At 45.6% G+C, this 53,869-nt stretch carries 45 protein-coding genes; 39 read left to right on the top strand and 6 right to left on the bottom strand.

Translation table 11 applies throughout. From position 1 onward, the window contains the following. From FFM77_RS13960 to FFM77_RS06350, 3 genes are all read left to right on the top strand, one after another. On the top strand, positions 1–598 hold a 598-nt coding region (locus FFM77_RS13960), incomplete at its 5' end, for a hypothetical protein (RefSeq protein ID WP_179951418.1). 612 nt (positions 599–1,210) lie between these two features. Beyond that, positions 1,211–4,366, top strand: a complete 3,156-nt coding sequence (locus tag FFM77_RS06345) for a mucin-binding protein (RefSeq protein WP_137634925.1) — start codon at positions 1,211–1,213, stop codon at positions 4,364–4,366. A gap of 385 nt (positions 4,367–4,751) precedes the next feature. Then, the gene (locus tag FFM77_RS06350) at positions 4,752–5,063 is read left to right on the top strand and encodes a MucBP domain-containing protein (RefSeq protein ID WP_137634926.1); all 312 of its coding nucleotides are present in this window, start codon (positions 4,752–4,754) and stop codon (positions 5,061–5,063) included. Between the two features lie 404 nt (positions 5,064–5,467). Here FFM77_RS06350 and FFM77_RS06355 read toward each other — a convergent pair whose 3' ends face one another. Beyond that, complete coding sequence (locus FFM77_RS06355) at positions 5,468–6,190, bottom strand: GntR family transcriptional regulator (protein WP_137634927.1); 723 nt, start codon at positions 6,188–6,190, stop codon at positions 5,468–5,470. A 179-nt stretch (positions 6,191–6,369) separates the two neighbouring features. Here FFM77_RS06355 and FFM77_RS06360 point away from each other — a divergent pair, with 179 nt between their 5' ends. The 15 genes from FFM77_RS06360 to FFM77_RS06430 all read left to right on the top strand — a co-directional run bounded on the left by FFM77_RS06360 (position 6,370) and on the right by FFM77_RS06430 (position 24,428). Further along, positions 6,370–7,194, top strand: a complete 825-nt coding sequence (locus FFM77_RS06360; protein ID WP_137634928.1) for an alpha/beta hydrolase — start codon at positions 6,370–6,372, stop codon at positions 7,192–7,194. Between the two features lie 119 nt (positions 7,195–7,313). Then, complete coding sequence (locus FFM77_RS06365; protein WP_137634929.1) at positions 7,314–8,165, top strand: C39 family peptidase; 852 nt, start codon at positions 7,314–7,316, stop codon at positions 8,163–8,165. Positions 8,166–8,721: 556 nt separating this feature from the next. Beyond that, complete coding sequence (locus FFM77_RS06370; RefSeq protein ID WP_137634930.1) at positions 8,722–10,023, top strand: alkaline phosphatase family protein; 1,302 nt, start codon at positions 8,722–8,724, stop codon at positions 10,021–10,023. After that, entirely contained in the window at positions 10,024–11,271 is a 1,248-nt protein-coding gene (locus tag FFM77_RS06375) for an MFS transporter (protein WP_137634931.1), read from the top strand. A gap of 156 nt (positions 11,272–11,427) precedes the next feature. After that, on the top strand, positions 11,428–13,251 hold the full coding sequence (locus FFM77_RS06380; protein WP_137634932.1) for a DUF2207 domain-containing protein: 1,824 nt from the start codon (positions 11,428–11,430) through the stop codon (positions 13,249–13,251). 456 nt (positions 13,252–13,707) lie between these two features. After that, on the top strand, positions 13,708–14,535 hold the full coding sequence (locus FFM77_RS06385; protein WP_137634933.1) for an HAD-IIB family hydrolase: 828 nt from the start codon (positions 13,708–13,710) through the stop codon (positions 14,533–14,535). A gap of 122 nt (positions 14,536–14,657) precedes the next feature. After that, a complete protein-coding gene (locus FFM77_RS06390; RefSeq protein WP_137634934.1) occupies positions 14,658–16,280 on the top strand; it encodes an ABC-F family ATP-binding cassette domain-containing protein in 1,623 nt (540 codons plus the stop codon). Positions 16,281–16,491: 211 nt separating this feature from the next. Further along, positions 16,492–17,697 (top strand): CPBP family intramembrane glutamic endopeptidase, encoded by a 1,206-nt coding sequence (locus FFM77_RS06395; RefSeq protein WP_137634935.1) that lies wholly within the window; start codon positions 16,492–16,494, stop codon positions 17,695–17,697. A gap of 305 nt (positions 17,698–18,002) precedes the next feature. Further along, positions 18,003–18,440: a hypothetical protein gene (locus FFM77_RS06400; protein ID WP_137634936.1), complete on the top strand. Its 438-nt coding sequence runs from the start codon at positions 18,003–18,005 to the stop codon at positions 18,438–18,440. Positions 18,441–18,939: 499 nt separating this feature from the next. Next, positions 18,940–19,734, top strand: coding sequence for a Fe-S cluster assembly ATPase SufC (gene sufC, locus FFM77_RS06405; RefSeq protein WP_137634937.1), 795 nt, complete (start codon positions 18,940–18,942; stop codon positions 19,732–19,734). Positions 19,735–19,748: 14 nt separating this feature from the next. Continuing rightward, entirely contained in the window at positions 19,749–21,029 is a 1,281-nt protein-coding gene (sufD, locus tag FFM77_RS06410) for a Fe-S cluster assembly protein SufD (RefSeq protein WP_223876793.1), read from the top strand. Then, entirely contained in the window at positions 21,016–22,239 is a 1,224-nt protein-coding gene (locus FFM77_RS06415) for an aminotransferase class V-fold PLP-dependent enzyme (protein ID WP_137634938.1), read from the top strand. The genes sufD and FFM77_RS06415 overlap by 14 nt, the downstream gene beginning before the upstream one ends. Continuing rightward, on the top strand, positions 22,236–22,697 hold the full coding sequence (sufU, locus tag FFM77_RS06420) for a Fe-S cluster assembly sulfur transfer protein SufU (RefSeq protein WP_137634939.1): 462 nt from the start codon (positions 22,236–22,238) through the stop codon (positions 22,695–22,697). The genes FFM77_RS06415 and sufU overlap by 4 nt, the downstream gene beginning before the upstream one ends. Then, entirely contained in the window at positions 22,681–24,090 is a 1,410-nt protein-coding gene (gene sufB, locus FFM77_RS06425; RefSeq protein ID WP_137634940.1) for a Fe-S cluster assembly protein SufB, read from the top strand. The genes sufU and sufB overlap by 17 nt, the downstream gene beginning before the upstream one ends. Before the next feature lie 26 nt (positions 24,091–24,116). Continuing rightward, positions 24,117–24,428 (top strand): metal-sulfur cluster assembly factor, encoded by a 312-nt coding sequence (locus tag FFM77_RS06430; protein WP_137634941.1) that lies wholly within the window; start codon positions 24,117–24,119, stop codon positions 24,426–24,428. A gap of 526 nt (positions 24,429–24,954) precedes the next feature. Here FFM77_RS06430 and FFM77_RS06435 read toward each other — a convergent pair. The 3 genes from FFM77_RS06435 to FFM77_RS06445 form a co-directional block, all read right to left on the bottom strand. Continuing rightward, positions 24,955–27,405, bottom strand: coding sequence for a glycyl radical protein (locus FFM77_RS06435; protein WP_137634942.1), 2,451 nt, complete (start codon positions 27,403–27,405; stop codon positions 24,955–24,957). Between the two features lie 207 nt (positions 27,406–27,612). Further along, positions 27,613–27,885 (bottom strand): type II toxin-antitoxin system Phd/YefM family antitoxin, encoded by a 273-nt coding sequence (locus FFM77_RS06440; RefSeq protein WP_137634943.1) that lies wholly within the window; start codon positions 27,883–27,885, stop codon positions 27,613–27,615. Between the two features lie 73 nt (positions 27,886–27,958). Next, positions 27,959–28,717 carry a DeoR/GlpR family DNA-binding transcription regulator gene (locus FFM77_RS06445; RefSeq protein ID WP_137634944.1) on the bottom strand — a complete coding sequence of 253 codons (759 nt, stop codon included), beginning with the start codon at positions 28,715–28,717 and terminating at the stop codon, positions 27,959–27,961. A gap of 146 nt (positions 28,718–28,863) precedes the next feature. Here FFM77_RS06445 and FFM77_RS06450 point away from each other — a divergent pair, with 146 nt between their 5' ends. From FFM77_RS06450 to FFM77_RS06480, 7 genes are all read left to right on the top strand, one after another. Further along, positions 28,864–29,670, top strand: coding sequence for a glycyl-radical enzyme activating protein (locus FFM77_RS06450; protein WP_137634945.1), 807 nt, complete (start codon positions 28,864–28,866; stop codon positions 29,668–29,670). Positions 29,671–29,688: 18 nt separating this feature from the next. Next, positions 29,689–30,414, top strand: a complete 726-nt coding sequence (locus tag FFM77_RS06455; protein ID WP_137634946.1) for a VIT1/CCC1 transporter family protein — start codon at positions 29,689–29,691, stop codon at positions 30,412–30,414. Between the two features lie 75 nt (positions 30,415–30,489). Continuing rightward, positions 30,490–31,029 (top strand): GNAT family N-acetyltransferase, encoded by a 540-nt coding sequence (locus FFM77_RS06460; RefSeq protein WP_137634947.1) that lies wholly within the window; start codon positions 30,490–30,492, stop codon positions 31,027–31,029. 740 nt (positions 31,030–31,769) lie between these two features. Continuing rightward, a complete protein-coding gene (locus tag FFM77_RS06465; protein WP_137634948.1) occupies positions 31,770–33,278 on the top strand; it encodes an MFS transporter in 1,509 nt (502 codons plus the stop codon). Positions 33,279–33,353: 75 nt separating this feature from the next. Next, positions 33,354–34,307: a zinc-binding dehydrogenase gene (locus FFM77_RS06470; RefSeq protein ID WP_137634949.1), complete on the top strand. Its 954-nt coding sequence runs from the start codon at positions 33,354–33,356 to the stop codon at positions 34,305–34,307. Further along, positions 34,304–34,846: a GNAT family N-acetyltransferase gene (locus FFM77_RS06475; RefSeq protein WP_137634950.1), complete on the top strand. Its 543-nt coding sequence runs from the start codon at positions 34,304–34,306 to the stop codon at positions 34,844–34,846. The genes FFM77_RS06470 and FFM77_RS06475 overlap by 4 nt, the downstream gene beginning before the upstream one ends. An 87-nt stretch (positions 34,847–34,933) precedes the next feature. Further along, positions 34,934–35,875: a DNA/RNA non-specific endonuclease gene (locus tag FFM77_RS06480; protein WP_379892430.1), complete on the top strand. Its 942-nt coding sequence runs from the start codon at positions 34,934–34,936 to the stop codon at positions 35,873–35,875. A gap of 40 nt (positions 35,876–35,915) precedes the next feature. Here the strand turns inward: FFM77_RS06480 and FFM77_RS06485 are convergent, their stop codons facing one another. Further along, on the bottom strand, positions 35,916–36,383 hold the full coding sequence (locus FFM77_RS06485) for a VOC family protein (RefSeq protein ID WP_137634951.1): 468 nt from the start codon (positions 36,381–36,383) through the stop codon (positions 35,916–35,918). A gap of 577 nt (positions 36,384–36,960) precedes the next feature. Beyond that, the gene (locus tag FFM77_RS06490; protein WP_137634952.1) at positions 36,961–37,227 is read right to left on the bottom strand and encodes a hypothetical protein; all 267 of its coding nucleotides are present in this window, start codon (positions 37,225–37,227) and stop codon (positions 36,961–36,963) included. Positions 37,228–37,405: 178 nt separating this feature from the next. On the opposite strand from FFM77_RS06490, the gene FFM77_RS06495 reads away from it, so the two are divergent. From FFM77_RS06495 to FFM77_RS06555, 14 genes are all read left to right on the top strand, one after another. Continuing rightward, positions 37,406–37,735, top strand: coding sequence for an ArsR/SmtB family transcription factor (locus FFM77_RS06495; RefSeq protein WP_137634953.1), 330 nt, complete (start codon positions 37,406–37,408; stop codon positions 37,733–37,735). Positions 37,736–37,824: 89 nt separating this feature from the next. Next, on the top strand, positions 37,825–38,379 hold the full coding sequence (locus FFM77_RS06500) for a TetR/AcrR family transcriptional regulator (protein WP_223876794.1): 555 nt from the start codon (positions 37,825–37,827) through the stop codon (positions 38,377–38,379). A gap of 36 nt (positions 38,380–38,415) precedes the next feature. Then, complete coding sequence (locus tag FFM77_RS06505; RefSeq protein ID WP_137634967.1) at positions 38,416–41,598, top strand: YhgE/Pip domain-containing protein; 3,183 nt, start codon at positions 38,416–38,418, stop codon at positions 41,596–41,598. A gap of 375 nt (positions 41,599–41,973) precedes the next feature. Continuing rightward, entirely contained in the window at positions 41,974–43,725 is a 1,752-nt protein-coding gene (locus tag FFM77_RS06510; protein ID WP_137634954.1) for an ABC transporter ATP-binding protein, read from the top strand. Beyond that, positions 43,725–45,503, top strand: a complete 1,779-nt coding sequence (locus tag FFM77_RS06515; protein WP_137634955.1) for an ABC transporter ATP-binding protein — start codon at positions 43,725–43,727, stop codon at positions 45,501–45,503. Before FFM77_RS06510 ends, FFM77_RS06515 begins: the two co-directional genes overlap by 1 nt. A 22-nt stretch (positions 45,504–45,525) precedes the next feature. Continuing rightward, positions 45,526–45,648 carry a hypothetical protein gene (locus tag FFM77_RS14235; protein ID WP_263390724.1) on the top strand — a complete coding sequence of 41 codons (123 nt, stop codon included), beginning with the start codon at positions 45,526–45,528 and terminating at the stop codon, positions 45,646–45,648. 150 nt (positions 45,649–45,798) lie between these two features. After that, positions 45,799–46,665 carry a DUF3737 family protein gene (locus FFM77_RS06520; RefSeq protein ID WP_137634956.1) on the top strand — a complete coding sequence of 289 codons (867 nt, stop codon included), beginning with the start codon at positions 45,799–45,801 and terminating at the stop codon, positions 46,663–46,665. Next, positions 46,655–47,824, top strand: a complete 1,170-nt coding sequence (locus tag FFM77_RS06525) for a MalY/PatB family protein (protein WP_137634957.1) — start codon at positions 46,655–46,657, stop codon at positions 47,822–47,824. Before FFM77_RS06520 ends, FFM77_RS06525 begins: the two co-directional genes overlap by 11 nt. A 234-nt stretch (positions 47,825–48,058) precedes the next feature. Next, positions 48,059–48,652 (top strand): NADPH-dependent F420 reductase, encoded by a 594-nt coding sequence (locus tag FFM77_RS06530; protein WP_137634958.1) that lies wholly within the window; start codon positions 48,059–48,061, stop codon positions 48,650–48,652. 12 nt (positions 48,653–48,664) lie between these two features. Then, positions 48,665–49,651 (top strand): zinc-binding dehydrogenase, encoded by a 987-nt coding sequence (locus FFM77_RS06535; RefSeq protein ID WP_137634959.1) that lies wholly within the window; start codon positions 48,665–48,667, stop codon positions 49,649–49,651. Between the two features lie 142 nt (positions 49,652–49,793). Continuing rightward, the gene (locus FFM77_RS06540; RefSeq protein WP_137634960.1) at positions 49,794–51,308 is read left to right on the top strand and encodes a flavocytochrome c; all 1,515 of its coding nucleotides are present in this window, start codon (positions 49,794–49,796) and stop codon (positions 51,306–51,308) included. A gap of 548 nt (positions 51,309–51,856) precedes the next feature. Next, entirely contained in the window at positions 51,857–52,438 is a 582-nt protein-coding gene (locus FFM77_RS06545) for a sugar O-acetyltransferase (protein WP_137634961.1), read from the top strand. A gap of 64 nt (positions 52,439–52,502) precedes the next feature. After that, a complete protein-coding gene (locus FFM77_RS06550; protein WP_137634962.1) occupies positions 52,503–52,946 on the top strand; it encodes a universal stress protein in 444 nt (147 codons plus the stop codon). Between the two features lie 105 nt (positions 52,947–53,051). Then, entirely contained in the window at positions 53,052–53,684 is a 633-nt protein-coding gene (locus FFM77_RS06555) for a histidine phosphatase family protein (protein ID WP_137634963.1), read from the top strand. Positions 53,685–53,869 lie beyond the last annotated feature (185 nt).

Genomic DNA, 53,869 nt, shown 5'->3' on the forward strand with positions numbered 1-53,869 from the left:
AGACCCAGACCCAGACCCAGACCCAGACCCAGACCCAGACCCAGACCCAGACCCAGACCCAGACCCAGACCCAGACCTAGAAACGCCAGAACCTGAAGACTTAGAAATACCTGAACCAGAGAACCCAGACCCAGAAAATCCAACACCGACTGACCCTGAAACACCAACAACTGATACTGATGAAGGAACTACCGATGAACAAGGCGACAAAATCGCAGTTGCTGACGAAGAACCGTACTTGTTCTCTGAAGATTACGATGAAGCGGTAGCACCGAAGAAACCAGTGTTGGCGAAAAAGATGGATGCAGCGTTAGCAACACCTGATAAAAAAGCGCGGCAGACGGCTAGTAAAGCTGTTTTAACCCAGTTAGACTCAGCTATTACCCGCGCCCAAACGGCAAATGAACCGATTCGGGCTGCACGATTAGAACAAGTTCGAACACAAGGGATGACGGCTTTAAATGGTACGGGCTTACCACAGACGGATAATCGTCGGCTCCATACGGTTGCGGCGGCTGGCTTCGTCTTAGCAATCGGCACAATCTTGATTGCATGGGAAAGTCGACGCCGGAAACGACAACTTGAAAAGACAAAGTAAGCCAGCGTCAGGTATTAAAGAACATCAATAAACGGACTTGAGGTGCGCGCCTCAAGTCCGTTTATTTGAATCCCCCTGATTTTGGAACATTGTGTATACTCCTTGACCCCCGAGTAGACTGGCCGGCTTCAATGATAAATTTATGAAGCAAGCCTTTTACAGTTAATAGTGTAATGATTATTTTAAAATTACGCAATTATTGCCGAGGTAATCAGGCAATAAATTAGAAGAATTCTAAATGGGTTTGAACACTATCCTTATTTAATCAGTTTACGGTTGTCGTCAATTCGGTTACTTAACGAATGCAAATTTCATTTATGAGATTTTTGATCAGTAGGAACCGTTTCTACATGACTTTTTAAAAATGATTATGAATTAAACAATTTGCTTGTGGCTTACTGACAATAAGTAAGAAGCACGTTCACTTAAATGAACAATGAAAATTTTAATGATTGACATTAAGTTTAAAGAAAGCTTACTAACGCGTGTTCTGGCCTAATACGGCTTAAAACGCGGTTTATTTTGGCCTACTGATTGAGTCCAATCCAGACCCATGTTAAACCTAGAGTGCAATTTTAAATTGCGTAGGTTTAAGAGAGGGGATTCTAAAATATGCGATTAAAACAGTTACAACACAATGAGAATATCGGCGGGCATTATAAATTATATAAATCAGGTAAACAATGGTATTTATCATTAATCTTAGCGTTTGGCGGAGTGATGTTGGGGACTCAAACCTTTGCTAAACCAATTCATGCCGATACGACCAGTGCGACAACGACTGCACCATTAGTCTCTTCAGCGGCAACGACGACGGCTAGTAGTGCCACGTTAACAACGACCACAGCTAGTACTGCGACGATGACCTCTAGTACGGCAACTAGTACGGCTTCGGCTGCCAGTTCAGCGGCAACAACGACAACAATGAGTAGTGCCGCAATGAGTTCTAGTGCGGCTTTACCTAGCAGTACGGCGGCAACTAGTACCACTAGTTTAACCGCTGAGAGTACTGCACCAGCCGTATCAAGTTCGACTGCGACCAGTTCCGCAACAACCGCTGCATCTACGGCGGCCACAAGTACGACTTCCGCTGCTAGTTCAATTGCAGCGCCTGAAAGTTCCACAGCAACTACCAGTACCGCAAGTAGTACGGCACCATTGAGTAGTGCTGCCAGTTCAACAGCCTCAACGGCACCAGCAATGAGTTCCACTGCAACAAGCACGGCTAGTTCAACTGCCACTAGCACAGCAACAACGCCGCTAGCCAGTTCCACTGCTACCAGTACAGCCAGTTCAGCGGCTTCAACTGCGCCATTGGCAAGTTCAACAGCCACTAGCACTGCAACAACGCCACTAGCCAGTTCCACTGCTACTAGTACTGCTAGCTCAGCGGCTTCAACTGCGCCAGCAACAAGTTCCACAGCTACTAGCACAGCCAGCTCAGCAGCCTCAACTGCGCCAGCGACAAGTTCAGTAGCAAGTAGCACAGCCAGTTCAGCGGCCTCAACTGCACCAGTAACGAGTTCTACTGCAACAAGTGCAGCAAGCTCAACGGCAAGTAGTACAGCTAGTTCAGCCGCTTCCGCTGCACCAGCGACAAGCTCCACTGCAACGAGTACAGCCAGCTCAGCAGCCTCAACCGCGCCAGCGACAAGCTCCACTGCAACAAGCACAGCCAGTTCAGCCGCTTCCGCTGCACCAGCAACAAGCTCAACGGCAAGCAGCACAGCCAGTTCGGCAGCCTCAACCGCGCCAGCAACAAGCTCCACTGCAACAAGTACAGCTAGTTCAGCCGCTTCGACTGCGCCAGCAACAAGTTCCACAGCAACAAGCACAACCAGCTCAGCAGTCTCAACGGCGCCAGCGACAAGTTCCACAGCAACAAGTACAGCCAGCTCAGCCGCTTCGACTGCACCAGCAACGAGTTCCACAGCTACTAGTGCAGCCAGCTCAGCAGCGTCAACTGCATCAGCAACTAGTTCTACCACAACAAGTGTAGCCAGCTCAGCAGCGTCAACTGCATCAGCAACTAGTTCTACCGCAACAAGTGTAGCCAGCTCAGCAGCGTCAACTGCGCCAGCAACAAGCTCCACGGCAAGTAGTGCAGCCAGCTCAGCAGCGTCAACCGCACCAGCAACAAGCTCCACGGCAAGTAGTGCAGCCAGTTCAGCAGCCTCAACAGCCACTAGTACCGCTAGCTCAGCCGCTTCTTCAGCGGCTACTAGCACGGCTAGTTCCGCAGCAGCAACTACTGCGCCAGAGTTAGTAGTTCAATTCTTAGATACGGCCACTGGTACCGCCATCAAGCCTGCGTTAACCTTGACCGGCGCTAAGTTGGGGGCAACGTATGATTTGTCAGCAGACACGACGTTACCTGAGTATACCTTTGATGCAGCGGTTAGTGGTGCACTGACTGGCACTTATACAGCTGGCACTAAGACGATTAACCTATGCTTCACACCGGAACCAAAAGCCGGGACGATTACCGTGGATTACTTGGATCAAAATGGACAACCGCTCTTACCGGCATCCACAATCAATGGACAAGTTAACGACAGTTATGCCTTAGAACCAACCCAGATTCCGTTTTACACGTATACAGGTTTGGGCACTGGTAGCTTGCCAATCAGTGGGAAGTTAGGCGCTAAAGCCGGCGATATCTTATTGACCTATCAAGCAGATACGGCCAAAGCTGAAGTTGAATTTATTGATGGGACCACTAAACGGGTCTTAGAAACTTATCCACTATCCGGTTTAGTAGGAACTGCTTCAACCTACACACCAGATGCAACAATCAACTTCTATGAAGAAGAAGGGTATCAGGTTGCGAGTGATGACTTCCCTGATGCCGGGGCGTACTTCTTAGATCCAAACTACACGCCAACTTATGCTATTACCTTAACTCATAAAACGACGACGTTAACGCCAGACAGCCCAGTTGCAGCGCCTGCTTTATCCAAGCTGGACTTAACGAAGACGGTCACGGAAACAATCGACTATGTTGATGATGCCGGTCAAGAACTTGCGCCAGCTTCATTAGAAACGGTCACCTTTACGCGCAACGCGACGATTGATAATGTGACGGATGAGGTGACGTATAGTGCTTGGAAGCCAGAGACTAAGCCAACCTTTACGGCCGCTGAAGCCCCGACGATTGATGGCTATACGCCAGAAACGACGGCAACGCCAGCTAGTGCGGTCACACCAGCCACGACCGATTTGACTGAGCGGATCGTCTACGATGCTGACAGTACGCCCGCAACAACGACCCCAACGACTGCGCCAACGGATACGGCGACGGTTACCGGGACAACGACTAAAGCTCCAACGGCGACAGCCAAAACGACGCCTGCTGCTAAGTTACCGACTGCGAAAGCAATTAAGCCCGCGCCAAAGACGGTTAAGTCTATCAAGTTGGCAACAACTAAGACGGCTAAGCCCGGTACTAAGTCGGCGGCAACGGGTAAGACCTTACATTTGATTCGGCCAACGACTACGAAGACATTGGCTAAACCAATGGCAACGGCAACGGTGCCAGTTTACAATGCGCAAGGTCAGATTATTGGTTCGACTCGATCACCATTAGCTAAGCCAACTGCTGGTAAGCACTTTGCTGGCAAGGCTGGGACCTATCGTCATTTAGCAGCCGGGTTACCACAGACTAGTGAAGCTAGTGCAGCACCAACTGGCTTCCTCGGTTTATTGATGTTAGCTTTATCAGGTTTGTTCGGGTTCTTAGGCTTTGGTAAGAAGCGGCATGAACACTAATCATGATTCCCTTAGTGCGGCTGACCAGCGATGGTTGGCCGTGCTTTTGTTAGGCTAAGTTCAGTTATTGAACAAACTTAATGGTGTGGTCGCTGGACCAAGCTTGGTAGTTGGAAAAGCTGGCAATAACAAAAATTAAAGTTGTTATGTCGAATGGGGCAATGAATCGCCAGTCGATGAGTACGTGTAAATCATTGCTATTAATAGATTTGTAAGGGGGGTAGTTACTTTGCTAAGTTGACGAACTGGATAGTTGGTTAAACAAGCGTGGCTCAATGATGAGCGGTAACTTTAAGATTGTGGCTAACTATACGGCGTGCTAAACCATAGTTGAAACCTGAGTGAGAAAGGCTAGTGTGTGACGGCACATTAGAACGGTGAAAGTATGAAAGCAAGTCAACAGCCGGTGGAATCGTTGCTGGGGCAAGTGACGGTTAATTACTATTTAGCGGACACACAACAAAAATTGGCTCCAAGTGTGGTATATCAAGGCGATTACGCCACGGCGTATGACTTTCAGCCCCAGTTAATTCCCGGTTATCAATGGAATGAACAGTCCCCAACGAATGGTTGGGGACAATATGGGCCAACCGATGTTCAGGTCAGCTTCTATTACGTCCCCGCGCTGATCTTGCCCAAACGGTCGACGCTCACGATACCGGCCCCAACTACTGACGATGAGCAATCAGCGCCTTAAACTAATGCCTCCCCCCTATAAAAAATTGTTGTGCACTAAACTCAGTCGGTTGCGGTACGCGTACCGCATAAAAATGGCCGGTGAACGCCTAGTCGTTCGCTGGCCACTTTTATTTTTTAGTTTTACTCCTGTAACCACACCTAATTCTTTGACCCCATATTGCGTAGCCAACCCGAAATTGGTCGGGTTGGCGTAAAGGCTAACCCCCATTAGCTTTTATAACATTTATTATAATTGGTATGGCTAAATAGTCAATATATATTCGAATATATTTTAAATAATAATTTGAATGAATTATCGACATTTGTTATCTATGATTCGATGCAAATCAGTCAATTAAGCGTTAAGACGCAAAATCACCCGCTTACCAAATCGGTAGGCGGGTGATTTTAGGTTGGTAAAGTTTAGTTACGAATCAGTTGGGTAAAGACGAATTCGTTGGGAATGAAGTGAGATTCGGTATATTCAAATTGCCGGCCAGTATCGTTAAACGCGATGCTAATCATGTTACCGACACAGTTATTGTCACCGAGTTCTAGATACTTTAGGTCAGTTTTGCGGACAGAATCGACACGTAGCATCCGTTTAACGACGGCGATCTTAACGTGCAGGTCATCTTGAATATAGTGGTAGATCGACTGGCGGGCGATGTCGGCCGTAATGCCCGGTACTAATTGGGCATTAAAGTAGTTAATGTCGATGACATTGCGATGGCCATTGAACAGGCGGACGCGTTGGATGGCATAGACGGGAATCCCAATCTCAAACGCAGTCCGTTCACTAAGATCGGCGTCAACAATGACTTGTTTAAAGCTGACGACATCGGTCCGGTAGTCTAATTGCCGATCAGCGTTCATGGCTTTGATGCCGGATAATTGGCCTAAACTCAAGTTAAATTGTTGGGTCTGGGGCGTGTGTTCTAATAAGACCACACCGCGGCCTTTGACACTATAGACGAGGCCTTCATCCGCTAATTGTTTAATTGCCTTACGAACGGCGTAACGGCTTGTATCAAATTCTTTAATTAAATCGTCTTCAATCGGTAAGCGCATTTTGATGCTATAGGCACCTTTTAAAATGCGGTCTTTTAAGGTTTCATAGATGCGATCAAAGGTATTTTTAGTCATATCGTCACCTTCATGTTTAAGTTTGTTAAGCCCATTATAACAAATACTAGCCATTTTAAAATAAATATTCGAATAAATTTTAAAATATATGCGGATAAAATTGACAGGTGTCGTTGGCAAAATTTATAATGTAAGCGTAAACAAAAAGTGGGGATTTAAGTTAATTGGGGGATACTAACATGGAAATTGAAAAACAAGAATTAACAGCGAAGGATCATCCGTTTAACGTAACGGCCTATTGGCTAGATCAAATTTCAGATTTTGAGACGGCGGTTGATTATCCGCTGATTATTATTTGTCCTGGGGGCGGCTTTACGTATCATTCTGGCCGTGAAGAATCACCAATTGCTTTGCGTTTTGTGGCAGAAGGCATGCATGCCATTGTCTTGAACTATCAACTGATTACGCCAACCGAAACGGTTTATCCGTGGGCGTTGCAACAAGTTGCCGCGACGATTGATTGGGCTAAGAAACATGCGGTCAGCCATCATATTGATATGCAGCGGATTATTCTGGCCGGCTTTTCAGCTGGCGGGCATGTTACTGCCACCTTTAATAGCATTGCAACTAATCCAAAATTGGCGTCCAAGTATGGCTTAGACGATTATGCTTCAGCGTTTGCGGCCACGATTCTTGGCTACCCGGTGATTGATCTCACGGCTGGTTTTCCAACGACTGAGACGTATCGCAATCAAGTGACACCGGACCAGACGTTGTGGGCGGCACAAAAAACGGCAACGGTAGCTGCTAAGTCAACGTTTGTCTGGCAAACAGTAACGGATGAGTTGGTGCCTGCCTATAATTCGATGGCGTACGTTAAAGCATTGATGAAGGTACAGGTATCGACTGAATATCATTTATTTGGCGCCGGTATTCACGGCTTAGCGTTGGCCAACCACGTGACTGAAAAGCCACACAAGCCTAAATATGTGAATGCACAGGCGGCTCAATGGACGACGTTAGCGTTGCATTGGTTACAGGAACAGAACTTATTAGCAAAATAGTTCAATGATTAAGGTCGTGGCGGTTGCCGCGGCCTTTTTAGGTTAGTGCTATATTAGAGAGGGACTTGATTAATGGAGAAAGTCAAGTCGTTCAAAAAATCTTATTGGAGGAGTTATGGATGAAAAAAATTATCAGTTGGTTATTAGTTGGTATCGCTAGTCTGGGACTTGGATTGGTAACGACCGCGACTGGTCAGGCTGCCGTCACCACTAAGTCCGCCCGTACTTACAATTCGCGGCTGGTTCGCAGTCGTGGTTGGCGTATTTGGGCGGCTCCATATCAGCGCGGTGTTAAAGCGAAACGTCAAACGGGTCGTTTTAGTGGTCAATTGGTACAGTTGGATCGGGTTGCCAAAGTTGGCAAAACAACCTATTTTCAAATTAGTCGGCGGGGCCATGTCTATGGTTGGGTAAATCAAGCGGCTTTAAAGCGGACAGCACGCTATCGATTGCCATATACGTATACCAGTCAACTGTACCCGTTGAAGGCCCCGAATGCCTGTGAGGCGGCCAGCTTAAAGATGGCGTTATCCGTTAAAGGGATAGCCACTAAGACCAGTTTGAAGACGATCATCACGAAAATGCCAAAAGCGAAGTCAGCGAGTCGGGGTTTTGATGGTGATCCTTATCGTGAAAGTCCAACTGGGGTGACGTGGACCATTTATCCGGCGCCGTTGACGAAATACGCGCAGACCTATGATTCGAAAGCACGAAATATTAGTGGGGCTAGTAAGAATACGTTAATCAAGGCCGTCAAACGTGGCAATGCGGTCGTTTTTGCCGGCGCTTGGCGGATGCAAGGTCAGCGGCCATACCATGTGCTGGCGCTAGTTGGTTATCAAAAGGGCCAATTCTTAGTTGCTGATCCCTATATGGAAAAAGGCTGGCCAGATAAGGTTTATTGGACGAGTACCAAGAACTTTATGCGGGTCTATCACTCACGCCATGCGCGGGCGGTCGAGATTAGATAAGTAAATTAGTATTTTAAGTATTTCAGTGAGTAAGCAGTCATTTATTTGGCTGCTTTTTGTTTGCCAGTAAAAATCTGCGGTATAATTTAGATTATGACCACAATTATTTGGAACTTTAAATGGCTAATATGGGGTGTGAATAGGCTAAACTTGCCACTCTGGTTGGCCCAGAATCGGCTGGAACGTGGTGGCCGCGTTTATGAGCCACAAGGGCGGTCTCATGCGGGCTTTGACTAACTCGAAAACCCGCCGACTAAGTCAAACGACACCACTGAGCCAATTCTGACCCGCCCGTCGTTAACTAACCGGATAGTTATGAATTAATGATTGAATCCGTTATTTAGCCGAGAGGTTGGGTTCTAAAATGCTCAGCCGTGTCGTTGGCCTTAGTGCGAGTGGTTTGCTCGGACTTAGGCCAACGACAGTTTTGAAGACCGAGCTTTGGCTTCAAAATGGCCCATGGCGTTCCAGCGTTTTAGAACCCAACCGGTAGGCGGCAAGTACAACAAACACTGAAAGCTAACTCATTATTGAAAGTAAAAAGGAGTGTTTTAATATGGCGACCAATCAACATTTAGTCATCATTTCATTAGATGCCTTGGGTTTTCGCGACTTGCGAGAACACCAAGCTGAATTACCAGTTTTGAATCAATTAATGACTGGTGGCGCCTGGGTTAAAGCTGTAACTGGGATTTATCCGACGCTAACTTACCCGTCCCATACTACGATTATTACCGGTCAATATCCGAAGGTCCACGGTATCGTGAACAATACCAAGTTGCAACCCAAGCGACGCTCACCAGATTGGTATTGGTATCAAAAAGATGTTCAAGTGCCAACGTTATATGATTTAGCCCGCCAAAAGAAAATGACGACCGCGGCTTTTTTGTGGCCAGTGACTGCTGGCAGTAAGATTACATATAATTTAGCCGAAATCTTTCCGAACCGCATTTGGACGAATCAAGTCTTGGTATCAATCAAGGCCAGTTCACCACTATTCTTACTGAAAATGAATCATAAATACGGCCATTTACGCAACGGGATTAAGCAACCGCAACTAGATGATTTTATCACTGCCTGTGCCGTCGATACGTTAGCGAATCAAAAGCCCAACTTAACGATGATTCATTTAGTTGATATGGATAGTATGCGCCATCGTTACGGTGTGCGTTCTAAAGAAGCAATGGCAGCCTTACATCGGTTGGATAAGCGCGTCGGTCAATTGATCCAAGCGACTAAGACGGCCGGTACGTTTGCGGATACTAACTTTGTCATTTTAGGTGATCATTATCAGATCAACGTGACGCATATGATTCATTTGAATACGTTGTTTGCGCAAAAAGGTTGGCTGACGCCACGGCCAGATCAGACCTTTGAAGACGATTGGACGGTGATGGCGAAGACGGCGGATGGCTCGACTTACATTTATACGCAAGGGTTTGATCAGTTAGATGAACTAAAAGCGCTGATTGAACAAGTCGAAGGAGTCGAGACGGTGATTACGGGTGAAGCTGCTGCCAAACGCGGTGCTGATCCAGCTTGCGCGTTGATGGTGGAAGCTAAGGAAGGTTATTACTTCACCGATGAAAGTCGGCGACCATTAGTCGTTGAACCGGTACATCCGGCGACATTAGGACAACCGGATCGCTATCATGGTGTCCATGGCTATGACCCAACTAAGCCAGATTATCAAACGACACTCCTCTTTAATGGCCCCGCAATTAAAGCTGGCGCGCGGATTGAAACGGCTAACTTAGTTGATGAAGCGCCGACATTTGCCAGATTGTTAGGGCTTAAATTCAAGGAGCCGTTACCTGGCCAGTGTCTAGATGGCGTCTTCAAGGAGGATTTGGAGTAGATGAAGTTTAACAAGCAGCAGTGGAGTTGGATTTTTTATGATTGGGCCAACTCTGGCTACGGCATTATTGTCACCACGGCGGTCTTGCCGGTTTATTTTAAGGCCATTGCCCAAAGTAACGGCGTTTCGCCCGCCAATGCGACGGCCTATTGGGGGTATGCCAATAGCTTCGGGACGTTGATCGTCTCGATTCTGGCACCGGTACTAGGGGCTTTAGCGGATTATCCTAAAGCCAAGAAACGGCTGTTGAATCTCTTTTCGATTGTCGGCATGGTGATGACGCTAGGTTTAAGTATTGTGCCAACCACCGCTTGGAAGTGGCTACTAGCGGTCTATATTCTGTCGATTATTGGTTATTCGGGTGGCAATCTTTTCTATGATAGTTTTCTGACTGATGTGGCGCCGGATAAGCAAATGGATCGGATTTCATCGTATGGCTATGGTTTTGGTTATCTCGGTGGGGTCTTAGCATTTATCTTATTCTTAGTGCTGCAACTGACGAGTGGCTTTGGGCTGTTGTCTAGTTACGGTGTGGCACGCTGGAGCTTTGGTTTAGCCGCAGCGTGGTGGGTGATCTTTTATATCCCGTTGTTACGCAATGTCCATCAAGTCTATGCGCTTAAGCCGAATGCCCATCCAGTCACGGATAGCTTTAAGCGGGTCTGGTTAACCTTGAAGCACATTCGTAAGTATCGAGCTGCGGCGTGGTTCTTAGTCGCTTATTTCTTCTATATTGATGGTGTTGATACGATCTTTACGATGGCCACCTCGATTGGGATGGATATGGGAATTACAACCACGACTTTGATGATTGTCTTATTGGTCGTCCAACTAGTTGCCTTTCCGTTTTCACTGTTATACGGTTGGTTGGCGAACAAGACATCGACGCGCACGGGAATTCTGATTGGAATTGTCATTTATTTAGGAATCTGTCTGTACGCGTTACGATTGACTTCGGCGACTGATTTCTGGATTTTAGCGGTTTTAGTTGGGACGAGCCAAGGTGGGATTCAAGCCTTGAGCCGGTCATATTTTGGCCGTTTGATTCCAAAACAATCTGGTAGTGAGTTTTTTGGCTTCTACAATATTTTAGGTAAGTTTTCAGCGGTTATGGGGCCAGTTCTCGTGGGAATCGTCACACAAATGACAGGTAAATCCACGATTGGGGCGGCGTCACTTAGTCTCCTATTTGTGATTGGGCTAGCGATTTTCTTAGCGCTCCCGCATTTAACAAGTAAACAAGTTTAAGCACAAACGATTGATAATTATCTGGCAGTAATCCAGTGATTATCGATCGTTTTTTTTATTTGGAATTTTCATGATCATTAACTTAAGTTGTGTTCAGCTTCGTTGGTCGGTAAGCGTATGCTACACTGAAATTACTAAGAAATGGAGGGGTAGCCGATGCGTAAACTAAAATGGGGACTGATAGTCAGCTTATTAGTAGTGCTAGCTGTTTTAGGTTGGCGACCACTGATTGGGCAGGCCGACTATACGATTAACCACTATGACATGCAGGTCAATGTCCAAAAGGATGGTAGTGCACAAGTCACACAAGCGATGACCTATGAATTTGACGATAATTATCATGGGGTTTTTAATGTTCAAGATTTGCGGGGCATCCAAGGGGCCAAATTCGAACAAGTGACGACAAAATTAAATAATGGGCCGACGATTGAAGCTAAGGCAACCCAAAGCGGCCAGTCAAACACGTACCAATTGACTAAAACGAAGCAACAACTACGGGTGAAACTCTATCGAACGGTGCAAGATGATGATCAGTTACGAGTGACGTATCGCTATCGGTTGTTAGGCGTCGTTACGAATTATGCCGATACCGCTGAGCTTAATTGGAAGATTATTGGTGCCGGTTGGGATGGGCCGCTTAAGCATGTCCGGCTAATCATCCAGTTGCCGGCTACCCAAGTCACTAATTTGCAAGCCTGGACGCATGGTCCCTTAGCAGGGCAGACCAAAGTGGATAAAAAGGCTGGACGCGTCACGATGACGTTGCCACGCAATCCGGCTAACAGTTTTGTTGAAAGTCATTTACTGTTTCCGACCAGTGTGACATCGACCAATCGACGGACGAGTCCGAAGAAACGAAAAGCTGCGGTTCAAAAGCAAGAAGCAGCCTTAGCTAAAGCCGCTAATCAAAAGCGCCAGCGTCAAGCTTGGTTGTTTAAGGCAGTTTATAGCGTGGCGGTAGCAATTTTCGGCTTAACCTTACTCGGCATCTGGTGGTGGTTGCGTCGGCATCCAGCGAACCAGCATCAGCGGCCCATCCCAATTAATCATTCTTTTGACGTTCCAACTGTGAAGCCAGCAGTTGCCCAATCCTTATGGCGGACGGCGTCACCGGACACGAAAGCCTTATCAGCGGAAATCCTGCAAGCAACGGCGGATCATGAACTAAAGCTAACAGTGACGCCAACTAAACGGCAACCAGATGTGGCTTTAGTGCAATTAAAACCATTAAGTAATTCATTCTTGGCGCATTGTTTTAAAAAGGTGACGGCGACGGACACCTTGACCATCAAGGCGCTTAAAGCATTTGGCCAGCGAGACAAAAAGGGGCGATTGAATAGCTGGTTCTCGGCTTGGCAGGCAGAAATCGATGAACAAGTAGCGGTTTATCAAGATGCCACTAACTTTTCAATTCGCAATCACTGGGTCGGATTTAGTGTTGCTATCTTGATTTTGAGTCTTTTAGTGACCTTGAGCGGCCTACTTATTAGTTCCAAGACTGCGATGATAACTGGACTGGTGACGGTTGCCATTGCGATTGGCTTTACAAGCTTAGCCGTGATTAACTATCATCGTCTGACGATTAATACCGATGAGGGGTTAGCGTTGGTTAATCAGATCAATGGGTTTCAACGCATGTTGAAAGATATTGGACACTTCAATACCGCTGAGATTGGGGACCTCATCTTGTGGGAACAAATCCTGCCGTATGCAGCAGCGTTTGGTTTAGCCCAGCAAGTGACCGCTAAGTTAAAGGTGGACTTTGGAACCGTGGCATTAGAAACGGGGATTGGCGTTTACTACCCAATCTTCTTTGTTGGTAATAATGTCAACTTCGACTTATCTGGTGTCATTGGTAGTGGTTTTTCCAGCGCTTTAGACGCTGCCAGTAATGTCAGTTCTAGTTCCGGTGGCTCAGGTGGCTTTTCTGGCGGGAACTCCGGTGGGTTTGGTGGTGGCTCTGGCGGGGGTGCCTTTTAGAAAGAGTGTGAAGTCCGACGGGTTGCCCCTGAGCATTGCCTAGCTAATCAATTATGCCGTGGGTTTTCGGCATGGTTGATTGGCGTAGCAAGCACAAGGGGCAGTCGGGCTGAACACGTTTCGGCAAAATAGTGGCACAGTGAAAAGAACTTTACCCTTCGCTGAGACTGATTTATAAGGCTTTAGGCATGGTTGATTGGCGTAGCAGACACAAGGGGCAGTCGGGCTGAACACGTTTCGGTAAACTAGCACCAGCATCAACCCAATTCAGTAACTCACCTAACAAACAGGGCGGCTTTCAGTCAATAAACTGAAAATCGCTTTTTTATGACCCGTCGAAATCAAAAGCCTACACTTTTCTATTCCCATCCCCTTGCAGTTTTACCCAATTATCGGTAAGCTAGAAAGGATTGAAGGAAACCGCTTACATAAATTCAACAAGAATGGGTGATAACCATGCCAGTCAAATTAATTGCCACAGATCTTGATGGCACGTTACTTGATAGTCACGGCAACTTAGATCAAGCGCGTTTTAAAAAAGTTTATACTGCTTTATGCGAAGCTGGGGTTCAATTGGTCATCGCTAGTGGTCGCCAAGCAATCGAGATGGCGGAACAATTCCAAGCGTATCCTGATTTATGGTTAGTCGGTAGTAACGGTGCTGAGACGATGCAACCACGGACTTCACTAATTGCCAGTACATTTGCGCCGGAAGTGGTGCGCCAGATTTTGACGATTCTGGCCGCTTATCCGGAAGTTAAAGTGGCGATGTGTGGGTTTGAAACTATTTTTGTTAAGCAGACGACTAATCCGCGACTACTTGCACGGTTACAAAACTATTACTACGACGTGGCGAAGGTGCATCGTTTGGCAGCGGTCAATGCAGCCATCGTGAAGTTTAATATCTTTTGTCCACCGGCGTTAACCGAACAGCTACAATATGAATTGACGCCTAAGCTGGCGGGCTTAGCACAACCGATCGTTGGTGAAATTGGAAGCTTGGATTTAATTCAACCAGGTTTGGATAAAGGTAAAGCCGTGCGGACATTGAGTCGGCGACTAGGGATTACAGCCGATCAAATGGTTGCGTTTGGCGCTGGCGAAAATGACTTGACGTTGTTACAGCACGCCCATACGGGGATCGCCGTGCCCACTGCCCCAGCTTGGATTCAGGCGCAGGCCGATGCGATTATGGATACCACGCAGACGACTAGTGTCTTAGCTTATATCGAACGACGAATCTTGCCTCACTTGAAAAAATCATTGGTATTTTCAGAAAATTAACCACCGCTTTAGTTGCCAAAAGGGTTTCAAGCGTGCTACACTGCATCTAGGATGAAAAATCGGATGGTCAACCGACCGAATGGGGTCAGTTGGCTTTTTTAGTGGAAAGATGAGGGAAATTAATGCTAACCGTAAATAATGTCAGTATGCAGTTCTCAACGCGCAAACTCTATGATGATGTGAACCTAAAATTCACGCCGGGCAACTGCTACGGCGTCATTGGTGCTAACGGGGCCGGCAAGTCGACCTTCTTAAAAATCTTGGAAGGCAAACTCCAACCAACATCAGGGAACGTCTCTATGGGTCCCAATGAACGGATGTCTAGTTTGAACCAAAACCATTTCGCCTTTGAAGACGAAGAAGTCTTATCAACGGTCATTCAGGGCCATGAAAAGTTGTACAAGATCATGAAAGAAAAAGATGCCTTGTATGCTAAGCCAGACTTTAGTGATGCCGATGGAATTCGGGCCGCTGAACTAGAAGGTGACTTTGCTGAAATGGACGGCTGGAATGCCGAATCAGAAGCCGACCAAATGTTGCAAGCTTTAGGAATTGATGAAGCGATGCAACACAAAAAGATGAGTGAACTGACGGAACCACAAAAGGTTAAAGTCTTATTAGGCCAAGCGTTATTTGGTAATCCTGACGTGTTACTTTTGGACGAACCGACCAACGGGTTAGACGTGCAATCAATTAGCTGGTTAGAGAACTTTTTAGCCGACTATGATAAGACGGTCATCGTCGTTTCTCATGACCGTCATTTCTTGAACCAAGTCTGTACCCATATGTGTGATGTTGACTTTGGTAAGATTACGTTGTTTGTCGGTAACTATGATTTCTGGATGGAATCAAGCCAATTAGCTGCTAAGTTACAGGCTAACGCGAATGCTAAGAAGACGGAACAAATCAAAGAGTTGCAAGAATTCGTGGCGCGGTTTAGTGCCAATGCTTCGAAGTCTAAGCAAGCAACCTCACGTAAAAAGCAATTGGAAAAGATCACTTTGGATGACATCAAGCCATCGTCACGGAAATATCCCTTCATCAAGTTTACGCCGGATCGTGAAATCGGGAATGACTTGGTCAAAGTGGAAAATGTGTCGAAGACGATTGATGGCGTGAAGATTTTAGATAATATCAGTTTTACGTTACGGCCCAACGAAAAGACTGCATTGATTAGTCGTAGTGATTTAGCCACGACCACATTAATGCAAATTATTGCGGGCGCAATTGAACCCGATTCTGGGAGTGTGACTTGGGGGCAAACCACGTCACGGACGTACTTACCACGAGATATTAACGATGAATTCACTAACGCAGATCTAACGATTATCGACTGGTTACGGCAATACGCACCAAAAGAAGAGAGCGATAATACCTTCCTGCGGGGCTTCTTAGGTAAAATGTTATTCTCCGGTGAAGATGTGACTCGGAAAATCAACGTCTTATCAGGGGGCGAAAAAGTCCGGGGAATGTTGTCTAAGATGATGCTTAGCCGGGCCAATGTCTTACTATTGGACGACCCCACGAACCATTTGGACTTGGAATCAATCACGGCTTTGAATGACAGCTTGATTGACTTTAAAGGCGCCATCGTCTTCACGTCCCATGACCACGAATTTATCCAAACGATTGCGGACCATATCGTTGAAGTCAGTGCTAAGGGTGTCGTTGACCGTGGCGATACGACTTATGATGAATATTTGGCTCACGAAGCAACGCAGGGACGCGTTCAGGATCTGTATTAAGAGTGTGAGGTCCGACGGGTTGTGCCTGAGCATTGCCTAGCTAGGCAATTGTGTCAGTGGTTTTCTGACATGGTTGGCTAGCGTAGCAAGCGGAGGGGGCAGTCGGGCCGAACACGTTTCAGCTCGTAACCTAAACAAACAAAATCACCAGCACCACCGAATCTCCTAATCTGTTATGATTAAGTCATAACGAGATTGGGGGATTTTTTTGATGCAGACAGATGTTGACCGGCAGTTGCGTCGCTGGTATGTGGCGCAATTAGTTGTGTTAATCGGCGCGTTATTAGTTCGTTTATTGGCGAATGGTTTGGGGAGCAGTCTACTCGGAGTTGTTTTATTACTTTGGTTTTTTAGTGCCATGTTGCCAGCCTACGAACAGGGGGTCGCGGATAAAAGCTGGTCTTTTTTCCGGCGGTTCAATCATTACTTTCAAACGATTATGCAATTTAGCGTGTTTCCGTTATTGTTAGGAAATCTGATCTGGATGTTGAGTCATTGGACACCTTTAGATCAACAGGGATTGATTGCGGTCGGGTTTACGTATTTGTTGATCTTATTTATTCCAGTTGGCTACGTGGTTACTCGGCCAGTTGGCTCCTTAGTTGGCCGGATTATTTTATTGATTTCCGCTATTTTTAGCGGGGTGGTCGGGGCACATGAAGTGTTGTTAATGACACCAGGACTGACCGCCATTCCGGCTAGCTTTACTTTGGTTGGTGATAGTGGGGTACTAGGCGCGTTCGGTTTTGTGGCCGCCTTTGGGGTATTGATGATGGCTTGGGGCTTTCATTTGCCAACTTGGCGGTTTAATCGGTCGACTAATGCATGGGTGTTAGCGTTGATTGGCTTCTTGGCGCTTGGTTTTGTCATTTGGAATGCTTTTGGAAGTGGGGATAGCTTAACAACGCTGTTCACTAGATATACTTTTAGGATGAAGTCGCCATCTTGGAAAATGTTTCTGAGCGGTTTGGAACCTGGAATTGCTGAAGAGTGGTTGTATCGATTCGGTATCTTATCCTTGTTATTATGGCAGTTTCGGCAAGCCAAACATCAAATTGGCTGGGCAGTTGGGCTGAGCAGCTTGTTGTTTGGTTTGTGGCATAGTACTAATATTTTGGCCGGGCAAGCTGTGAGCGCGACGCTGGAACAAATGGTCTTTGCAATGGCGTTAGGAAGTTTTCTGGCAGCGAGTTATTTGTACACTGGGAGTTTTGCCGTACCAATTGTGATTCATACGCTAACCGACAGCTTAAGTATGATGACGTCAGGAACTCAAACGATGAGTCAACCAAACTTGTTGGAATGGCAAAGCATGGGTATTCTGGTCGTGGTATTCGGGTTAATGACGCTCTTCTTATTGACAGGGTCAAGACGGCAAGTGGTTGAGGCACATACACAACGATTTCTGCGACTTTGAAGCATGATGATTAAGGCATTTATATTTAGAAAATGGGTTAATTTAACGAAAATAAGCACGTTTTAAGTGATTTTTGGATTATCTTTCAAGTTAATTCAGTAAACAAGTTAGCGCTAAATGACGAGCAAATCGTGATTTAACGCTATTTTTTTGAGCTAAAAGTGCCATTTTAAACTGGTCTATACAATTCGTAACGGTTTTGTAACATGCGTGTTACTGGTTCGCAACGCCGAACCGGTATACTAAGTGTCAATTGGTAAAACGAAATGTTAACAGGATTTTAATAAAGGGGAAATTAATCACAGATGACAAAATTCAAACACATTCTTATGGTAATTGCGACTGCCACAATTCTAGCGTTTGGCGTATCGAACTTGGTTTCGGAGATGAATCATACCGATACAGTTGCCGCTGCGACGACAAAAAAGAAATCCGCTAAGAAGCTTTTTAAAGCTAATATTACGAAGCATGCAGTTATGTCGAAGTCCGTCTTCAAGATGCAAGGTCGGGTTCACTGGCATAAACGAGTCTTTACATACTATTCGCCAAACGGTTCTGGTGTTTATGGGATGGGACGTTTTACATCTGATGGCACTTATACGTTGAACGGTTATGACAAGGATGGTTACTTGATCTTAGCCAACAACAAGAAGTTTGGAACGAAGATTAAAACACCACTCGGGATGGGTAAAGTGCATGACCGGGGCACATACGGGAACCACTACGACATTGTGGTAAAGTAAATTAGGTTGAAAAGTCGACACGTCAGGGTGCCGGCTTTTTTGTTGTGAAAATAGACTAGGTCTTGGTTTAATCTGTGACTTTGGCCGGCTCGAAAACGCGGTTACCACGTGCCAGCGTCAATCCAACCCAACTAAAGCCGCAAGTTTCACTAACCTTAATATGTCGCCAAGCATGGATTAAGAATGACCGTCATTCACTTTATTAATCAATTTTAATTCAATAATCATTTGAATCTAAATAAACAATCCCAACTAAAACCAAACTGAACCTCCGCTAATTGCTTGCAACGACTAGGGTTAACGGTTAACCAACAACTATCACTTTTCTATATTTTTGAATCTTAAACATTTTCCCGACATTTAATTGACCTGAAACGGGTTTCGTATCGTATACTAGAACTAACGTATGAAAGCGCCGTCAACTTTAGTTATGACGGATGGCCATCATATAAATCCGCGGCAGAACCAAGCTTAGGCGGCCAGAAATGAGGAAGATAAAATGTCAACGCTAGTCATTAAAGATTTAAAAGTCTCAGTTACTGAAAACGAACAAGAACGACTGATTTTAAAAGGGGTCAACTTGACGCTGAATACTGGTGAAACTCATGCCATCATGGGACCAAACGGGACTGGTAAATCCACGTTATCCGAAACGATTATGGGTAATCCCGCCTATCATGTCGTTAGTGGGCAAATCTTATTGGATGGGGTTGACCTTTTAAAGATGTCGGTCGATGAACGTGCACGGGCCGGACTCTTCCTAGCGATGCAATATCCCGCTGAAATCAAGGGGGTTACCAACATTGAATTTTTGCGAGCAGCGATTAATGCCCGGCGTCCTAAAGATGATCAGATTTCAGTGACGGATTTCTTAGCTTTATTGGATAAGAACTTGGCTGAACTAAACATGTCGACATCAATGGCTGAACGGTATTTAAACGAAGGCTTCTCTGGTGGCGAAAAGAAACGTAATGAAATTTTGCAATTATTAATGATTCAACCTAAATTCGCCATTTTAGATGAAATCGACTCTGGCTTGGATATTGATGCGCTACAAGTGGTGGCACATGGGGTTAATGCGATGGCGAGTCCAGATTTTGGGACGCTGATTATTACCCATTATCAACGACTACTGAACTATATCGTCCCCGATTATGTGCATGTCATGATGGACGGTAAGATTGTGAAGACTGGTGATGCTAAGTTAGCGAACACCTTGGAAGCTGAAGGGTATGCTGGCTTACGAGATGAACTGGGCTTAGATGTACCGTTGACCGATGACGATGTCGAATAGTGGGGGTGCCTAATTTGGATGCAACAACATTATTAGCGGGTGTGCAGGCCTATGCCCACGCTCAAAATGAACCGGATTGGCTGCTAAAGCTCCGCGAACAAGCCGTTGCGGCGTACTTTAAGTTGCCATTACCGAAATTTGAAAAGATTAGTTATAAAGATTGGCCGTTATTTAACTTTACGGCTCCAACAGCGATCGAGAGTGCCCCTGTTACGGGCGAATTAGCAGCGACGGCGGCCACCCAGCAGTTTTATGCGGTCGGTGATTCGACGATCCAACTGACATTACCAGCCGAGGCACTACAACAGGGGGTTATTTTATCTGATCTCCGTTCGGCAATTCAACATCATGGCGATTTGGTTGAAACCTACTTGATGCAAAAGGCGTTAAAGCTAGGCGATGATAAGCTCACCGCTTTGAATACGGCGATGATGACCAATGGCTTCTTTCTGTATGTGCCTAAAAACGTCGAATTAAAAGCGCCAATTGAAATTTTACAAGTCGTTGATAATCGTACGCAACAGAACTACTTTAGTCACAATCTATTGATTGCGGATACGAGTAGTCGTGTCAACGTGATTCAACGGTTAGCGTCCGTTGGTGACCAAGCCAATGCGGCGCATGTATTAGTTGAAGTCGTGGCCGAAGCGAATAGCCAAGTGAACTTTGCCGGGATCGATACGTTGGATCATCGGACAACGGCGTACTTGAATCGGCGCGGCTACTTAGCTAACGATGCGAAGTTGGATTGGGAATTAGCCGAGATGAATGCTGGTGATGTGATCGCTGATTTTGATTCAGAACTTAAGGGCCGTGGCTCTGAAGCGATGGTCAAGACGATTGCGATTGCTAACCGTGAACAAACCCAAGGTCTGGACACTCGGGTCACTAACTATGGTAAGAAGACGGTCGCTAACATTGTGCAACGGGGGATTATCCTCGATGCTGCGACGTTAATCTTTAACGGCATCGGCCATATTATTAAGGGCGCACATGGGGCCAAAGCGGATCAAGAAAATCGCTTATTGATGCTCTCATCAAAAGCCCGGGGCGATGCTGACCCAATCTTATTGATTGATGAAAATGACGTTGAAGCCGGACATGCGGCCAGTGTTGGTCGCGTCGATGAACAACAGATGTATTATTTGTTGAGTCGTGGGATTCCCAAGCCAGAAGCTGAACGCTTGGTCATTCGGGGGTTCTTAGCGGGTGTGATTACTGAACTGCGCTCACAACGACTCCGGCATGAATTGAATGCATTGATTGAGAGGCGGTTAACCGATGGCAACAACTAATTATCGCGCGGACTTTCCAATTTTAAACACAATGATTAATGGCGAACCGTTGACCTACCTAGATAGTGCGGCGACCTCGCAGAAACCCCAAGCGGTGATTGATGCGCTGGTTACTTACTATCAACATGATAATGCCAATGTGCATCGCGGGGTGTATACGCTGGCGGCACAAGCAACTGATCAATATGAAGCGGTTCGTGATCAAGTGGCGGCGTTCATCAACGCGCCCCAACGTGAAACCGTCTTCTTTACGCGCTCAACGACTGAAAGCTTGAATTGGGTGGCCCAGACTTATGGTGAACAGTTCATTGGCCCGCAAGATGAAATCGTTTTAACGGTGATGGAACATCATAGTAACTTGGTACCGTGGCAACAGTTGGCCATTCGCAAACACGCAAAATTACGCTATATTGGCTTAACTAGCGATGGTCAACTTGATATGGACGCGGCTAAGCGCCTGATTACGGCTAAGACCAAGTTAGTCGCAGTCGCTGAAACGTCGAATGTTTTAGGGGTGACGAACCCCATCAACGATTTAGCCGCCTTAGCTCATCAAAATGGGGCGATTATCGTGGTCGATGGTGCTCAAGCAGTCGCACATCAACCAGTCGATGTGCAAGCCATGGATGCCGACTTCTATGCCTTTTCTGGTCATAAGATGTTAGCACCGACTGGCATTGGCGTGCTGTATGGTAAGTTAGACTTACTTAAGCAATTAACGCCAGCTGAATTTGGCGGCGAGATGATCGATAATGTCACTCAGCAGACGACAACGTTTGCGGCGATTCCCCAACGTTTTGAAGCTGGGACACCCAATATTAGTGGTGTGATTGGTCTCGGGGCCGCTATCACTTACTTGCAACAAGTTGGCTGGCCAACCATTGAAGCCCAGGAAAACCAATTAACGGAACGCTTATTAACTGGGTTACTAAAAATGGATGGCGTTACCGTTTATGGCCCCCATGATTTAGCGTTACACGGTCCGGTAGTGGCGTTTAATTTGAATGGTGTGCATCCGCATGATGTGGCGACTGGCTTAGATATGGCCGGTGTTGAAGTACGAGCTGGCCACCATTGCGCGCAACCATTAATGCAATACTTGCAAACGAGTGCCACGGTGCGGGCGAGCGTCATGTTTTATAACACGCCCGCAGAGATTGACCGCTTACTAACGGCCTTAGCCGAAGTAAAGGAGTTCTTCCAACCATGAGTTTGTTAAAGTTAGGTGAATTATACAAAGCCGTGATCTTAGAACATGCCCAGCAACCGCATCATCACGGCCAGTTGCCGGATGTGCCAGGGTTGACGTTGAATAATCCGACTTGCGGTGATGTGATTAAAGTCCAATTGGATATTCAAGATGATCAGATCCAACAAATCGCCTTTAGTGGCACGGGCTGTACGATCTCACAAGCTTCGGCGAGTGTGATGACCGATGTGCTAGCCAAGCAATCACCCGCACAGGCGAAAGCGTTGATTCACGACTTTTCACAGTTAGTGATGGGTGATGAGATCGATGTTACCGCCAAAAAACAATTGGGCGATGCGGCTGTTTTAGGAGCGGTCGCGGAATTTCCGACCCGTATTCGCTGTGCGATGCTGGCTTGGCATGCGGCTGACCAATTATTAGATGAGCTTGGAGGAACCCCAAATGAGCAAGAAAGTTAATGAAGTTGTTACTGATAATCAAAATTATGAATATGGGTTCCATGATGATGTGACGCCGGTCTATTCAACTGGTGAAGGCTTAACCGAGGAAATCGTCCGTGAAATTTCGGCTGAAAAGCACGAACCGCAATGGATGCTCGATTACCGGTTAAAAGCCTATGAAATCTATAAAAAGATGCCGATGCCGAAGTTTGGTCCTGACTTGTCCGGACTGGATATGGAACATATGAAGTACTTCCAAAAAGCGACGGATAAGAAGTATCGCAACTGGGATGATGTGCCACCTAAGATCAAAGAAACCTTTGATCGGCTAGGGGTTCCCCAAGCGGAACGGAAATATCTAGCTGGGTCGAGTGCGCAATATGAATCCGAAGTGGTCTATCATCGGATGCAAGAGACCTTTGATAAGACCGGGATTATCTTTACGGATACCGATACGGCCTTGAAGCAATATCCGGAACTCTTTAAGAAATGGTTCGGTAAGCTGGTTCATCCCGATTCCAATAAATATGCGGCTTTAAATGCGGCAGTCTGGTCTGGTGGATCGTTTATTTACGTGCCCAAAGGCGTTAAAGTCACCACGCCAATTCAATCCTACTTTCGAATTAATGCGGAAAACACCGGGCAGTTTGAACGGACGCTAATCATTGTCGATGATGGCGCCAGTGTGAACTACGTAGAAGGCTGTACGGCACCAAGTTATGATTCGGATAGCCTCCATGCAGCGGTGGTGGAAGTCTTTGTTGAAGACAATGCCACTTGTCGCTACACCACGATTCAAAACTGGTCCAATAACGTGTACAGCTTGGAAACCAAGCGTGCGCAAGCTATGGCCAATGCCACGATGGAATGGGTCGATGGTAACTTAGGGTCTAAGATTACGATGAAATACCCATCCGTTTATCTGGATGGGGAAGGCGCGCACGGCACCATGTTGTCCATCGCGGTCGCGGGACATAACGTTGATCAAGATAATGGTGCGCGGATGATTCATAATGCCAAGAATACGACCTCCTCGATTGTGTCTAAGTCGATCTCTAAAGACGGCGGTGCGGTTGATTATCGTGGGACGGTGCGTTTCGGTCGGCATTCAGATGGATCGTTCGCCCACGTGGAATGTGACACGATCATTATGGATGACCAGTCGTCTAGTGATACGATTCCCTATAACGAAATCTTGAATGGTAATGTCTCGATGGAACATGAAGCAAAAGTCTCCAAAGTTTCGGAAGAACAACTCTATTACTTGATGAGTCGGGGTATTTCGGAACAAAAGGCGACGGAAATGATTATCATGGGCTTTGTGGAACCCTTTACGAAGCAATTACCAATGGAATATGCCGTAGAATTGAACCGCTTGATTAGTTTTGAAATGGAAGGCTCAATTGGTTAAGACCAACTAAGAGGAGGACCATCGCGATGGCAGAAACAACTGCATTTAAAGATAAGGCGATTGAAGCTTTAAAAAAGGTGATTGATCCAGAACTGGGCGTTGATATTGTTAACCTCGGTTTGATCTATGATGTGACGTTAAATGATATTGGCGAAGCGCGGGTCACGATGACGTTGACTATCATGGGTTGCCCACTGACCGATGAACTAGCCAGTGGCATCGCCGAAGCGTTAGGTGACTTACCCGAAGTTAAAGAAGTTGTGATTAATTTAGTTTGGGAGCCAGCCTGGTCGATTGCTCGAATGTCACGAGAAGCTCGGTTAGCGCTAGGTGTTTAGGGATTATTCATCATATAGTGCGTATTGATTAAAAAGTCCAGCATTGGCTGGACTTTTTTGATGTATTCTTAATTTGCTAGTTGGATTAATTTGTCACTCTGGTTGGGCCAGAATCGGCTGGAACGTGGTGGCCACGTTTTCGAGCTACAAACCGGTCTCGAAAGCCGGGCTTTATCTGAGTCGGGAAATCACCGACCAAGATAAACGACACCACTGAGCCAATTCTGGCCCGCCCGGCGTTAGCAACCGGCTATTAAAAAGTTAATAATTGATTATTTCCAGTTCAGTCATTTAGCTGCGAGATTGGGTCCCAAAATGCTTAGCCGTGTTATTGGTTTTAGTACGATTACGCCAGGTTCAGTTTTGAAGTCCGATCTTTAACTTCAAAATGACTCATAGCGTTCCAGCGTTTTAGGAACTAACTGGCAGGCGGCAACTTTGACGAACACCAAACGTCATCATCTGGCATAAGTAAACCAAAAGCGTCTTAGCAAAATCTGCTAAGACGCTTTTAAACTAGTTTGATTTAAAGAGATTGTTCCGTCCGTTCGATAATATCATCTTGGGTTTCTTTCGATAAGCCCACGAAGAAGGCGGAGTAGCCAGCGACCCGAACGATTAAGTCCCGGTGTTTAGCGGGGTGATTCTGGGCATCGACTAAGGTATCACGGGAGACAATGTTGTATTGAACGTGATAACCGTGCAGCCGGTTGAAGAAGGTCCGTAAGAGGGCGACTAACTTCATGCAGCTTTCATCGCTACGTAAGATCTGAGGTGACATCTTTTGGTTCAAGAGCACGCCACCGGTAATATCTTCCGTGTGTAATTTGGAAACGGACTTAAATACCGCCGTTGGTCCATCGGCATCCATGGAATGTTCTGGTGAGCAGCCTTCAGCTAACGGTGTCCGGGCATGCCGGCCATCTGGCGTGGCTAAAGTACTGTGGCCTTGACCGACGTTAGCGGAAATTGATGACGTCCCAGCGTAACGTAAACCACCGATTGGGCCACGACCGTAACGGGTATTTTTGTACTTAGCGATTTCGTCGATATAAGGCTGATAAGCGTCCACGATTAAGTCATCCACGTAATCGTCATCGTTCCCATATTTCGGGGCGTCATTGATTAACATCTGCCGGATCTTTTCGCCATCTTTGCCAGCAAAGTCGGACTTTAAAGCGTCCCATAACTGTTGCGTCGTGAGCTGTTTTTCTTCAAAGACTAACTTCTTAACGGCCGCTAAGGAGTCGGCTAAGTTGGCAATCCCAACTTGTAAGCCACTAATGAAGTCGTAAACGGCGCCGCCTTCTTTAATAGTCTTGCCACGGCCAATGCAGTCGTCAGTTAAAACGGAGCAGAGAATATCAGGGTAGTTTTGTTCCAAAGCTAGGTCACAGCTATTTTCGATAATGACACTTTGACGCGTCATTTCGCGTAAGGCTTTGTCCCAAGCGGCCATCAATTGGTCGTATGAGGTCATGTCGGTGAACTTGCCGTAGTCCGGTAATAACCGTTTACCAGATTCGGGATCAATCCCGCCATTCATTACGATTAAGAGAACCCGTGGGAAGTTGATAAAGCTCATCCCGGTACAACGATAACCCCATTTACCAGGAATCGCCGTTTCGACACAGCCAATCGCGCTGTAATTATATGCATCTTCCTTTTTGACGCCCCGCCGCATAAAGGATGGAATGATCACTTCATCGTTGTTGAAGGCGGGCATCCCTAAGCCTTGCTTAATGACTTCGACACATTCACGCATGAATTTATCACTTAAGCCCTTGTGGTAACGAACGGTTAAGTTAGGTTGTGGTAAGTGGGCTTGCGCGATCGCCCGTAAGATCAAGTAGCTCATCGGATTAACCGCATCTTTGCCATCAGGAGTTTGACCACCAATGGTAATGTTTTGGTAAAGGGGACTACCGGCGGAGAATTCCGTATGCTGCCATGACCGGACCTTGTTGATGGTTAAGGTCTTAAGACATAAGTTGGTTAAAAGTTCCGTGGCGTGATCAGCGTCAATCTTGCCAGTCTTTAAGTCATGTTCATAAAATGGATCCAAGTATTGGTCCAAGCGGCCGTATGAGACGGAGTGACCATTGGATTCAATCTGCAAGGTCAGATGAACTAACCAGACAGCTTGAATCGCTTCATAGAACGTGTCGGCTGGTTCATAAGGAACTTTAGTTAAGATTTGAGACATCTTTTCAAGTTGCGCTTTACGAGTTGGATTAGTGGCACTAGCAGCTTGCTTTGCAGCTAATGCGGCATAACGCTTAGCAAAGTTATGAATGGCGTCGATGACGATTAAGCCGGCTTTGTAGAAGTAGTACTTCTTTTGACTAGGAAAGTCGGTTAAGTCTAAGTCAGCTAATGCAGCTTTGATGCGGTCTTCGTACCATTTTAAGCCTTTGTTGACGACGTTCTTGTAGTCAACGGCAATGTGCCCATCACCAGAAGTAATGTTCCCGTCAGCGCCAATCACGCCGAGATCGTAGAAAATCCGGCTAGCTTCAGGGAATGACTGATAGCCACGATCTTCCAAGGTATTGTGCTTCCAGAATGGGGCAATTTCGCGAAGTTCTTTTTTAGAGTCTTCCGTAATATAGAAGACATCGCCAGGGCGTTTTTCGAAAGTATCGAGTTCGTCGATGACCCAGTTCATTGAATATTCTGGGAAGACAGGGGCCCAGCGGTTTTGCCGCGCCTGGTTCCCGGCTAACAAAGTATCGTCTTCGATAAAGATACTCATCTTGGCGAGCACGTTTTCAAGCATCTTAGCGCGTAAAATATCGACTTGTTCATCTTGATGGGCTTTGTAAGTTTCGGTCGTGAGGATGGCTCGTTCAGGGTCAACGTACGGCTTAGCATCAATAATACTGTCACGGAACCGGTCCATCATCGGGGTTAGTTTGCCAAAGTGATTCTCGGTTTTAGTTGTAGTGGTTTTATTTTGGGTAAGTGTCGCTGTCATAATACGTTCCTCCTGTTGTTCGAAACTGATTTATCTTTCTTACGTAACTAATCATAACATGCCTACCGATGACGTCAAGCGCTTTCAAATAAAACCAGGATTCTCAAGCCAACTTCTTCTAAAATGCACGGATGTGCAACTAACTAATTAACAATGAGGAGACTAAAAAACGCTTAGGACGTTAATCCTAAGCGTGGTCGTGATTGGCTAATGCTTATTATGCATATTGATTAATAGCTTGTGCTGTTTAAAGCCACGTTGTGTGAGTTGCCAGTCGCTTTCTTTGATCCGTTCCATTAGTTTTGTGTTGGACATGATTGCGAGAGTTTCCATAATTGATTCATAGGTATCTACTGAGAGAACGACAATATTGTTGTTGAATTTGGGGTTGGTTACGGTTAGCGGTTCAGGGGTATCGTTTACTTGGTGCATGTAAGACTTAAGATTTTGTCGGAAGTCAGTATAGCTTGTTGTTTGCATATTGGCACATCCTTTCCATCAGTATACCTTGTGCCAAGTAAGCGTTAAATAAAAAACGCTTAGGACGTTAATCCTAAGCGTGGGTCTCGACTAATTGGGTCCGAATATCATGGTTAATTAGTCGTTGTTGTAGTGTGGTCGAAATATCAGTATCGGTAATGACCGTGTTGACCTGATCCAGACTGAGTTGGCGCACGGTACTTTTTGCATCGAATTTGCTCGAATCAGTCAAGATAATCGTGTTGTCAGCGTTGTCTGCCATGGCCTGTACGGTATCAGCCCGCATAATGTCATTACTATAGAAGCCAAAGTGTGCGTCAAAGCCATCCGTCCCGACAAATAGCTTGTCAGTGTGGAAGTTCGCCAGCATGGCTTTGGTTAACGGGCCGACCGCCACTTGTGAGTCTGGCTGGTATTCACCGCCTAAGACGTTGACGCGAATGTTGGGGTAGTCGCGAACATAATTCGCAATGAAAAATGAAATGGTGATAATTGTGACGTGTTGGTTGGCCTTCGCGAGTTCTTCAGCCATCAGCGCACAAGTTGAGCCGGATTCAATCATGATGGTTTCGTTATCCTGAACCGTTGCGGCGGCCGCTTGGGCGATTTGACGTTTGACGTCATAATTCTGGGCTAAACGGAACTTCAAGTCGTTCGGATTATTGATAATGGCAAAGCCGTGTTGCCGTTGCAGTAAACCACGGTCTTCTAACTGGGTCAAATCCTTACGAATCGTGACTTTCGAGACTTGCAGCAGATCAGCGAGTTCATTAACTTCGATTTTTTTTCGTTGGTTGACGATTTGGAGGAGTTGTTCATTACGTTTGTTCATTAATCTCACCATCCTGTTGCTTTCATTATAGCACGGTTCTGGCCGTAAACGAATCATGATTACTTTCTTTCGAAAGAATAACTATTTACGTTTGATAACAAGTGCGTTAGGATAGAGTCAATCAATGACAATAAGGAGTGACCAAAATGGCAACAGTAACCACAACGACGGCACCGCTGAAAGGGCTTGTCTTCAATATTCAAAAATTCAGTATTAATGATGGTCCGGGTATTCGAACGGTGGTCTTCTTTAAAGGTTGTCCATTGCGGTGCAAATGGTGCTCGAATCCTGAGTCGCAATCGGGCGTGCAGGAGTCGATGTATGATGAGCAAACGGCCAAAGAAACTATCGTCGGCGACTATATGACGGTGGATGAAATTATGAAAGTGATTTTACAAGATCGCGACTTTTATGAAGAATCTGGTGGTGGGGTGACTTTTTCCGGTGGTGAAGTGTTATTTCAAGCACCGTTTGCGATTGAACTCGCCAAAGCCATTAAAAAAGCGGGGATTCATCTCGCTTGTGAGACAACTGGCTATACCACGCCAAAATTATTTAAAGAATTTATGTCATACATGGACTTTATGTATTATGATTGTAAGCAATGGGACCGCAATCAACATCGGGCGGGGACGGGTGCTGATAACACGGTTATTTTGAAGAATTTAGAAACCGCTGTCAAAGCCCATAAGACAATGATGGTGCGGATTCCGGTCATTCCAGGATTTAACTACACGTTGGCTGATGCGGACCACTTTGGTGAGTTGTTTGTAAAGCTCGGGGTACCGGAAGTTGAGTTACTCCCATTTCACCAATTTGGCTTGAAGAAGTATCAAGATTTAGGTCGGAAATATGAACTGGAAGATGTTAAACAGTTACAAGCAGAAGATTTAGTGGATTATAAGCAGCATATTGAGCAACACGGCATTAAAGTTCGAATTAATGGCTGGTAGCCAGGGGAGCGGATACTGATGGAATTTTCATTACGAGCATATTTTAAACACACCATGTTAGCGGATCGGTTAAACATTATTCGGGCTGGTATTTTAGGCGCCAATGATGGTATTATTTCGGTCTCGGGGATTGTGCTGGGGGCGATGGGGGCTAACTTTTCGAGTAACTATCTCTTAGTCTCTGGCGTTGCCGGCATGTTAGCTGGTGCCTGTTCAATGGCTGGTGGTGAATATATTTCGGTTAGTGCCCAACACGATATTCAAAAGAATACGGTAAAAAAAGTTTTGAGTGAAACGGCCGCCACGCCCGCGATGTCGCGGCAACATATCGTGACAACTTACTTGAAAAAAGGATTAAGCAAAAAGACTGCTGAAACAGTGGCCGATGAATTAATGGCGCAAGTCAATATTCAGACACAAGTCAATGATGAGGTCGCCGATACGTATCAGATTAAAGTTGGGCATTACTTAAATCCCTGGCATGCGGCGGCAACGTCATTCTTGTCGTTTATTGCGGGGGCGCTGATTCCGCTATTAGCGATGACGTTAATTCCAAATCCGTATAAAGAACTAGGCACGTTGATTGCGATGGTGATTGCCTTAGCGTTGAATGGGCTAGTCAGCTCACATTCGCAGACAATGTCGACTAAGCAGACGATGTTGCGTAATATTATCGTGGGTCTACTTACAACGGTGGTGACGTTTGCCTTGGGGGCATTGTTTCACACCACGATCGGTGGTTAGAACTTATGAATTGAAAAATGACGGTCAGGTCGTATACTAAAACAATTAAACCGTAATTTGGAGATGGCATAAGACATGCAACCAATTTTGACAGAACGACTAAGTATTCGACCGATACGTCCTAGTGACCATGATGCGTTGCAGGCGATGTTGCTAGACCCGCGAGTTGTTGCGTATTTGCGTTACCGCGCATTAAAGACGCCCGCTGATTTTGATGATAGCTTCAAAGCGCACTTTTTAACCGATACAACCACGACCTTTGGGATCGAAACTAAAAGTGATCATCAGTTGATTGGCTTTTATGAATTCCATCCAGAAGGGACGACCGGCATCTTGACTTATGCTTTAAGTCCCAGTGCATGGGGCCATGGCTATGTGGCTGAAGCTGGTCGGGCGATGATGGCGTATGGTTTTGAAACGCTTGGTTTTGATGAGCTGCAAGCGCATTATGCGGATGCCAATCCTAATTCTGGCCGGGTAATGGCCAAGATGGGCATGTATGATCAAGGTGAACTTGAGACATTCACCCTAGATAATGGTGAGACGGTACGCGTGCTGGCCTATCATTTAATGAAGCAGGATTGGCAAACCAATCGGCAAGCTGATGCTGGGTAAATCATGTTTTTAACTGGAAACCGTCACACTTTTTTCATAACTCGCGTCTATACTATGGTCATTGTCAATCGAGCGAAACTTGCTTGATGATGATCCAACCCTAACTTAACGGATAAAATGTGTGTGACTCTAGATCACAAATAACCACGGTGCTTCGGCATGGTGGTCTTTTTGTGTCGATTTTCAGAAAATAACGTGGTGTGATTCCTGAAAATAGTGTAATCTTAGAAGTGCATGAAAAACTTATTTTTGAATAAAAATAGTGTGGTGTTTTTGGTCACTCTGGTTGGGCCAGAATCGGCTGGAACGTGGTGGCCACGTTTATGAGCCAAAGTTCGGTCTCATAAGCCGGGCTTTATCTAGGTCGGAAAAACCACCGACCAAGATAAACGACACCACTGAGCCAATTCTGACCCGCCCGGCGTTGATTAACAGGTATTTATAAGTAGTTGCTAGTCATTTTAATCATTTGATTAGGAATACGATTAGTGTTGCAGTAGCTTTAAACAAATAATTAGTCAGCTAATTTAGCGAAGGGCGGGCTGGATGATGCTCAGTGGTGTCGTTTGACTTAGGTCGAGTGTTCTTCTCGTCCTTAGTCAAAGCCCGGCTTGGAAGACCGTATTTTGGCTTCCAAACGCGGCCACCACGTTCCAGCATCAATCCAGACCAACCATAGCGGCAATTTGAGTGATATATGAGTGGAAAATACATAGATAAGCATAGAGAGGAAGTTAGTGGTGTCGAAAAAAGTTGTGATGATTGTGACAGTTGCGTTGTTGTTGTCGAACGCGATGAATGGGCTAGATAGTACGATTATTAGTACCGCGCTACCTGCAATCATTAGTGATCTGCATGGGATTCAATTGATGGGGTGGATCGTGGCCGTCTTCTTATTAGGCGGCGCGGTGACCACGCCGTTATGGAGTAAATTAGGTGAACGGATTGGGAATAAGCAGGCCTATCAGATTTCGACCACGATTTTTGTGATTGGGGCGTTGTTAGAAGGTCTGGCGCCAAATATTATTTTCTTAATTATTGCTCGGACCGTTATGGGAATTGGGAGTGGTGGGATGACCGCCATTCCGTACATTATCTATGCTGAGATTTATCATGATCCGATTAAGCGCGGTAAGGTTTTTGGCTACGTCACCGCTAGTTTTAGTACCGCCGCCATTATTGGCCCGTTAGTCGGTGGCTTTATTGTCGATAATCTCGGTTGGCACTGGGTATTTTATATCAATGTGCCCATCGGTTTGGCATCAATTGCCATTATTCAAGCGTTGTATCAGGCACCTAAAATTACCAAAACAGCGTCAAAAGTGGACTACCTGGGTGCGGCCTTGTTAACGAGCGGGTTGGTCAGTCTGTTAGTCGGTATTGAAATGATTGGTAAGTTGCCAATCATTGGGGTTGGCTTAATTTTGGCGTTAGCTTTGGCCTTATTAGCCGGCTTAATGGCTGTCGAACATCGGGCAGTTGATCCGATTATTCCAAGTCGATTGTTTAAAAATCGTTATTTAGTGGCATCATTTGTGATGTTCTTTTTAATTTATGGCTTTTTCGTTGGGTTCAATGTCTATGTGCCAATGTGGGCGCAAGGATTATTGGGAACCACGGCGGTTATTGGTGGTGTCACTCAGATTCCTGGGTCAGTGACGAACTTCTTAGGCGCTCAGTGGAGTTCTAATCATGGGCAAAAATGGTCGACGCGGACGATGGTCATGATTGGTTTCGCCGGCATGTTGATTGCCTGTGGGTTACTGGCAGTCGCCGGCTTGCGGACGAGTTATTGGTTCTTATTGTTAGCTGGAGCATTTCAAGGCTGCGGGATTGGGATTTGTTTTACCGTCTTGCAAGTCAGCGTGCAACAGCAAGCAGCGCATCGCGATGTGCCGATTGCGACCTCGTTTAGCTTGTTAGTCCGAATGTTAGGTCAGACGTTTATGTCTTCAATCTATAGTGTGGTTTTAAACCAATCATTGACGTCAGGCGTGGCCCAATCGCATGGCAAAATCACAATGAATATGTTGAATGAATTGAGTGACGCGAACAGTGCAAAACGGTTGCCAGCGCAGCTTATTCCAGCTATGCGGACGATTTTACACACTGGCTTGCATCATATTATGAGCTTAGCGTTGGTTTTACTGGTCATCGGCTTAGCAGTTAATATCTTCTGGTTCCGCAAACCACACGCGCATCATCACTTTAGTTTGAAAAGTCCTAGTTTAAGTCATCATCTTAATTAAATTTAGTTGACCGCTTTAGTTGTTGCTAGGGCGGTCTTTTACTATACTTGACTTTAAACGGAGGCAAAATAATCAATGCGAGCAATAAAAGTGCAACAACCAGGTGGTCCGGCCGTCTTAACGGTGAGTGACGTACCAACCCCGAGTGTTAAGCCCGGCTGGTCATTATTAAAAGTGTGCGGCTTTGGCATTAATCATTCTGAAATTTTTACGCGTGAAGGCAAATCACCAAGTGTTCAATTTCCACGTATCTTGGGCATTGAAGCCGTGGGTGAGATTGCGGCGACGACCGATACAACTCGTTTGCCGGTTGGTCAGCAAGCCATGTCAATTATGGGCGAAATGGGTCGGGCGTTTGATGGCAGTTATGCGGAATATGCATTGCTACCAAATGATCAACTGTATCCCATTCATAGTGAACTAAGCTGGGCGGATTTAGCAGCCATTCCGGAAACCGGTTATACCGCGTATGGGGCTTTATTAGGGTTACAATTACAGCCACAACAAAAACTCTTGATTCGTGGTGGCACGAGCGGGGTCGGCGTGATGGCCGTCAAGTTAGCCCATGCCATGCAGCCGGATATTCAAGTGTTTGGCAGTACCCGTAATGTGGCTAAACGGTCTGAATTACAGGCAATCGGTTACGATGATGTCATTGGTGATATCGATGGCCAACTGCAGACTGATCAACGGTTTGATCGTATTTTGGATCTGATTGGTCCTGCCACAGTCCCCGATTCATTACAATTTTTGCGTCATTTTGGCATTGTGAGTTCAACTGGCGAATTAGGTGGCGTCTGGACGTTAGATCAATTTGATCCGATTATGCAGATCCCAAATGACGGCTACTTAACGGCCTTTTACTCCGGTGAAGTCGTGCAGTCACAGTTAGATGACCTATTGGCGCTAATTGCTGATCACCATGTCGATGTAACGCTAACTAAAGTTTTTGATTTAGATGGCGTGCAAGCCGCTCATGAATACCTGGAAAGCGGCCATAGCTTGGGCAAAGTGGTGGTCTTGCCATGACGACGGTTAAGATTCGGCCGGTCAAGCCAACGGAACTAGATGAACTCTGGCAGATCGGTTTTAGTCATCCCGATGCGGAGTGGCTTAAATGGAACGGGCCTTACTTTCATGACACGTTGCCGAGTCAGATTGTCTTTAACAGTTTAATTGGACCGCATGATTGGCTGACGGATCAGCGTAACTGGGTCATTACCGTGGATGAAGCCATCGTTGGTAGTGTCAATTATCACTTTGTGGATGGGGACTTAGAGCGGTGGCTTGAAGTGGGCATTTTGATCTTTGACGACCAGCACTGGGGCCAACATATAGGTCGCCAGGCGTTATCCCAATGGTTAGATCATTTATTTAACGACGTGACAGCCTTGCCACATATTGGGTTAACCACTTGGTCAGGCAATCAGCGGATGATGCATCTGGCGACAGCGATTGGCTTGAACTTAGAAGGTCGAATACCGCAAGTCCGTTATTGGCAAGGTCAATATTATGACTCAGTTAAGTATGGTATCTTACGGTCTGACTGGCTTAACCGACGTCAATAAAATTTGACTTCAAAAAACGTTTGTTCCCCTGACTAAAATACGGTATGATAGAGTCACAATCTAAAAAGATGGGGCGGAATGAATTTGATGAAATGGTTACGATCAGCGACCTTAATGGGGATTTTGAGTTTAATACTGTTGCTCGGCGGTTGCAGTAGTTTAGACCAATCGACGAGTGATAGCGGTTCGAGCACAACTAGCAGTAGCGACACCACGGCGACTACCGGTAATGTCAAAGGCACTTATGCGGCCTTAGCCAAGCAAGATTATAAATCCGGCAGTGCCGCTGCAATTAAGGTGAATAGCGGTAAGAGTACGTTGAAGGCGAGTCTATGGAAGTATTCAAAGATCGATTATGGGAATCTTGATAGCTTGAATCGGACGACCACGGACACGGCTTATTTGAGTAAAGCTAATTTAGGACGTTCAGCTGGCCGAACTGCACAGACTTGGAGTCCGACTGGTTGGCATAATCAGCCAATTAAAGTTAACGGTAAGCGGGTCTATCCGCAGAACCGCGGACATTTAATCGCGTATACGTTATCATTTAACTTAACCAACACTGGAGTCTATAAAGCTGGTGAAGATGGTAGCTTGGATAATCCGAAGAATTTAGCCACACAAACCGCTTATTCTAACCAAAAGACGATGCAGATTTATGAAAATCAAGTGCGGACCGCGTTGGAACAAGGTAAAAAAGTCATCTACCGGGTGACAACCGTCTTTCGGGGGAATGAATTAATGCCACGGGGCTATTGGTCACAAGCGGTATCCACCGATGGTAGTGTTAACTTCAATGTTTACATTTGGAACGTTGAACCGGGCGTTAGCTTTGATTATGCCACGGGTCGCGGTAAAGCCGATGCCAGTATGCAAGTCGCTGGCGCTGATAAAGTGACGACTAGCAATAATACGGGCAATGCTAATCGTTATTCGTCAAAGCGGACGACCACGACCAAGCAAGTTGAGAAAGAATTGGCTAAGTATGGGTATAAGTACGCTAAGAAAGCTTATAATCACGCTAAATAAACAAAACGTGTCTGACATTTTGCCAGGCACGTTTTTTAGCTTAATCGTTTTGATGATCCGCGGCGATTGACCAAGGTGAGGTATGAAGCATCCAATTCACACCGAATTTATCGGTGAATTGGCCCATCTTGCCACCCCAGAATTGTTCGGCAAATGGCATGTTGATGGTCACTTCACCAGAGTCAACGAGGTGCTGGTAGAAGTCTTCAGCAGCTTGATTGCTAGCCTCATCTTCACTATTAATATCAATCATTAAGGTAATCTGTTCAGATGGTTGCGGGGTGCCCCGAAAGGCATCGGCACATTCGACTTTCGTGCCTAGAATGGTGAAGCCACCATGCATGGTCATATTGTTTAGGTCGGCATCGGCTGGCAAGCCAAATTGTTGTGCTTGTTCCGGTTTAGGACTTAATCGGTAAACGTCAGTCGCCCCAAAGACTCGTTGATAGTAGTCAATGGCCGCTTTCGCATTTTCAAAAGCAAAGTAAGGATAGAGTTGGGATTGCATATGGTCATCTCCAAATCGTAATTTATGGTGCATTCAAATTGTAGCATTAACCGTTTCCAAGTGCGATGATTAGGGAACGCGACAATTTTAAAATTTTGTCGCATTTTAGGACAAATTAATTTAAGTAAACTGGTAACTATGGTGAAAGCGGTTATACTAAGGGACATAGCGTTGCTTAACCGCCGTTAATTGCTATTTTCTCTTAAATTTATTAACAAGTAGCGCTATACCCAAACGAATCGAGTCATCGGTTAATCCTTCCCAGAATACCTGTGACTTTTCCATAACGGTGATCAAGCTCCCAACTTGATCATTGCGAGTTATCGTTTGAATGCAATTACCCTTTGAGTACCTAGCCATTGGTTGGGTGCTTTTTTGTAGAGTGAGAGGTACAGCGGGTTGGGGTCGAGCATTGCCTAGCTAAGCCAATGACTCGGTAGTCTTTCCGAGTCGTTGGCTTGGCGTAGCAAGCGGAGTCCCCAGCTGTGCCGAACACGTTTCGGCAAGTCAGTAGGAACCACAAAAAATCCCAATCAGCAACGGGGGCAGTCCGTCACCAATCAGGATTCTAGGAAGTTTAGATTAAAAATAACAGCCAACCGGCCAACGCTAAGGTCAATAAATCAATCAAAATAAAACAGGCGGCTTTGGTATGACGGATGGCACAGTAACTATCGTAACCGGTCACACCAATGATTAAGCTGAGTAATCCGATACTTGAGTACAACATGACGAGATCATTCTGGTGCAGAGTTAGCGGTAATAATAAGACTTGAATTAAAATCCAGCAACCAGTTAGTAATAATAATCTAATTAATAAGGACGCTTGACGTAAGGGTTTCATCAGCCTGTGCCTCCTTTAATGTTCTAATTGTAATCGCTTTCTAATTAAGCTAGAAGCGCAACAAACTGAATGTGTTTTAAAATCAGACAGTTTTTAAAAGGTGTTGCAAAAAAAATTGAAAAGGGTTACCATTGATTCATTCCAATATTAGAATATAAGAATGAAAGGAGCTAACCAAATGAATCCAAACGAAGCGGCTTTACAAGAGTTCCGGGATACGATTCCAATTTTCGAAGTATTAGCCGATGAACGTCGCCAGCAGATCATGATTGAATTAACCCAGCATGCTAAAGGGTTAACGGTTGGGGAATTAACTAAAATCATGCAAATTTCACAGCCAGCGGTTTCACATCAACTAAAGACTTTAAAGGATCATCATTTTGTGAGTGTTGAACATCAAGGCACTCGCAATTATTATCGGGTGACGTTCGATGGTCCACTAACGAAAGTCGAGCATCTGATCCACACGTTACGGGAAGATTTGAAGCTTAAACCATATTTGCATTAGGGGGACTAAAATCGTTGCCAAGGGAGCAGCGTTGTTTTAGGTCTATTTCATTCTAATATTCGAATATATGAATAGAAGAGGCCAAAGGGGTGGTTACAATTTCGATTCGCACGGAGCTAGATTTGCAGCGCGCGATGTACCAGTTATTGGAGCAGCGGTCGATGTCACAAATCACGGTTGAACAAATTTGTGCCCGGGCGTTGATCCATCGTAGTAGTTTTTATCGATATTATACCGATAAATTCGACTTGCTAGCGCAAATGGTGATGCGCGCAATTGAAGAAATGCTGGCGGCTGAACAAACTAATGCCGCTGGCTCGGGAGTGATCGCGCGCTTTATTGGCACGCATACTCAGATTTTACGGCATTTATTGGTGACGAATACCGAAGGCGACAATGATCGCTCGCAGCGTGTAATTAATGATTGCTTTTTGACCATTGCACAAGCTGGGGCTCACGATCGGGTCTTCGTAATGATGCGCAAGGCGTCGCAACCGGATTTAACGGCTTACTTAGTGAGCGGGGCGATTACGAGTATTGTGCAATGGCTAAGTAGTGAAGGGCTCGACGGTGGGGCGCCGCAGATTCAAGCGGCAATTGAAAAGACGTTAGCGACGTTTTTCTCACTTGAACAGCACACATAATTTATTTTTGGTGAAGGAAGGTTCCATGTTGTGAAGATGATTAGCGGGGAATGGCGAGCAATTCGTCATAGTAAAATACTTTGGATTTCGGTATCAGTCATGATATTGATTCCGTTTTTGTACAGTGTCTTCTTCCTGACTTCGGTCTGGGATCCATATGGAGATACAAAGCACTTACCAGTTGCGGTCGTAAATAACGACAAACCGATTAACTACCAAGGGAAGCGGTTCGCAGTTGGGGAAGAATTAATTAAGAATTTAAAGAAAAATGATCAATTAGGATGGCACTTTGTTTCGGCTGATAAAGCGGAACAAGGGATGGCAACTCACAAATATTATACGGTCGTGACGATTCCAAGCAATTTTTCGCAACACGCAACGACGGTGACGAGCAAAAATCCGAAACGAATGAAGTTACATTATTCGACTAATGCGTCATTGAACTATATCGCTAAGGTCATTAGTGATGCTGGGGCTACGCAGTTGAATCAAAATGTCCGGGCCGCAGTAACTAAGGCTTATGCATTGACGATGTTCAAGCAAGTTAAGACGGCTGGTGAAGGCTTCAGTAAAGCCGCTAAAGGTGCCAGTCAGTTGAAAGACGGGACGGTGGTCTTACAGTCTGGTTTAAAGACCTACACGACCGGTGTTCATACGTTGAAGAACGGGACCACTGAGTTAAATACCAAGGTTAAACAGATGCCAGCTGGGATGAAGAAGCTGGTTGATGGTAGCAGTGCGTTGAAGACTGGTTTAGATACCTTGAACGGTAGTACTGGGGCTTTGGCTAGCGGTGTTAATAAGTTGTCTGATGGTTCTAACCAAGTTACTAGTGGGTTAGGTACTTTAAATAGCAGTACCGGTGCCTTGTCAGATGGTGTTGTTAAATTAGCCGATGGGTCAAAAGCCCTTAAAGTTGGTGTTGTGACTTATACAAATGGTGTTTACACACTTTCAACTGGGATTCGGACGTTGAATAGTAAGACTGGAGCATTATCTAGTGGGGTCACTGCGCTGACAACGGGTTCAAAGACGTTGAAAACTGGAGTAGCGACCTATACGTCTGGTGTTGATACCGTAAATAGTAAGTTAAAGGATCTCAATTCTGGGGCCCAAACTTTAAACGGTGGTTTGACTCAACTAAAAAATCAAAGTGGTGCGTTAACAAGTGGTGCTGGTCAGTTAGTTACTGGGACTACGGCGTTAACGGAAAAATTTGCTGCATTGCAAGATGGTAGTAATAAAGTAACTACTGGTTTAGGCGCTTTACATGATGGCATGACCAGCGAGGAAAATCAAAAACAAATCGTTAGTTTGCAACAAGGTATGGCTGGTATGGCAGAACAATTGAAGCAAATTCAAGCAAAACTTGCTGGCATGCAAAACGCTGGAACGTCTGCTCAAGCTACTAAAATTGTTAGTGATATGCAAACACATGCTAATCAGTTGGCAAGTGGTGCGACTAACACTAGTACAACCGGTTCAAGTAGCGATGTTACAAGCCAAATTAATGCAAAAATCGAATCGATTAAGGGCAGCAGTAAGCTAACTGACGCTCAAGTTAGCGCCATTGAAACTGCACTTAAGGGTGTTGGTCAAAAAGATAGTTCAAATAATGCAGCACCAGCTTCTAATGTAACAGCAGCCAATGCCTTAAAAGCTGATGCCGCTAACTTGCAAAAAACAATTGCAGCTAGTCCGGTTGCTGCGACACCAACTGCTAGCTTGACGGATAGTTTCGGTCAACTTCAGGACGGTGTGAATACTTTAATTGATAGCATCAATACTGCTGCTGACAATGTTCAAGCACTTCAAGTGGGTTCACAAAATGTTTCAAATGGGATGGTAGGTGTCAATAAACAAATTATTGAGCCATTAACAGCAGGAACGACTGCGTTACAGAGTCAAGTTCCTGACTTAATTAATGGTGTTACGCAGTTAGCTGATGGTGGCAGTACATTAGCTAACGGTAGTAGCCAGCTATCAGCAGGGACACAACAAATTGCAAATAATTCCAAGGCACTAAATACCGGTGCTAGCCAATTAACAACTGGCCTAACTACTTTAAATGGTCAAGTTCCAGCCTTGGTTAAAGGTGTTAGTGACTTAAATGCTGGTGGAAAGAAATTAACGGCTAATTCCCCAGCTCTAGTTAATGGATCTAGTCAATTAGCTAGTGGAACCGCGCAATTAAATGCCCAAGTTCCAACCTTAGTGTCCGGTGTTTCGCAGTTGTTTAATGGGTCTAAGCAAGTTTCTGGTGGCTTAACCACCTTAAACGGCCAAGTACCGGCTTTAAGTAGTGGCGTACAAAAACTCGATTCTGGTGCGGGCCAATTAAATGGTGGGCTTCAAACCTTAAATGGTAGCACGGGTCAATTAGTCACGGGCGTCCAACAATTGGCCGACGGGGCTGATCAACTGGATGCTAACTCACCAAAACTCTTAAGCGGAACTAAGAAGCTCAAGAACGGAAACGGTACGTTAGCGAAGTCCTTACAAAGTGGGGCTGATACAGTTAATGCTACGCCATTGAAGAATGCGAATGCCCAAATGTTCGCAACGCCTTCAAAATTAACGCATTCCAACTATAGTTATGTACCAAACTATGGGCATGCGTTGGCGCCTTACGTCTTATCGTTAGCGCTCTATGTTGGGGCAATTGTCTTTAACTTCGCTTATCCAATTCGGCGGATGTCGGATGATGATGGGACAGCTACGGAATGGTTCTTAAGCAAGTTAGCAGTCGGCGTACCGGTTGCCATCTTGATGGCCATTATTGAATGTATCGCCTTATTGATCGTTGGTTTGAAGCCAATCAGCATGGCTGGTTACTTCACCACGGCGATTATGATTGCGCTGGCGTCGATGTTTATTGTCATGTTCTTGTCGATGCTATTGGATAACCCAGGTCGATTCTTGGCCATGGTCTTACTGATGTTGCAATTAGGTGGTTCTGGTGGGACCTTCCCAATGGAAATCACGAACCATTTCTTCAACGTCATTCATCCATACTTGCCATTGACTTACTCCATCCTAGCTTTCCGGGAATCATTGACCGGTGGCTGGGGTACCGGGACGTTCGTATCATCAATCGCGATGTTAGCGTTGTTCGCGATTGTCGCATTAGGCTTGCTCTGGGTCTCAATGGTCTTCTTGAAGAAACACAACATGCAAGAACCAGCTGAAGCACCCATTCAAATGAAAGCTGGCAAATAAGCGTTAGTTTTTTACACGTCATTCAGACTAAATCTGGATGGCGTGTTTTTTTGGCTCCACGATAATCGGCTGATCAGCTAAATTTATAGCTTAAAATGAATCAACACTAATTTATAAGTGTCCGGTAGCTAACGGCGGGCGGCCAAGAATTGGCTCAGTGGTGTCGTTTATCTTAGTCGGTGATTTTCCGACTTAGATAAAGCCCGGCTTTCGAGACCGCCCTGTGGCTCGAAAACGTGGCCACCACGTTTCAGCCGATTCTGGGCCAACCAGAGTGGCAAGCTTAAGCGAACAAAATATCCAGCATTAAACAAAAAATATGATAAAATTAATGCTTGTTTAATTAAAATTTAATTAATATTTTGGAGGTGCATCGTGAGTATCTTTTTAAAGCTCGGCTGGTATTTTCGCCGGGAATGGAAATTATATTTAGCTGGGGTCATTGGTCTTATTCTAACGGCAATTATTGGCATTGTACCGCCCCGGATTATTGGAAACGTAGTCGATGGCATCGACCAGCACACGCTAACCGCTCGCTCGTTAACGGTGTACTTAGTCATTATTGCGGCTGCGGCCATTGGTCAGTATTTGACTCGTTACTTATGGCGCAATGCCATTTGGGGTGGCGCGGCTGGCCTAGAACGAACGCTGCGAGAACGGTTATTTTGGCATTTTATGAAGATGGATGCGACCTTTTATCAGACGTATCGGACCGGGGACTTAATGGCCCACGCCACGAATGATTTAACAGCCATTGAACGGGTCGCAGGCGGCGGTATTTTGCAATTCGCCGATTCGATTATTACGGGTGGCACGACATTGATTGCGATGATGATGTTGATCGATTGGCGATTAACGATTATTGCAGTCGTCCCTTTCCCGTTGTTGGCGGTGGTGTCGTGGTATTTGGGGCAAAAGATTCACGTGGCCTTTCGCGCGTCACAAGCGGCCTTTTCACGGTTGAACAATAAAGCCCAAGAAAGTATTAGTGGGATTAAAGTCATTAAAGCATTGGGACAAGAAAAAGCCGACGTCAAAGACTTTAATCAGCAGATTGACCAAACGATTAAGATTAATCGCCGCGTGAATATTCTCGACTCGTTATTTGATCCCGCGATTACGTTTATTATCGCGGTTTCATATGCGGCCACGATTGTATTAGGCGGCTTGTATGTTACTCACCATGTGATTACGATTGGTAATTTGGTGTCATTTATTACGTATTTAGGCATGATGGTCTGGCCGATGTTTGCGGTCGGGATGCTCTTTAATACGATGGAACGGGGCAATGCGTCATATGATCGGGTGATGGATTTATTAAATCAAAAAAGTGCGATTGTTGATCAAAAACATGGCTTAGCTCAGCGCCCAACTGGGGACATCGACTATCAAGTTAAGCAATTTAATTATCCTAATGATGCCGGGACCAGCTTGCGTAATGTCCAGTTTCAACTAAAAGCTGGGCAAACGCTCGGCATTGTCGGCCGAGTGGGGGCTGGTAAATCAACCGTGATGAAGTTGATTTTACGGGAATTTGATAATTATGACGGTCAGATTAGTTACGGTGGTCATGACATTAAATCATATGCGTTGGATAACTTTTTACCAGCGATTGGTTACGTTCCCCAAGACAGCTTCTTATTCTCAAACACGATTCGAGAAAATATTCGCTTCGCTGATCCTACGGTGAGTCAAGCCACTGTAGAAGCGGTCGCGGCTAAAAGTGATTTGAGTGATCAAATTGCCGGGATGACAGAGGGCTATGACACGCAAGTTGGTGAAGAAGGGATTTCCTTATCTGGTGGGCAACGCCAACGGTTAGCGATTGCGCGGGCGTTGTTGATTAATCCCGAATTACTGATTCTAGATGATGCGTTGTCCGCGGTCGATGCCGAGACTGAAGCCGAAATCTTAGCCAACTTGAAAGCTGAACGCGCGGATAAGACGACCATCATTGCGGCGCATCGCCTAAGTTCAGTGATGAACGCGGATGAGATTATCGTGTTGGATGCCGGAGAAGTGGTTGAACGGGGGACACATGCTGAATTAATGCAGCAACACGGCTGGTATGCCAAGATGTTCACCCGCCAACAACTTGAGACTAAAGTGGAAGGGGCGGTGCAATAATGGCTGAACGTCAATCAGTATGGGCACGTAGTATGCCGGTCAAAGAGCAGTTAACCGTGATTCGCCGGCTTTTACCATATGCGAAGCCGTTTAAATGGTTCTTTATCACGACCATTATCATGTCTGGTCTCATTAGTCTGGTTAATATTTATTTACCGAAAGTCTTACAAACCTTTATCGATCATTACTTACGAACGGGACACGCGACTGTGCCTGTGATGTGGTACTTTGCAGGGCTGTATTTCTTCGGCATGTTGACACGGGCCTTGATGCAATTCTTCCAGAACTTCACGAGTACGATGGGTGCTGAATATATGCTTGAAAATGTCCGCCGTCAAATGTTTAGTAAATTACATCGGATGGGCATGCGCTATTTTGACCAAGTTCCAGGTGGTTCGATTCTGTCGCGACTAACTAATGATACGATGTCATTTTCGAATTTTTGGGCGCTGTTTAATACGTTGTTTACCGCCTTTTTTGCGGTGATTTCGTCATTTTTGGCGATGTACTTTACGGATCACACGATTGCGTTGTGGTTGTTAGTCTTCATGCCGTTTTTAAGCTTAGCTATCTGGTATTACCAACGTTATAGTTCACGAGTCTACCGGCGGATGCGGGAACGGCTGAGTGAATTGAATACGAAGCTAAGCGAAGCGATTACTGGGATTAGTGTGATTCAACAATTCCGGCAAGAACGCCGGATTAATGGTGAATTCGATCAGACTAATGATGCTTACTTTAAGACGCGCCAAGCGATGATTCGGACGAATTCCTTATTACTAAGTCCAATTATCAATATGTTCTACGCGCTTGGAACAGTGATGATCCTGGGTATCTTTGGGGTGCGTGGTTTGAATGGCTACGTGGCTGCCGGGGTCGTTTATGCGTTTATCACGTATTTGAATAATTTCTATAATCCACTGACCTCAATGATGGATAACTTATCTGACTTTCAAGATGGGGTCGTTGCGGGGTCACGAGTGTTGCGTGTCATGGATGATACCACGATGGCACCCGCCCAGCATGCCGATCCAAGTGCGACCATTACGCGTGGCAAGATTGAATTTAAGCACGTGACGTTTGCTTATGATGGGGTGCATCCAGTCTTAAATGACGTATCCTTTGTGGCTGAACCAGGTCAAACGGTGGCGTTGGTTGGACAGACTGGGAGCGGGAAAACCTCAACGATCAATGTGTTGATGCGCTTTTATGAGTTTCAATCCGGAGAAGTCCTGATCGATGATCGTGATATTCGTGATTACCCGGCCCAAGAATTGCGGCAAAAGCTGGGCTTAGTCTTACAAGAACCCTTTATGTTCTATGGCGACATCAATTCGAATATCCGGATGTTTAATGATCGGATCTCAGATGAACAAGTGGAAGCGGCTGCGAAGTTCGTGAAGGCAGATGAATTTATTAATGATTTGCCACAAAACTATCAATCACGGGTCATTGAACGGGGCGCTAGTTATTCATCTGGTCAGCGGCAATTGATTTCATTTGCCCGGACGATTGTCACGGATCCCAAAATCTTGATCTTAGATGAAGCTACGGCGAATGTGGATACCGAAACTGAGGCGATGATTCAAACGGGTCTGGATCGGATTCAGCAAAACCGGACCACGATTGCGATCGCTCATCGGTTATCAACGATTCAAAAGGCTGATTTGATCTTAGTCTTACACCAAGGTAAGATTGTGGAACGTGGGACGAATGACGACTTATTAAAGCAACGGGGTTATTATTATGATATGATTCAGTTGCAGAATACGAAGTAAGCTAACAATGAGGTGACAATGAATGCAATCCAAACGATCACGACTGATGCTGATTTTGAGTATCATGAATTTTGGCTATGCAATCTGGCGCTGTTTGCGGATTGTTAGTCCCAAACCGGTAAAAGTGAAACTCAAAGAAAAGTAAGTTGATGTTCTAGTCGACCGACGTGCAGCTCGCGTTGGTCGATTTTTTTAGCCTTTTTTGAGTTTGGGGCTTGCCTTAGTCCCGCTCGAAGGTACTAAGATAATCTCAGATGCTTAGCTGGTGTCGACTTAGAAAAGGGGACAATTAACTTTGAAAACAATCAATCAAGAATTCTTAACCGGGGAGCGGGCTTTATTTAAAGCGCGTGACCTCCAAATTAACAACACGACTTTTGCGGATGGCGAATCGCCATTGAAAGAAAGTCAACATATTGCTTTGAATCAAGTGATTTTTAAGTGGAAATATCCGTTATGGTATAGCCAACATATTACGGTCGACAATTCGATTTTTGAAGAGATGTCACGTTCTGGTATTTGGTATACCAAGGATATCACAATTACGAACAGCACTTTGCAAGCGCCAAAGTTGTTCCGGCGGGCTAGCCAGATTAAGCTCGACCATGTGCATATGCCACATGCCGAAGAAACGTTATGGCACTCGACTGATATCGAGCTGCATGATGTCCAAGCGGCTGGGGATTACTTTGGGATGAACAATGAAAATATTCAAGCCAGCGATTTTAACTTAGTGGGTAATTATGCCTTTGATGGTGCGAAAAATATCGAGATTCACAACGCCACGTTGATGACGAAAGATGCCTTTTGGAACTGTGAGAATGTGACGGTCTATGATTCGCAAATCATTGGCGAATATCTTGGCTGGAACTCTAAACATATTCGTTTCGTCAACTGTACGATTGAAAGTGACCAAGGCCTCTGTTACATGGATGACGTCACGTTGGAAAACTGTACGTTATTGAATACGGATTTAGCGTTCGAATATTGTCGCAATATTGATGCCGATATCGTTTCGACGATTGATAGTGTCAAGAATCCGATTAGTGGTAAGATTCATGCTCAAGCCATCGGTCAGATTATTATGGATGATCCTGAAATTGATCCGCATCAAACTGTGATCAGTGTCGCCACAGAAAGTCGTGATCGCCATGCCGTATGATTTTGAAACCGTGATTGATCGCCGGGCCACTAATTCTGTTAAGTGGGATGTTAAGCCGAATGAATTACCGATGTGGGTTGCCGATATGGACTTTAAAACGGCGCCGGAGATTATTACGGCGTTAAAGGCCAAGGCTGATTTCGGTATTTTCGGTTATGAAGAACTGCCAGCGGCTTATTATCAAGCAGTCGTTGATTGGTGGGCCAGTGAGCATCAGTTTCGCCCACAACTGGACTCATTACTGTTCTGTACCGGGGTAGTGCCAGCGATTTCATCAATTGTACGGAAGATGACGGCGGTGGGTGACAATGTCTTAGTCCAAGCGCCCGTCTATAATATGTTTTATCATTCAATTGAGAATAACGGCCGGCATACGGTTTCCAGCGACTTGGTCTATCATGACGGACACTATGCGATTGATTTTGACGATTTAGAAACCAAGTTAGCTGATCCGTTGACGACTTTGATGATCGTCTGCAACCCACATAATCCAATTGGACTGGTCTGGTCACGGGCAACTTTGCAACGGATCGGGACGTTAGCGTTACAACATCATGTGCTAGTTTTAGCTGATGAGATTCATGCTGACTTAACCTTAAACGGCAACCAATATACGCCATTTGCATCATTGACCCCGGATGTGGCCGCAAACAGTATCGCCGCAGTGTCACCTAGCAAAACGTTTAATGTGGCGGCCTTACATGCGGCGACGTTAATGATCCCTGATCCAACGATTCGTGCGCGGGTCAGTCGCGGCATTAACAATGACGAGTTAGCTGAACCCAATAGCTTTGCGGTACCAGGCAGCATTGCTGCTTATACGCAAGGCCGTCAATGGGTCGCCGAATTACGCCAAAAGTTAGCGGCTAACCAGCGCCAACTGCAACAATTTATCCAGACGGAATTACCGGCGGTGACCGTCATTGAAGCGCAAGCCACGTATTTGGTCTGGCTAGATATTAGTCAGATTGCACCAGATTCTAAAGTATTAGCTGATGAGATTCGTGCCAACACCGGCTTGTTCATATCGGCCGGGGATGTCTATCGTGGGGATGGCCGTCAATTTCTTAGAATCAATATCGCTTGTCCCACCGCTGAATTAACGGATGGATTGCAGCGATTGAAAGCTGGTATTGATCAGTATCAAGCCCAGCACTAATGAGTATTAGGTTATCGTAGAAAAATAAGTGACATGCTGGTGATTGAATCAAGCTTGATTCAATCACCTTTTTTAGTTGCATGACATTGAGGAAGGCTAGTTGTCGATTGGCCCCGAATCGTTAGCCTCGTTATAGCCAAAAATGGCTTTTATCGCCCGCTGTCTAAGCAGTAAACTTTGAATCGTTTTGACCTTAGTTTAGAATTAGGGTATTAATTGAAAGTGGTGATGTGAATGAACATCGGAATCGTTGGGGCTGGGACGGTTGGTAGTGTGCTGGCGCAAACCTTTGCCCAAGGTGATCATCAAGTTAAATTAAGTCGTCACAGTGGGGCAGCTAGTTTGGCACCGCGGCGCGCGGAATTTGGCCCACAAGTGGCTTTTGTCGAAGTCGCGGAAGCGTTGCAGCAGCCAATCGTGATTATCGCCGTGCCATTTGAACAAGCGCCAGCCGTTTTAAAAACGGTGCCGGACTTTGAACAACGGCTTGTGATTGATGTGACGAATCAGTTCACGGCTGATTTTAAGAAGATTAATACTGCGCCATTAACGGGCAGTGAAGTGATTGCGCAAGCGGCGACGAATGCGCGGGTTATCAAAGCCTTTAATACGTTGCCACCAGACTTTATGACGGGTCAAGTGCCGGGCCCCGGTCGCCGTGTCCTTTTCTATGCCGGCGATGATGTCGCAGCTAAGAAAACATTCGCGGCCTTAGTACGACCATTGAATTTTCGACCAGTTAACCTTGGTAAGCTACGGCATGGCGGCAGCGTCATGCAAGTGGGTGGCGGTCTAGGTAATACGCATTTTGTCCAGATAGATGAATAGGAGGAGATTCTTTTGCGAGCATGGATCGTACCGAATCAAGCGACCTTAGGCTTAGAAAACTTAAAAATGGCGGATGTGGCCATCCCAATGCCAGATGATGATGAACTGCAAGTGAAAGTCCATGCGGTCGGGTTAAATCCGGTTGACTATAAAGTGATCGATGCCGGAATCGCGGCGTGGGCCACCCCACATATTATCGGCATCGATGTCGCTGGTGAAGTGACCAAAGTTGGCGTCCGTGCTAGCGGCTTTAAGGTGGGTGACCGGGTCTTTTATCATGGTGACCTAAGACGAAATGGAAGCTTGGCAGCGTATACCGTTACTTTGGCAGCAGGAGTTGCACATCTGCCAGCTGAACTGAGCTATCAACAAGGCGCGGCAATTCTATGTGCCAACTTAACCGCGTATCAAGCCTTGTATCGAAAAGTGAATCTGACGACGGCCCATAGCGTGCTCATTCATGCTGGTGGCGGGGCGGTTGGCTTAGCGGCCTTACAACTCGCTCATCAGTTGGGACTACAGACGATTACGACGACTTCGGAACGGAAGCTAGCTTTGGTTGAAAAAGTTGGCGCGGACACAATTATTGATTATCATCATGAAGATGTGACGAAAGCCGTGTTAACCGCGACGAATGGCCGAGGTGTGGATATTAGTTTGAATACGATTGGCGGTGATGAACTCGCTGCTGATACGGATCGGATGGCGTATAATGGCCAGATTGTTGCGATTGGCGATGGTCTTCCTGATCATATGGACTTAGATGACCGGGCTTTGGCCCTAATTCGATCTGGTTTAGGTGGCGTCTATCGGTCAAATGACGAACTCGCTATTCATGATTTAGCCGTTATGGCAAATGGAATTGCTCAGTTGGTAGTGGCTGGAAAGCTTGACCCGCTGATTGGTGCGGTTGAGCCGTTTGATCAAGCCGCCGTTGCGTTACAAGCTTTAAAAGCGGGGACAACTGTTGGTAAAACGATTATTAAGGTCACACCATAGACTTATTTTTGTAGCCGGTTAGCGTTAAGTTAATTGGCTTTTTTGTGTCCTTTTGAGATGGATGTTAATGAAGCCGTTTTCACAAACGTTTACCTATGTTAACATTAAGCTTGTAATGAAATTTATTTTGGAGGGATTATTTATGAAAAGTCGGTTAATCACCATTGCAGCGGGGCTAGCAATGGTCACGGCTAGTTTAAGTGGCTGTGGTAATAGCAACACCAGTAAAAAGAGTAGTGCTAGTCATTCGGCTAAGAAAACGACGCAGGTGACGAGTTCAGCTTCAACGGCAAAATATACGCCAGCGAAGGATCTTAAATCAAAATATGATGTGATTATCGTTGGCGCTGGTGGGGCTGGGATGTCTGCGGCTTTGGCGGCTAAGGATAAAGGTTTGAATCCGGTTATTTTGGAAAAGATGCCAATTGCTGGTGGGAATACGTTGAAAGCATCGTCCGGGATGAATGCTTCCGAAACGAAGATTCAGAAAAAAGATGGGATTAAAGATACCAATCAAAAGTTTTATGAAGAAACCTTAAAAGGTGGACATGGGACTAATGATAAAAAGATGCTCCGGTTCTTTGTTAATCATTCAGCGAGTGCCGTTGATTGGTTAGATAGTATGGATATTAAACTAAATAACCTAACGATTTCTGGTGGCATGAGTGTCAAACGGACCCATCGTCCTGCTGACGGTTCAGCGGTTGGCGGTTATTTAGTGACAGGGTTATTGCGTAATGTGAAGAAACAAAACATTCCGGTGTTTGTCAATACTGATGTTACTAAGATTAATCAAACTAACGGTAAAGTTAGTGGTGTTAAAGTTAAAATCAATCAGGACAAGACCAAGACGATTAGTTCGAAAGCCGTGATCGTGACGACTGGGGGCTATGGTGCTAGCAAGAAGTTAATCAAAAAGTATCGTCCTGATTTAGCTAATTATGTGACCACGAACCAGAAAGGGAGTACTGGTGACGGGATTAAGCTAATTACGGCCATGGGCGGCTACACCGTCGATATGAATAAGATTCAAATCCATCCAACGGTGCATCAAAAGCCGGCTTACTTGATTGGTGAAGCCACACGTGGTGAAGGTGGCATCTTGGTTAATCAAAACGGAAAACGATTCGTTAATGAATTGAAGACGCGAGATCTAGTTTCAGCTGCCATCAATAAGCAACCAAATAAAGATGCCTACGTGGTCTTTGATAGTGGGGTTAAGGCGCGGGTTGGATCAATTGCCCAATATCAAAAGTTAGGCTTTGTGAAGTCCGCTGATTCTTGGACTGCTTTGGCGAAAAAGTTGCATGTGCCAAGCAGTACTTTTGAGACGACGATGACGGATTGGAATCAAGCTGTTAAGAATAAGAAAGATACTGACTTTAATCGGACCACTGGGATGGATCATCAATTGAATGGCAAGACCTGTTATGCCATTAAGATTGCGCCCGGAATTCATTACACGATGGGTGGCGTGAAGATTAATCCACAAACGGAAGTCTTGAAGGAGTCTGGTCAGGCTATTCCAGGATTATTCGCAGCTGGTGAAGTTACTGGTGGTTTACACGGTAGTAACCGAATTGGCGGGAACTCAGTCGCTGAGATTATTATCTTTGGTCGCCAGGCTGGGACGGAAGCAGCTAAATATTTGAAGTAAGCTAGGGCTAGTTGTTTGGCCGATAAAAAATGGAAATGATCGTCAAAAGAACGAATGAAATCTGGTAAAAAAGATTTTCACTCGTTTTTTGGCGATCATTTTTTGGAGTGTGATCACAAGTTGCGGCTAAGGCTAAGGTCAGGTGATTGGCTGATAGCTTGTAAATTAAGACCCAACCATTAAGTTGACCCTTTGAAGATAATAGTCAGGTTGGCTGTAATGAATTAACGTTAGTTTATAAATAGTCAATAATTAACGACGGGCGGCCCAGAATTGGCTCAGTGGTGTCGTTTATCTTAGTTGGTGATTTTCCGACTTAGATAAAGCCCGGCTTGGAAGACCGAGCTGTGGCTTCCGAACGCGGCCACCACGTTCCAGCCGATTCTGGGCCAACCAGAGTGGCAATTTAAACCAACTAGCGCCAAGCGTAAGCTTAATACCGGTTCCAAAAAACAATCCGTTTAGCAGTGTGGTATGCTAAATATATGGTTTTTTCAGAAAGTTAATAAATTCTAAACCAGCCAACACTCAAATAAAGGAAGTTCAGCATGGAAATCGATAAAGATCCAGCGTACCAACAAATGATTAATGGCGAACTCTACATGGAGTCTCCAAAGTTATTAAAGCTACGGAATGATGTTCGGACAAGTATTATGCAATACAATCAGATTGCGGATAATGATGAACGCAATGCTAAAATGAAGGGCCTGTTACGCTCAGTTGGCGACCGCTTCTTCGTGGAACCAACGTTTGAATTTAGCTATGGCGTTAATATCACAATTGGTGATCATTTTTATGCGAACCACGGGGTCACAATTTGTGATGAAGGCGTGGTTAAGATCGGGAATGATTGTAAGTTCGGTCCTAAAGTCGGCTTGTATACGCCGGTACATCCACTTGATCCAACGGTTCGGCGGACGGAAGCTGAACGGACGGCACCGATTACAATTGGTAATGATGTCTGGATTGGCGGCAGCGCGATGGTCTTACCTGGGGTTACTTTAGGCAATAATGTGGTCGTTGGTGCTGGCGCGGTGGTCACGCATTCGTTCCCAGATAACGTGGTTGTCGTTGGGAATCCAGCGCGGGTCTTAAAAGAAAACAAACCGACCGAGAAAGTTGACAAATAGCTCGGTTTAACTGAAAATCAAGGTAGTTAATCAGTTACTTTTGCACAATAAGGAGCTGTAAAAAATGTCAGAAATGAGTCCCAAGGAATTTAAACACATCTTAGTGGGGGTCGATGACTCAGATGATGCCCAGTTAGCTTTTCGTTATGCGATTAATCGTGCCAAGTCCGATGGCGCGAAGTTGACGATTGTGTCGATTCTCGAACAAGACAATATGAATGTTTACGAAGCTATGAGTAAAGATTTTATTCATGGACAACGCTCTGATCTCGAAGCTCACGTTCAGCAATATCAAAAGTTAGCTGAACAGTTTGGAATTAAAGATGTCACGACGGTTGTCGATGAAGGCGATCCTGGTGAAACGATTGTTAAGGATATTATTCCGGCCTTAAAACCAGATTTGTTAGTGATTGGGTCGATTTCTAAAAAAGGGGTCCGGAAGTATTTCGGGTCACAAGCGGCTTATATGGCCAAGCATGCACCAATTTCAGTTTTAGTGGTGCGTTAATCAAGCAAATCAATAGACTAATTGAGCGAGTCATTCAGCGGAATGGCTCGCTTTCGTGTTATAGTGGTTAGACGAATGAAAATACATGTAAAAGAGGGACCCACGATGAAAGCTATCACCTTATATTTGGTCGTTACTGGGACGACTTACTTCGATCAATTGGACCGTTTCCAAGGATGGAGCGGCACCCCACTAACACCGGCTGGTCTGCAAAGCAGTCAAGCTGTTGGTAAGCAGTTAGCAGGTGTGAATTTTGCAACGGCTTATACAAGTGATACGAGTCGCGGTGTCCAAACAGCGCGCGCTATCTTGGCAACACAAGCTGCTAAACCTAAAATCCACACCAAATTAGCCTTACGCGGGCCATTCTACGGTGGCTTTGAAGGTCTTGAACAAGCCGCGGTCTGGTCAGGGTTTGCGACGAAGTTAGGTTATCCAAGTCTGACAGCGTTTGAAGCTGACCAGACGCCCCGCGACTTACAAAGCTTGTTACATGACCATGATGCGGCGAGCTTGGCTGAAAGTGGGACGGAATTTTGGCAACGATATACGGCTGGTTTAGCCCAAGTAACTGCTGGCACACCGGCGGATGGCAACGTGTTGGTCGTCATTAACACGGCTGCTTTACGGGCATTATGGTTTGAGCTGACTGGTCAACAACCAACGCGTGACCAAGTGGCACCAGGAACGGTTACGATTGTTGATCAAGTTGAAGGAAAAATGACGTTACGCGCTTAAGGCGGACGTTTTAATTGGCAAAAACCACGGTTTATTAAAAACCAAGCAGAAAACCTGCGATTTTAATCGCGGGATGAATGCCAGGATTTAATAGTTTTTATCGAAACGTACGTTCCCCAAGAAGGCTAAATATGGTATACTAAATCCAATCTACAGGGGAGGTATCCATTGGTTAAATTAGGGCG

It is taken from the genome of Lactiplantibacillus songbeiensis, from assembly GCF_005405125.1.
GTDB lineage: Bacteria > Bacillota > Bacilli > Lactobacillales > Lactobacillaceae > Lactiplantibacillus > Lactiplantibacillus songbeiensis.

What these genes read in the sequence shown, in the direction of transcription:
- FFM77_RS06345 (WP_137634925.1), top strand. Translation starts at nt 1,211, where the DNA reads ATGCGATTAAAACAGTTACAACACAATGAGAATATCGGCGGGCATTAT.
- FFM77_RS06350 (WP_137634926.1), top strand. Translation starts at nt 4,752, where the DNA reads ATGAAAGCAAGTCAACAGCCGGTGGAATCGTTGCTGGGGCAAGTGACG.
- FFM77_RS06355 (WP_137634927.1), bottom strand. Translation starts at nt 6,190, where the DNA reads ATGACTAAAAATACCTTTGATCGCATCTATGAAACCTTAAAAGACCGC.
- FFM77_RS06360 (WP_137634928.1), top strand. Translation starts at nt 6,370, where the DNA reads ATGGAAATTGAAAAACAAGAATTAACAGCGAAGGATCATCCGTTTAAC.
- FFM77_RS06365 (WP_137634929.1), top strand. Translation starts at nt 7,314, where the DNA reads ATGAAAAAAATTATCAGTTGGTTATTAGTTGGTATCGCTAGTCTGGGA.
- FFM77_RS06370 (WP_137634930.1), top strand. Translation starts at nt 8,722, where the DNA reads ATGGCGACCAATCAACATTTAGTCATCATTTCATTAGATGCCTTGGGT.
- FFM77_RS06375 (WP_137634931.1), top strand. Translation starts at nt 10,024, where the DNA reads ATGAAGTTTAACAAGCAGCAGTGGAGTTGGATTTTTTATGATTGGGCC.
- FFM77_RS06380 (WP_137634932.1), top strand. Translation starts at nt 11,428, where the DNA reads ATGCGTAAACTAAAATGGGGACTGATAGTCAGCTTATTAGTAGTGCTA.
- FFM77_RS06385 (WP_137634933.1), top strand. Translation starts at nt 13,708, where the DNA reads ATGCCAGTCAAATTAATTGCCACAGATCTTGATGGCACGTTACTTGAT.
- FFM77_RS06390 (WP_137634934.1), top strand. Translation starts at nt 14,658, where the DNA reads ATGCTAACCGTAAATAATGTCAGTATGCAGTTCTCAACGCGCAAACTC.
- FFM77_RS06395 (WP_137634935.1), top strand. Translation starts at nt 16,492, where the DNA reads ATGCAGACAGATGTTGACCGGCAGTTGCGTCGCTGGTATGTGGCGCAA.
- FFM77_RS06400 (WP_137634936.1), top strand. Translation starts at nt 18,003, where the DNA reads ATGACAAAATTCAAACACATTCTTATGGTAATTGCGACTGCCACAATT.
- sufC (WP_137634937.1), top strand. Translation starts at nt 18,940, where the DNA reads ATGTCAACGCTAGTCATTAAAGATTTAAAAGTCTCAGTTACTGAAAAC.
- FFM77_RS06415 (WP_137634938.1), top strand. Translation starts at nt 21,016, where the DNA reads ATGGCAACAACTAATTATCGCGCGGACTTTCCAATTTTAAACACAATG.
- sufU (WP_137634939.1), top strand. Translation starts at nt 22,236, where the DNA reads ATGAGTTTGTTAAAGTTAGGTGAATTATACAAAGCCGTGATCTTAGAA.
- sufB (WP_137634940.1), top strand. Translation starts at nt 22,681, where the DNA reads ATGAGCAAGAAAGTTAATGAAGTTGTTACTGATAATCAAAATTATGAA.
- FFM77_RS06430 (WP_137634941.1), top strand. Translation starts at nt 24,117, where the DNA reads ATGGCAGAAACAACTGCATTTAAAGATAAGGCGATTGAAGCTTTAAAA.
- FFM77_RS06435 (WP_137634942.1), bottom strand. Translation starts at nt 27,405, where the DNA reads ATGACAGCGACACTTACCCAAAATAAAACCACTACAACTAAAACCGAG.
- FFM77_RS06440 (WP_137634943.1), bottom strand. Translation starts at nt 27,885, where the DNA reads ATGCAAACAACAAGCTATACTGACTTCCGACAAAATCTTAAGTCTTAC.
- FFM77_RS06445 (WP_137634944.1), bottom strand. Translation starts at nt 28,717, where the DNA reads ATGAACAAACGTAATGAACAACTCCTCCAAATCGTCAACCAACGAAAA.
- FFM77_RS06450 (WP_137634945.1), top strand. Translation starts at nt 28,864, where the DNA reads ATGGCAACAGTAACCACAACGACGGCACCGCTGAAAGGGCTTGTCTTC.
- FFM77_RS06455 (WP_137634946.1), top strand. Translation starts at nt 29,689, where the DNA reads ATGGAATTTTCATTACGAGCATATTTTAAACACACCATGTTAGCGGAT.
- FFM77_RS06460 (WP_137634947.1), top strand. Translation starts at nt 30,490, where the DNA reads ATGCAACCAATTTTGACAGAACGACTAAGTATTCGACCGATACGTCCT.
- FFM77_RS06470 (WP_137634949.1), top strand. Translation starts at nt 33,354, where the DNA reads ATGCGAGCAATAAAAGTGCAACAACCAGGTGGTCCGGCCGTCTTAACG.
- FFM77_RS06475 (WP_137634950.1), top strand. Translation starts at nt 34,304, where the DNA reads ATGACGACGGTTAAGATTCGGCCGGTCAAGCCAACGGAACTAGATGAA.
- FFM77_RS06480 (WP_379892430.1), top strand. Translation starts at nt 34,934, where the DNA reads ATGAAATGGTTACGATCAGCGACCTTAATGGGGATTTTGAGTTTAATA.
- FFM77_RS06485 (WP_137634951.1), bottom strand. Translation starts at nt 36,383, where the DNA reads ATGCAATCCCAACTCTATCCTTACTTTGCTTTTGAAAATGCGAAAGCG.
- FFM77_RS06490 (WP_137634952.1), bottom strand. Translation starts at nt 37,227, where the DNA reads ATGAAACCCTTACGTCAAGCGTCCTTATTAATTAGATTATTATTACTA.
- FFM77_RS06495 (WP_137634953.1), top strand. Translation starts at nt 37,406, where the DNA reads ATGAATCCAAACGAAGCGGCTTTACAAGAGTTCCGGGATACGATTCCA.
- FFM77_RS06505 (WP_137634967.1), top strand. Translation starts at nt 38,416, where the DNA reads ATGATTAGCGGGGAATGGCGAGCAATTCGTCATAGTAAAATACTTTGG.
- FFM77_RS06515 (WP_137634955.1), top strand. Translation starts at nt 43,725, where the DNA reads ATGGCTGAACGTCAATCAGTATGGGCACGTAGTATGCCGGTCAAAGAG.
- FFM77_RS14235 (WP_263390724.1), top strand. Translation starts at nt 45,526, where the DNA reads ATGCAATCCAAACGATCACGACTGATGCTGATTTTGAGTATCATGAAT.
- FFM77_RS06525 (WP_137634957.1), top strand. Translation starts at nt 46,655, where the DNA reads ATGCCGTATGATTTTGAAACCGTGATTGATCGCCGGGCCACTAATTCT.
- FFM77_RS06530 (WP_137634958.1), top strand. Translation starts at nt 48,059, where the DNA reads ATGAACATCGGAATCGTTGGGGCTGGGACGGTTGGTAGTGTGCTGGCG.
- FFM77_RS06540 (WP_137634960.1), top strand. Translation starts at nt 49,794, where the DNA reads ATGAAAAGTCGGTTAATCACCATTGCAGCGGGGCTAGCAATGGTCACG.
- FFM77_RS06545 (WP_137634961.1), top strand. Translation starts at nt 51,857, where the DNA reads ATGGAAATCGATAAAGATCCAGCGTACCAACAAATGATTAATGGCGAA.
- FFM77_RS06550 (WP_137634962.1), top strand. Translation starts at nt 52,503, where the DNA reads ATGTCAGAAATGAGTCCCAAGGAATTTAAACACATCTTAGTGGGGGTC.
- FFM77_RS06555 (WP_137634963.1), top strand. Translation starts at nt 53,052, where the DNA reads ATGAAAGCTATCACCTTATATTTGGTCGTTACTGGGACGACTTACTTC.